General features: G+C 60.9%; 48 protein-coding genes and 1 tRNA gene (2 of these 49 only partly in view). 34 read left to right on the forward strand and 15 right to left on the reverse strand.

Annotated elements, in window-relative coordinates; translation table 11 throughout:
* From rsmA to KI235_RS27595, 8 genes are all read left to right on the forward strand, one after another.
* Positions 1-695: the 3' portion of a 16S rRNA (adenine(1518)-N(6)/adenine(1519)-N(6))-dimethyltransferase RsmA gene (gene rsmA, locus KI235_RS27560; RefSeq protein WP_013694356.1), read on the forward strand. The gene continues 124 nt to the left of window position 1, outside the view; 695 of the gene's 819 nt are visible here — the last part of the coding sequence; the start codon falls outside the window, past its left edge; the stop codon is at positions 693-695.
* A gap of 115 nt (positions 696-810) precedes the next feature.
* Complete coding sequence (gene apaG, locus KI235_RS27565; RefSeq protein ID WP_003206172.1) at positions 811-1191, forward strand: Co2+/Mg2+ efflux protein ApaG; 381 nt, start codon at positions 811-813, stop codon at positions 1189-1191.
* Positions 1191-2066, forward strand: coding sequence for a symmetrical bis(5'-nucleosyl)-tetraphosphatase (locus tag KI235_RS27570; protein ID WP_003206174.1), 876 nt, complete (start codon positions 1191-1193; stop codon positions 2064-2066). The genes apaG and KI235_RS27570 overlap by 1 nt, the downstream gene beginning before the upstream one ends.
* Before the next feature lie 32 nt (positions 2067-2098).
* On the forward strand, positions 2099-2428 hold the full coding sequence (glpE, locus tag KI235_RS27575) for a thiosulfate sulfurtransferase GlpE (protein WP_003206176.1): 330 nt from the start codon (positions 2099-2101) through the stop codon (positions 2426-2428).
* 300 nt (positions 2429-2728) lie between these two features.
* Entirely contained in the window at positions 2729-4651 is a 1923-nt protein-coding gene (locus KI235_RS27580; protein WP_003206178.1) for a PrkA family serine protein kinase, read from the forward strand.
* Positions 4652-4764: 113 nt separating this feature from the next.
* The gene (locus KI235_RS27585) at positions 4765-6036 is read left to right on the forward strand and encodes a YeaH/YhbH family protein (protein ID WP_003206179.1); all 1272 of its coding nucleotides are present in this window, start codon (positions 4765-4767) and stop codon (positions 6034-6036) included.
* Complete coding sequence (locus tag KI235_RS27590) at positions 6033-7598, forward strand: SpoVR family protein (protein ID WP_003206181.1); 1566 nt, start codon at positions 6033-6035, stop codon at positions 7596-7598. Before KI235_RS27585 ends, KI235_RS27590 begins: the two co-directional genes overlap by 4 nt.
* 63 nt (positions 7599-7661) lie before the next feature.
* Positions 7662-8888 carry a multifunctional CCA addition/repair protein gene (locus KI235_RS27595; protein ID WP_003206183.1) on the forward strand — a complete coding sequence of 409 codons (1227 nt, stop codon included), beginning with the start codon at positions 7662-7664 and terminating at the stop codon, positions 8886-8888.
* 124 nt (positions 8889-9012) lie between these two features.
* On the opposite strand, the gene folK is transcribed toward KI235_RS27595, so the two are convergent.
* Positions 9013-9531 carry a 2-amino-4-hydroxy-6-hydroxymethyldihydropteridine diphosphokinase gene (gene folK, locus KI235_RS27600; protein WP_003206185.1) on the reverse strand — a complete coding sequence of 173 codons (519 nt, stop codon included), beginning with the start codon at positions 9529-9531 and terminating at the stop codon, positions 9013-9015.
* Positions 9522-9875, reverse strand: a complete 354-nt coding sequence (folB, locus tag KI235_RS27605; RefSeq protein ID WP_003206187.1) for a dihydroneopterin aldolase — start codon at positions 9873-9875, stop codon at positions 9522-9524. Before folB ends, folK begins: the two co-directional genes overlap by 10 nt.
* 74 nt (positions 9876-9949) lie before the next feature.
* Between folB and plsY the strand changes: the two genes are divergently transcribed.
* Positions 9950-10519 carry a glycerol-3-phosphate 1-O-acyltransferase PlsY gene (gene plsY, locus KI235_RS27610; RefSeq protein WP_003206189.1) on the forward strand — a complete coding sequence of 190 codons (570 nt, stop codon included), beginning with the start codon at positions 9950-9952 and terminating at the stop codon, positions 10517-10519.
* A gap of 8 nt (positions 10520-10527) precedes the next feature.
* Here the strand turns inward: plsY and tsaD are convergent, their stop codons facing one another.
* Entirely contained in the window at positions 10528-11553 is a 1026-nt protein-coding gene (gene tsaD, locus KI235_RS27615) for a tRNA (adenosine(37)-N6)-threonylcarbamoyltransferase complex transferase subunit TsaD (RefSeq protein WP_003206192.1), read from the reverse strand.
* 199 nt (positions 11554-11752) lie between these two features.
* Here tsaD and rpsU point away from each other — a divergent pair, with 199 nt between their 5' ends.
* From rpsU to KI235_RS27710, 19 genes are all read left to right on the forward strand, one after another.
* Complete coding sequence (gene rpsU / locus KI235_RS27620; RefSeq protein ID WP_002551877.1) at positions 11753-11968, forward strand: 30S ribosomal protein S21; 216 nt, start codon at positions 11753-11755, stop codon at positions 11966-11968.
* A gap of 479 nt (positions 11969-12447) precedes the next feature.
* Positions 12448-14406: a DNA primase gene (dnaG, locus tag KI235_RS27625; RefSeq protein ID WP_003206194.1), complete on the forward strand. Its 1959-nt coding sequence runs from the start codon at positions 12448-12450 to the stop codon at positions 14404-14406.
* Positions 14407-14473: 67 nt separating this feature from the next.
* Complete coding sequence (rpoD, locus tag KI235_RS27630; RefSeq protein ID WP_003206198.1) at positions 14474-16321, forward strand: RNA polymerase sigma factor RpoD; 1848 nt, start codon at positions 14474-14476, stop codon at positions 16319-16321.
* 127 nt (positions 16322-16448) lie between these two features.
* Entirely contained in the window at positions 16449-20192 is a 3744-nt protein-coding gene (locus KI235_RS27635) for a bifunctional diguanylate cyclase/phosphodiesterase (RefSeq protein ID WP_003206201.1), read from the forward strand.
* Between the two features lie 15 nt (positions 20193-20207).
* A tRNA-Ile gene (locus tag KI235_RS27640) sits at positions 20208-20284 on the forward strand.
* Between the two features lie 188 nt (positions 20285-20472).
* A complete protein-coding gene (gene pcaQ, locus KI235_RS27645) occupies positions 20473-21402 on the forward strand; it encodes a pca operon transcription factor PcaQ (protein ID WP_212795384.1) in 930 nt (309 codons plus the stop codon).
* A gap of 127 nt (positions 21403-21529) precedes the next feature.
* The gene (gene pcaH, locus KI235_RS27650; RefSeq protein WP_212795888.1) at positions 21530-22249 is read left to right on the forward strand and encodes a protocatechuate 3,4-dioxygenase subunit beta; all 720 of its coding nucleotides are present in this window, start codon (positions 21530-21532) and stop codon (positions 22247-22249) included.
* Between the two features lie 12 nt (positions 22250-22261).
* Positions 22262-22864: a protocatechuate 3,4-dioxygenase subunit alpha gene (gene pcaG, locus KI235_RS27655; protein ID WP_003206206.1), complete on the forward strand. Its 603-nt coding sequence runs from the start codon at positions 22262-22264 to the stop codon at positions 22862-22864.
* Between the two features lie 387 nt (positions 22865-23251).
* A complete protein-coding gene (locus KI235_RS27660; protein WP_230494463.1) occupies positions 23252-25534 on the forward strand; it encodes a hypothetical protein in 2283 nt (760 codons plus the stop codon).
* A gap of 36 nt (positions 25535-25570) precedes the next feature.
* A complete protein-coding gene (locus tag KI235_RS27665; protein ID WP_018607342.1) occupies positions 25571-26032 on the forward strand; it encodes an Lrp/AsnC family transcriptional regulator in 462 nt (153 codons plus the stop codon).
* A gap of 189 nt (positions 26033-26221) precedes the next feature.
* Positions 26222-27904, forward strand: a complete 1683-nt coding sequence (locus tag KI235_RS27670; protein ID WP_003206211.1) for an NAD(P)/FAD-dependent oxidoreductase — start codon at positions 26222-26224, stop codon at positions 27902-27904.
* Positions 27905-27916: 12 nt separating this feature from the next.
* Positions 27917-28711 (forward strand): carbon-nitrogen hydrolase family protein, encoded by a 795-nt coding sequence (locus KI235_RS27675; protein WP_003206212.1) that lies wholly within the window; start codon positions 27917-27919, stop codon positions 28709-28711.
* A gap of 62 nt (positions 28712-28773) precedes the next feature.
* Positions 28774-31215, forward strand: a complete 2442-nt coding sequence (gene pqqF, locus KI235_RS27680) for a pyrroloquinoline quinone biosynthesis protein PqqF (RefSeq protein WP_114731507.1) — start codon at positions 28774-28776, stop codon at positions 31213-31215.
* Between the two features lie 170 nt (positions 31216-31385).
* Positions 31386-31460, forward strand: a complete 75-nt coding sequence (gene pqqA, locus KI235_RS27685; protein ID WP_003177660.1) for a pyrroloquinoline quinone precursor peptide PqqA — start codon at positions 31386-31388, stop codon at positions 31458-31460.
* A gap of 80 nt (positions 31461-31540) precedes the next feature.
* Positions 31541-32452: a pyrroloquinoline quinone biosynthesis protein PqqB gene (gene pqqB, locus KI235_RS27690; RefSeq protein ID WP_003206215.1), complete on the forward strand. Its 912-nt coding sequence runs from the start codon at positions 31541-31543 to the stop codon at positions 32450-32452.
* 104 nt (positions 32453-32556) lie between these two features.
* Positions 32557-33309, forward strand: coding sequence for a pyrroloquinoline-quinone synthase PqqC (pqqC, locus tag KI235_RS27695; RefSeq protein ID WP_003206216.1), 753 nt, complete (start codon positions 32557-32559; stop codon positions 33307-33309).
* Positions 33306-33581 carry a pyrroloquinoline quinone biosynthesis peptide chaperone PqqD gene (gene pqqD / locus KI235_RS27700; protein WP_003206218.1) on the forward strand — a complete coding sequence of 92 codons (276 nt, stop codon included), beginning with the start codon at positions 33306-33308 and terminating at the stop codon, positions 33579-33581. Before pqqC ends, pqqD begins: the two co-directional genes overlap by 4 nt.
* Positions 33553-34722, forward strand: coding sequence for a pyrroloquinoline quinone biosynthesis protein PqqE (pqqE, locus tag KI235_RS27705; protein WP_003206220.1), 1170 nt, complete (start codon positions 33553-33555; stop codon positions 34720-34722). Before pqqD ends, pqqE begins: the two co-directional genes overlap by 29 nt.
* Positions 34688-36517, forward strand: coding sequence for a S9 family peptidase (locus KI235_RS27710; protein ID WP_013694384.1), 1830 nt, complete (start codon positions 34688-34690; stop codon positions 36515-36517). Before pqqE ends, KI235_RS27710 begins: the two co-directional genes overlap by 35 nt.
* 122 nt (positions 36518-36639) lie before the next feature.
* Here KI235_RS27710 and KI235_RS27715 read toward each other — a convergent pair whose 3' ends face one another.
* The 11 genes from KI235_RS27715 to bioB all read right to left on the reverse strand — a co-directional run bounded on the left by KI235_RS27715 (position 36640) and on the right by bioB (position 49769).
* The gene (locus tag KI235_RS27715) at positions 36640-36798 is read right to left on the reverse strand and encodes a YqaE/Pmp3 family membrane protein (protein WP_003177654.1); all 159 of its coding nucleotides are present in this window, start codon (positions 36796-36798) and stop codon (positions 36640-36642) included.
* A 344-nt stretch (positions 36799-37142) separates the two neighbouring features.
* Positions 37143-38921 (reverse strand): acyl-CoA dehydrogenase C-terminal domain-containing protein, encoded by a 1779-nt coding sequence (locus tag KI235_RS27720; RefSeq protein WP_003206225.1) that lies wholly within the window; start codon positions 38919-38921, stop codon positions 37143-37145.
* Positions 38922-39141: 220 nt separating this feature from the next.
* Positions 39142-40938, reverse strand: coding sequence for an acyl-CoA dehydrogenase C-terminal domain-containing protein (locus KI235_RS27725; RefSeq protein WP_027912948.1), 1797 nt, complete (start codon positions 40936-40938; stop codon positions 39142-39144).
* A gap of 91 nt (positions 40939-41029) precedes the next feature.
* Positions 41030-42319, reverse strand: coding sequence for a GGDEF domain-containing protein (locus tag KI235_RS27730; RefSeq protein WP_003206228.1), 1290 nt, complete (start codon positions 42317-42319; stop codon positions 41030-41032).
* Between the two features lie 346 nt (positions 42320-42665).
* Positions 42666-44471, reverse strand: a complete 1806-nt coding sequence (locus tag KI235_RS27735) for a phenylacyl-CoA dehydrogenase (RefSeq protein WP_003206230.1) — start codon at positions 44469-44471, stop codon at positions 42666-42668.
* A 277-nt stretch (positions 44472-44748) separates the two neighbouring features.
* On the reverse strand, positions 44749-45045 hold the full coding sequence (locus KI235_RS27740; protein WP_003206231.1) for a hypothetical protein: 297 nt from the start codon (positions 45043-45045) through the stop codon (positions 44749-44751).
* Between the two features lie 121 nt (positions 45046-45166).
* The gene (bioD, locus tag KI235_RS27745) at positions 45167-45847 is read right to left on the reverse strand and encodes a dethiobiotin synthase (protein ID WP_003206233.1); all 681 of its coding nucleotides are present in this window, start codon (positions 45845-45847) and stop codon (positions 45167-45169) included.
* Positions 45844-46656 carry a malonyl-ACP O-methyltransferase BioC gene (bioC, locus tag KI235_RS27750; protein WP_003206235.1) on the reverse strand — a complete coding sequence of 271 codons (813 nt, stop codon included), beginning with the start codon at positions 46654-46656 and terminating at the stop codon, positions 45844-45846. The genes bioD and bioC overlap by 4 nt, the downstream gene beginning before the upstream one ends.
* On the reverse strand, positions 46649-47380 hold the full coding sequence (locus KI235_RS27755) for an alpha/beta fold hydrolase (RefSeq protein ID WP_003206236.1): 732 nt from the start codon (positions 47378-47380) through the stop codon (positions 46649-46651). Before KI235_RS27755 ends, bioC begins: the two co-directional genes overlap by 8 nt.
* A complete protein-coding gene (gene bioF / locus KI235_RS27760; RefSeq protein WP_003206238.1) occupies positions 47373-48551 on the reverse strand; it encodes an 8-amino-7-oxononanoate synthase in 1179 nt (392 codons plus the stop codon). Before bioF ends, KI235_RS27755 begins: the two co-directional genes overlap by 8 nt.
* Before the next feature lie 162 nt (positions 48552-48713).
* Positions 48714-49769, reverse strand: coding sequence for a biotin synthase BioB (gene bioB, locus KI235_RS27765; RefSeq protein ID WP_003206240.1), 1056 nt, complete (start codon positions 49767-49769; stop codon positions 48714-48716).
* Positions 49770-49859: 90 nt separating this feature from the next.
* Here bioB and KI235_RS27770 point away from each other — a divergent pair, with 90 nt between their 5' ends.
* The 5 genes from KI235_RS27770 to rarD all read left to right on the forward strand — a co-directional run bounded on the left by KI235_RS27770 (position 49860) and on the right by rarD (position 55653).
* Positions 49860-50600: a ComF family protein gene (locus tag KI235_RS27770; RefSeq protein WP_003206243.1), complete on the forward strand. Its 741-nt coding sequence runs from the start codon at positions 49860-49862 to the stop codon at positions 50598-50600.
* A gap of 58 nt (positions 50601-50658) precedes the next feature.
* Complete coding sequence (locus KI235_RS27775; protein WP_013694390.1) at positions 50659-51423, forward strand: TOBE domain-containing protein; 765 nt, start codon at positions 50659-50661, stop codon at positions 51421-51423.
* A gap of 66 nt (positions 51424-51489) precedes the next feature.
* The gene (locus tag KI235_RS27780; RefSeq protein WP_003206246.1) at positions 51490-53391 is read left to right on the forward strand and encodes a PhoX family phosphatase; all 1902 of its coding nucleotides are present in this window, start codon (positions 51490-51492) and stop codon (positions 53389-53391) included.
* A gap of 196 nt (positions 53392-53587) precedes the next feature.
* Positions 53588-54562, forward strand: coding sequence for a serine/threonine protein kinase (locus tag KI235_RS27785; protein ID WP_013694391.1), 975 nt, complete (start codon positions 53588-53590; stop codon positions 54560-54562).
* Positions 54563-54765: 203 nt separating this feature from the next.
* Positions 54766-55653 carry an EamA family transporter RarD gene (gene rarD / locus KI235_RS27790; protein ID WP_003206249.1) on the forward strand — a complete coding sequence of 296 codons (888 nt, stop codon included), beginning with the start codon at positions 54766-54768 and terminating at the stop codon, positions 55651-55653.
* A gap of 217 nt (positions 55654-55870) precedes the next feature.
* Here the strand turns inward: rarD and KI235_RS27795 are convergent, their stop codons facing one another.
* Positions 55871-56389, reverse strand: coding sequence for an ACT domain-containing protein (locus tag KI235_RS27795; protein WP_003206251.1), 519 nt, complete (start codon positions 56387-56389; stop codon positions 55871-55873).
* A gap of 451 nt (positions 56390-56840) precedes the next feature.
* On the opposite strand from KI235_RS27795, the gene KI235_RS27800 reads away from it, so the two are divergent.
* Positions 56841-57671 carry the start of a malate synthase G gene (locus tag KI235_RS27800; RefSeq protein ID WP_212795385.1) on the forward strand. 1347 nt of this gene lie beyond the right edge of the window, so only the first 831 of its 2178 coding nucleotides appear in the window; it begins with the start codon at positions 56841-56843; its stop codon lies off the right edge, out of view.

Below are 57671 nucleotides of genomic sequence, written 5' to 3' on the forward strand. Positions count from 1 at the left end.
TCGGCCCGGGACAGGGCGCCCTGACCGAGGGTCTGCTCGATAGCGGCGCGCAACTCGATGTGGTGGAACTGGACAAGGACCTGGTCCCGATCCTCAACCAGCAGTTCGCCGGCAGGAGCAATTTCAGCCTGCACCAGGGCGACGCGCTGAAGTTCGACTTCAATAGCCTGAACGCCGCACCGAACAGCCTGCGGGTGGTGGGAAACCTGCCGTACAACATCTCCACGCCGCTGATCTTCCACCTGTTGAGCAACGCCGGCCTGATCCGCGACATGCACTTCATGCTGCAAAAAGAAGTGGTCGAGCGCCTCGCCGCCGGCCCTGGCGGTGGTGACTGGGGTCGCCTGTCGATCATGGTCCAGTACCATTGCCGGGTCGAACACCTGTTCAACGTAGGCCCGGGTGCATTCAACCCTCCGCCGAAAGTCGACTCGGCCATTGTCCGCCTGGTGCCCCACGCCGTCCTGCCGCACCCGGCCAAGGATCATCGCATGCTGGAGCGGGTGGTGCGCGAAGCGTTCAACCAGCGCCGCAAAACCTTGCGCAACACCTTGAAACTGCTGCTCAGCAGCGCCGAAATCGAAGCCGCTGGCGTCGATGGCAGCCTGCGCCCCGAGCAGTTGGACCTGGCAGCGTTCGTGCGCCTGGCCGACAAACTCAGTGAACAAGCCGCCCCGCAAGTCGACGCCAACTGAACCGGTGACGATCGCTATCGGGCAGTACGCCAGTCTGGTCTACTACCCGATACTTGGCCTAGACTGAACTCTTGAGTCGCGCCCGCGTCCCGCTTCGCTTTTAAGGCCTTTTTGCATGTCCGATCCTCGTTACCAGGTCGACGTCAGCGTCACCACCCGTTTTCTGGCAGAACAGTCGCAACCCGAGCATGACCGCTTCGCCTTCGCCTACAGCATTACCGTGCGCAACAACGGCTCCTTGCCGGCCAGGCTGCTGTCACGGCATTGGATCATCACCGACGGCGATGGCCATGTCGAAGAAGTGCGTGGCGAAGGTGTGGTCGGCCAGCAGCCGTTGATCGACGCTGGCAAAAGCCACAGCTACAGCAGCGGCACGGTGATGACGACCAAGGTCGGCACCATGCAGGGCACCTACCAGATGCTGGCCGAGGACGGCAAACGCTTCGACGCCGTCATCAAACCCTTCCGTCTGGCCGTGCCCGGAGCCCTGCACTGATGGCCACGTATGCGGTCGGCGACCTGCAAGGCTGCCTCGATCCGCTCAAGTGCCTGCTGGAGCGCGTTGCTTTCGATCCTCAAAAAGACACGCTGTGGCTGGTGGGCGACCTGGTCAACCGTGGCCCGCAGTCCCTCGAGACGTTGCGCTTTCTCTACAGTATTCGTCAGTCGCTGGTGTGCGTGCTCGGCAACCACGACCTGCATCTGCTGGCTGCCTGGCAGAACATCGAGCGCCTGAAAAAGTCCGACACCTTGAGCGAAATTCTCGACGCCCCCGATTGCGTTGAACTGCTGGAGTGGTTGCGCCAGCAGAAGCTCATGCACTACGACGAGGCGCGCAACCTCGCACTGGTTCATGCCGGCATTCCGCCCCAGTGGTCCCTGCGCAAGGCGCTCAAGTGCGCTGGCGAAGTCGAACAGGCATTGCGCGACGACAATCTGTTCGCCCCCTACCTGGATGGCATGTACGGCAACGAGCCGGTCAAGTGGGACAACGACCTCACTGGCAGCGCTCGTCTGCGCGTCATCACCAATTATTTCACGCGCATGCGCTTCTGCACCCGCGACGGCAAGCTCGATCTCAAGGGCAAGGAAGGCATCGAGACGGCGCCGCCCGGCTATGCCCCCTGGTTCAAGCACAGTGAGCGCAAGACCCGTAACCTGAAGATTATTTTCGGACACTGGGCGGCACTGGGCGGCCAATCCGACGAGCCCGGCGTCTTCGCCCTCGATACCGGTTGCGTGTGGGGCAGCGCCATGACCCTGATGAACGTCGACACTGGCGAGCAACTGCATTGCGATTGCGATGAACAGGGCCACGCCAAAACCCATCACCCGACCACTGCACCATTGCCGGCCGGCACTGCCGTTTGACCGGCGTTGCGCTTCAGCTACAGGAGCCCCTCATGAGCGAATTCAAACGCATCCCCCCGGAACAGGCCCAGGCCCTGCGCGAGCAAGGCGCGGTCGTCGTCGACGTCCGCGACCCAGCCACTTTTGCGGCTTCGCATATCAGTGGCTCCCGGCATCTGGATAACCATTCCATCGCCGACTTCATCCGTGCCGCCGACCTCGATGCACCTACGGTCGTGGTCTGCTATCACGGCAACTCCAGCCAGAGCGCAGCCGCCTATCTGGTCAGCCAGGGCTTCAGCGACGTCTACAGCCTGGACGGCGGTTTCGAGTTGTGGCGTGCGACTTATCCTTCAGAAACAGCGCAAGACAATCACGAATAATTTTTTATGCCGTCCAAGCCCGCGTGAACCGTGGGCTTGAGCGATGGCAGACGAACGGTCTGCCATAACTAATTACGTATTCCACCTTTACCTCCGCGATTCCGAACTATCCTTAGCCTCAGGCCATCCAAAACAGGGGAGAGCCGGTACACCGGCGCGCGGGTCATCGGGAGTCAGCTTTCAAGAACCTGTATTCTTGAAAGCATTCTGGGGGGTAAAACGGCAACTGGGTTCCCAGCGGCTGTCCAGCATCGACTGATTGATCCGACACCGGCTCCACGTATCGAGCGAGGTGACGTCATGAGCATTTTTAGCCACTTCCAGCAACGTTTCGAGTCCACGCGGCAGGAGGAATACTCGCTGCAGGAATACCTCGAACTCTGCAAGCAGGACCGCAGTGCCTATGCATCGGCTGCGGAGCGTCTGTTGCTGGCAATCGGAGAACCGGAGCTGCTGGATACCTCGACCAATTCGAGGCTCTCGCGAATCTTTTCCAACAAGGTGATTCGCCGCTATCCGGCCTTTGCGGACTTCCACGGGATGGAAGAATGCATCGAACAAATCGTGTCCTATTTCCGCCATGCCGCCCAAGGCCTGGAAGAGAAGAAACAAATCCTTTATCTGCTCGGCCCCGTGGGTGGTGGTAAATCGTCCCTGGCCGAGAAGCTCAAGCAACTGATCGAAAAGGTGCCCTTCTACGCCATCAAGGGCTCGCCGGTGTTCGAATCGCCTCTGGGTCTGTTCAACGCCACTGAAGATGGCGCGATCCTCGAGGAAGACTTCGGCATTCCACGCCGCTATCTCAATACCATCATGTCGCCATGGGCAACCAAGCGCCTGGCCGAGTTCGGCGGTGACATCAGCCAGTTCAAGGTGGTCAAGCTCTACCCATCGATCCTCAACCAGATCGCGGTGGCCAAGACCGAACCGGGTGACGAAAACAACCAGGATATTTCCGCCCTGGTGGGCAAGGTCGATATCCGCAAACTGGAAGAATTCCCACAGAACGACGCCGACGCCTACAGCTATTCGGGCGCGCTGTGCCGGGCCAACCAGGGCCTGATGGAATTCGTCGAAATGTTCAAGGCGCCCATCAAGGTGCTGCACCCACTGCTGACCGCCACCCAGGAAGGCAACTACAACAGCACCGAGGGCCTGGGGGCCATTCCGTTCACCGGCATCCTGCTGGCCCACTCCAACGAATCGGAATGGCATACCTTCCGCAACAACAAGAACAACGAGGCCTTCATCGACCGGATCTACATCGTCAAGGTGCCGTACTGCCTGCGAGTGAGCGACGAGGTGAAGATCTACGACAAGCTGCTGTTCAACAGCTCGCTGTCCAAGGCTCATTGCGCACCCGACACCCTGAAGATGCTTGCCCAGTTCACGGTGCTGTCGCGCCTCAAGGAACCGGAAAACTCCAACATCTATTCGAAGATGCGCGTGTACGACGGTGAAAACCTCAAGGACACCGATCCGAAGGCCAAGTCGATCCAGGAATACCGCGACAACGCGGGGGTCGATGAAGGGATGAACGGACTGTCCACACGTTTCGCGTTCAAGATCCTGTCCAAGGTCTTCAACTTCGACCCTCACGAGATCGCAGCCAACCCGGTTCACCTGCTGTATGTGCTGGAACAGCAGATCGAGCAAGAGCAATTCCAGGCCGAAACCCGCGAGCGTTACCTGCGTTTCCTCAAGGAATACCTGGCCCCACGCTACATCGAGTTCATTGGCAAGGAAATCCAGACGGCGTATCTGGAGTCCTACAGCGAGTACGGCCAGAACATCTTCGACCGCTACGTGCTGTACGCAGACTTCTGGATCCAGGACCAGGAATACCGCGACCCGGAAACCGGCGAAATACTCAATCGCGTGGCCCTCAACGAGGAACTGGAAAAAATCGAGAAACCGGCGGGCATCAGCAATCCGAAGGACTTCCGCAACGAGATCGTCAACTTCGTACTGCGCGCCCGGGCCAACAACAACGGCAAGAACCCAACCTGGCTCAGCTATGAAAAGCTGCGGGTGGTCATCGAGAAGAAAATGTTCTCCAACACCGAAGACCTGCTGCCAGTCATCAGTTTCAACGCCAAGGCCAGCAAGGAGGACCAGCAAAAACACAACGATTTCGTCACACGCATGGTCGAACGTGGCTACACCGACAAACAGGTACGACTGCTCTCCGAGTGGTATCTGCGGGTCCGGAAATCGCAGTAAGCAGCGGCAAGCTTCTAGCTACAGCCTGTAAGGGAACGGCGTTGAGCCCATGGCTCGACGCCACGCCCCTTGCAGCTTGAGGCTTACGACTTGAAGCTCCCCCGGAGGGGCCTATGAGCTATGTGATCGACCGACGCCTTAATGGCAAGAACAAGAGCACGGTGAACCGTCAGCGGTTTCTGCGGCGTTACCGTGACCACATCAAGAAGGCCGTCGAAGAGGCGGTCAGCCGGCGCTCCATTACCGACATGGAACACGGCGAACAGATCAGCATCCCCGGTCGCGACATCGACGAGCCGGTGCTTCACCATGGTCGCGGTGGCAAACAGACCGTCGTGCACCCCGGCAACAAGGAATTCACCAGCGGCGAGCACATCCCCCGTCCCCAGGGCGGAGGCGGCGGCAAGGGGCCCGGCAAGGCCGGCAACTCCGGCGAAGGCATGGATGAGTTCGTGTTCCAGATCACCCAGGAGGAATTCCTGGAGTTCATGTTCGAGGACCTGGAACTGCCGAACCTGGTCAAGCGCAACCTGACCGGCACCGACACTTTCAAGACCGTGCGTGCCGGGATCAGCAATGAAGGCAATCCGTCGCGCATCAACATTATCCGCACCCTTCGCTCAGCCCACGCCCGGCGCATCGCACTGTCGGGCAGCAGCCGGGCCAAACTGCGCGAGGCCAAGGAAGAACTGGCCCGCCTGAAACGCGAAGAACCCGATAATTTTGGCGACATTCAGGACCTTGAAGCGGAAATCGAGAAACTCAGCGCCCGCATCCATCGCGTACCGTTCCTCGACACGTTCGACCTCAAGTACAACCTGCTGGTGAAACAACCAAACCCCAGCTCCAAGGCGGTGATGTTCTGCCTGATGGACGTCTCCGGTTCCATGACCCAAGCCACCAAGGACATCGCCAAGCGTTTCTTTATCCTGTTGTACCTGTTCCTGAAACGGAACTACGACAAGATCGATGTAGTGTTCATCCGCCATCACACCAGTGCCCGGGAAGTGGACGAAGAGGAATTTTTCTATTCCAGGGAAACCGGCGGCACCATCGTTTCCAGCGCCCTGAAGCTGATGCAGGAGATCATGGCCGAGCGCTACCCCGCCAACGAATGGAACATCTATGCAGCCCAGGCGTCGGACGGTGACAACTGGAACGACGATTCACCAATCTGCCGCGACATCCTGATCAACCAGATCATGCCGTTCGTCCAGTACTACACCTACGTGGAAATTACTCCACGCGAACATCAGGCCTTGTGGTACGAATACGAACGGATTGCCGAAGCTTTTTCCGACACATTTGCCCAACAGCAATTGGTCTCGGCCGGGGATATATACCCGGTCTTCCGTGAACTCTTCCAGCGCAGGTTAGTGACATGACCGCCAAAAAAGAGCAGAAGCGCCAGCCCATTTCCACCGGCTCCGAATGGACATTCGAGCTGATCAAGGCCTACGACCGCGAAATCAGCCGTATCGCGGACCGTTATGCCCTCGACACCTACCCGAACCAGATCGAGGTGATCACCGCCGAGCAGATGATGGACGCCTATGCGTCGGTCGGCATGCCGCTGGGCTATCACCACTGGTCCTACGGCAAGCACTTCCTCAGTACCGAGAAATCCTACAGCCGGGGCCAGATGGGGCTGGCCTATGAGATCGTCATCAACTCCGATCCGTGCATCGCCTACCTGATGGAAGAAAACACCATCTGCATGCAAGCCCTGGTGGTGGCGCATGCCTGCTATGGGCACAACAGCTTCTTCAAGGGCAACTACCTGTTCCGCACCTGGACCGATGCCAGCTCGATCATCGATTACCTGGTGTTCGCCAAGCAGTACATCATGCAATGCGAGGAACGCCATGGTATCGACGCGGTGGAGGACCTGCTGGACTCCTGCCACGCCCTGATGAACTACGGCGTGGACCGCTACAAGCGGCCATATCCGATTTCCGCCGAAGAAGAACGCCGGCGCCAGAAGGATCGCGAAGAGCACCTGCAAAAACAGATCAACGATCTGTGGCGCACCATTCCCAAAGGTGCAGACAAGTACAACGAAAAAGACAATGCCCGATTCCCTGCCGAACCCCAGGAGAACATTCTCTATTTCATTGAAAAACATGCGCCGCTGCTTGAGCCGTGGCAGCGGGAAATCGTGCGCATCGTGCGCAAGATCGCCCAGTACTTCTATCCACAGCGCCAAACCCAGGTCATGAACGAGGGCTGGGCCACGTTCTGGCACTACACGCTGATGAACGACCTGTACGACGAGGGACTGGTCACCGACGGCTTCATGATCGAGTTCCTGACTTCCCACACCAGCGTGGTGTTCCAGCCCGGCTTCGACAGCCCGTACTACAGCGGTATCAATCCTTACGCACTGGGCTTCGCCATGTACCGCGACATTCGGCGCATGTGCGAAAACCCCACCGAGGAAGATCGTCGCTGGTTCCCGGACATCGCTGGCTCGGACTGGTTGTCCACCATTAAATTCGCCATGAGCAGCTTCAAGGACGAAAGCTTCATCCTGCAGTACCTCTCGCCCAAGGTGATTCGCGACCTGAAACTGTTCAGCATCCTCGATGACGATCAGAAAGATGACCTGCTGGTACCTGCCATTCACGATGAGGGCGGCTACCGCATCATTCGCGAAACCCTGGCGGCGCAGTACAACCTGGGCAATCGCGAGCCCAATGTGCAGATCTACAGCATTGACCGCCGCGGAGATCGCTCGCTGACCCTGCGGCACCAGGCGCACAACCGCAAACCGCTGGGCGACTCCACCGACGAAGTGCTCAAGCATCTGCATCGCCTCTGGGGTTTCGACATCCACTTGGAAACCCTGCAAGGCGACCAAGTGATGAAAACCCATCACGTGCCACCCAGAGGCGAACAAGCCGAAGGAGACTACGGTCGCCTGGATCTGGCCGTCATTCATCTTTGATCCCGTTTTCGCCTCCGGACGTCCGACGCAAAGGTTATCCTGTCGGACCAACGGAGGTTTTTTATGCAGATCTATAAAGTCGGCGGCGCCGTTCGCGACCGCCTGCTGGGCATTCCCGTCACCGACATCGATCGGGTCGTGGTGGGTGCCACCGCCGAGGAAATGCTCGCCAGGGGGTTTCGCCCAGTGGGGGCCGATTTTCCGGTATTCCTCGACCCGAAGAGCGGCGAGGAGTACGCCCTCGCCCGCACCGAACGCAAGAGCGGCCGAGGTTATGGCGGCTTCGTGTTCCATGCCAGCCCTGAAGTGACCCTGGAGGAGGACCTGGTTCGCCGGGACCTGACGATCAACGCCATGGCCGAAGATGACCACGGCAACCTGACCGATCCGTACCATGGTCAACGCGATCTGGAAGCCCGCGTGCTACGCCACGTTTCCCCCGCTTTCGCCGAAGATCCCCTTCGAGTCCTGCGGGTTGCCCGCTTCGCCGCGCGTTATGCTCCGCTGGGTTTCAAGGTGGCGGACGAAACCCTTGAACTGATGCGCCAACTCAGCGATTCCGGCGAACTGGAAGCACTGACGGCCGAGCGCAGCTGGAAAGAAATTTCCCGCGCCCTCATGGAAAAACAGCCACAGGTATTTATCCAGGTCTTGCGCGACTGCACGGCCCTCAAGGTCCTGATGCCAGAGGTCGATGCGCTGTTTGGCGTGCCCCAGCCTGAAGCCCATCACCCGGAAATCGACACCGGCGTCCATACCCTGAGCGTGCTGGAACAAGCCGCCCTGCACCAACAACCGCTGACGGTCCGCTGGGCCTGCCTGCTCCATGACCTGGGCAAAGGCCTGACACCCCGACACGAATGGCCACGACACATCGCCCATGAGCACACGGGGCTGAAGCTGATCAAAGCGGTCAACGAACGCTTCAAGGCTCCCCGCGACTGTCAGGAATTGGCGTTACTGGTTGGCCAATACCACACCCATGGTCATCGCGCGCTGGAGCTCAAGGCGTCAACTTTGCTTGAGCTGCTGCAGAGTTTCGATGTGTACCGTCGACCTCAGCGCTTCGAGGAGTTCATCGCAGCCTGCGAGATGGATGCACGGGGGCGCAAAGGGCTTGAAGACAGAAGTTATCCACAGGCTGATTATTTGCGGGGCGCAGCGGCAGCAGCCCGCGCGGTGGCGGTGCAGCCTTTGCTGGAGAAGGGCTTCAAGGGACCGGAGCTGGGTGAGGCGATCAAGCGCGAGCGCCTCAAGGCGTTGAAAGGCTACAAGGAAGCGGCGAGCTGACGGGCGTTCGTGTCAGTTTGCATTTTGGCTGGATGTTCCGCCGTCATCGCGAGCAAGCTCGCTCCCACAGGGATCTCGGTATACCTGTGTGGGAGCGAGCTTGCTCGCGATAGCGGCAGGCGCCTCAGCGCAGATTCGATGGCGTAAGCTGCTGGCCTCGCCATTCGAAAGCCACTGGCGCCAGCACTTGGTCGATCTGCGATTCCTCCCACAAAGTAGCGAAGCTTTTGCCCACGCCTGGGTGAATCCGATCCGGCGCGATCAACGACAAAGGCCATAGGACGAAGGCGTTCTTGAGGATTTCCGCGCGCGGCAGGATCAGCCCATCGAAGTTGCCGACCTGTTCGCCATACAACAACACGTCGATATCCAGCGGCAGCCCCTTGCGGTCCGGCGCATAGCGACCGTTGTCCGCCTCGATGAACTTGAGACGACGATCCAGCTCCATCAGGGGCAGATCCGTGAAGGCCGAGACGACGAAATTGAAGAATGGCCCGCTCTTGATACCCACCGGCTGGCTCTCGAACACGGCCGAACAGCGGATGTCCACCAGGAAACCGGCCAAGGCTTCAAGACCGGCGCACAGATGGGTTTGGCGCTCGATATTGCTGCCGAGCCCGAGAAAAACCTGAGTCAGCGACATCCGCGCTCGATCTCCACACCAACGCCGCTGGCCGCTGGTACGGCGCCAGGCTTGGTTAATTTCAGACGCAGCCAGGTGATCTTGAACTCGTCCATGAGCTCCTGGGCCAATCGCTCGGCAAAGGTCTCGACCAATTGGAACTGCGCCTGTTCGGCAAATGCCTGGATGCGCGACGATACGCTGGCGTAGTCGAGCGCCAGGGTCAGGTCGTCACCCGCAGCGGCCGGGCGGTTGTCCCAGGCGAAGCTCAGGTCAAGCCGCAGGCACTGTCGAATGCCTCGCTCCCAGTCGTAGGCCCCGATTACCGTGTCGACTTCCAGGCCCTCGATAAACACTCTGTCCAAGCACTCTTCTCCGCAGCACGACAAGGGCGCAATGCGCCGTTAGAATCAGGGCGTCCTCGCCCGGAATAGTTAGCATGTTTTGGTTACTGGCGATTCTCGCCTACCTGCTCGGCTCGCTGTCCTTCGCCATTTTGCTCAGCCGCCTGACCGGTCGCCCGGATCCGCGAATGAGTGGCTCAGGCAATGCCGGCGCCACCAACATGCTGCGCCTGGCCGGACGCAAACTCGCCATCCTGACCCTGCTGGGCGACCTCTGCAAAGGCCTTGTCCCGGTATTGATCGCCAGCCTCGCAGGGCTCTCGTTGCAGCAACAGGCCTGGATCGGCGTCTGCGCCGTCATCGGCCATCTATTCCCGCTGTACTTTCGCTTTCGTGGCGGCAAGGGTGTCGCCACCGCCGCCGGCATGCTGCTGGGCCTGTACCCGCCCGCCGCCCTGCTGGCTGTCTGTGCCTGGCTGCTGACGTTCTACCTGACCCGCACCAGCTCCCTGGCCGCGCTGATCGCCACACCGCTGACCCTGCCGTTGCTGGCCTGGCAGGAACCGGCGGCCTTGCTGCCAATGACCGCACTGGTAGCGCTGATCGTCTGGCGTCACCGGGGCAATCTACGCGACCTGTTCGCCGGGCGCGAACGGCATTTTTAAATGATGTTTCACAGCGGCGCCAACTGCTCCATCGGCCAGCGCGCCTGTACGCTGATCGCCAGGCTTTCGTGCTGGCCGGCCTGCAAGCGCTGACAACCGGCAAAGGCAATCATCGCGCCGTTATCTGTACAGAACTCCGGCCGGGCGTAGTAAACGTCGCCCTTCATGTCGCCGAGCATTTTCTCCAGCGATGTCCGCAAGGCCTTGTTCGCGCTCACGCCGCCTGCGATCACCAGGCGCTTGAGCCCGGCCTGCTTGAGGGCACGCTTGCACTTGATGGTCAAAGTCTCCACCACGGCCTGCTGGAACGCCAGTGAGATGTCGCAACGGGCTTGCTCACTGTCGTCCCCGACGCTGACGCACTGCTGCCAGGTGTTCAGGGCAAAGGTCTTCAACCCGCTGAAACTGAAATCGAGGCCGGGACGGTCGCACATTGGCCGCGGGAACACGAAGCGCCCATCGACCCCTTGCGTCGCAAGCCGAGAGATTTCCGGCCCACCGGGATAATTGAGGCCCATCATTTTTGCAGTTTTGTCGAACGCTTCGCCGGCAGCATCATCGAGCGTCTCGCCGAGCAACTCGTATTGGCCGATGCCATCGACCCGAATGAGCTGCGTATGGCCGCCCGATACCAACAAAGCGACGAACGGAAATTGCGGCGGTTGCGACTCCAGCATCGGCGCCAGCAGGTGGCCTTCCATGTGATGCACGCCCAGGGCCGGAATCCCCCAGGCAAAGGCCAGCGCCTGGGCACAGGAGGCGCCCACCAGCAACGCGCCCACCAGGCCCGGGCCGGCGGTGTAGGCGATGCCGTCGATCTCGGTCGGCACGCAGCCGGCTTCGGCCAGGACCTGGCGGATCAAGGGCAGCATGCGCTTGACGTGATCGCGGGAGGCAAGCTCGGGCACCACCCCGCCATAGGCGCGGTGCAGGTCGATCTGGCTGAACAGCGCATCGGCCAGCAGGCCGCGTTCACTGTCGTAAAGTGCGACACCAGTTTCGTCGCAGGAGGTTTCTAATCCCAGTACTAGCATGGGTTTGCGCCTTGTAGAGGCTGAATTCGAAGGCGCGCATAATAGTCGCCGCGTTGTGCCCCGACCAGCGGTTTTCGATCAGAGGCTTTGCATTCCGAGCGTTGAGGGGTTAACATCCGCAACCCTTAAAAACCGACGTCTTCAAGTGCTCTTTTGCCGCGAGGATGTTGACCCCGGTAATGAATGAAGGTAGCTCTGGATGCCAGCCGTCAAAGTAAAAGAGAACGAACCCTTCGACGTAGCTCTGCGTCGTTTCAAGCGCTCCTGCGAAAAAGCCGGTGTTCTGGCTGAAGTTCGTAGCCGCGAATTCTACGAGAAGCCGACTTCTGAGCGTAAGCGCAAGGCAGCAGCCGCTGTTAAGCGTCACGCCAAGAAAGTTCAGCGCGAGCAGCGCCGCGCCGTACGTCTGTACTAATACACAGACGTCCGTAGCAAGCTTCTGCCAAGCCCGGCCTTCAAGCCGGGCTTATGGCATTTGCGGAATAACGCTTGATGCTTCACTGTCAAAGCCGCAGACGCGACCAAGACAACCTGCTTCACCGCGTCAGACCTGGCTCTTTTGCCAGCGGTGCACGTCTTTCCTGACGAGCCTTCCAAGGCTACCGACGAGCACACCCTGATTCCTCTAACGACGATCAGCCCAAGGCACCTGCCTGCGTGTCCGCTTCATGAGCTATCCGAGGCCTGAACGGCCGTTACCGGATTCAGCGCAACACATTCAAACAGTCGAATACTGATAGTTATTAACGTCAGTGGATTATCGGCAGATACACTTCCCGACAGCGATGATGCAGACGACCCGGTCGAGCCACCGATTTAGCGTGCCTCAAACCCAGACCCGGTTACGCCTGCCGATTTCGGGTCCATATTTCGCGCAGTGATGATGAGAACGCCATGGCCGGGCTGATTCCCCAGAGCTTTATTGACGACCTCCTGAACCGCACCGACATCGTCGACGTGGTCAGCTCTCGCCTGCAAATGAAGAAAGCGGGCAAGAACTACACAGCTTGCTGCCCGTTCCATAAAGAAAAAACGCCTTCTTTCAGCGTCAGCCCCGACAAGCAGTTCTACTATTGCTTCGGCTGCGGCGCTGGCGGCAATGCCCTCGGTTTCATCATGGACCACGACAACCTGGACTTCCCCCAGGCCGTCGAAGAACTGGCCAAAGCCGCCGGCATGGAAATACCCCGCGAGGAAAGCGGTCGACAGCACAAGCCACGTCAACCGACCGATTCTCCGCTTTACCCCCTATTGACGGCGGCGGCGGATTTTTATCGCCAGGCCCTCAAAAGCCATCCGGCACGCAAGGCTGCGGTGGATTATCTCAAGGGCCGCGGCCTGACCGGCGAAATCGCCCGGGACTTCGGCCTCGGCTTCGCCCCGCCCGGCTGGGACAACCTGTACAAGCACCTAAGCAGCGATACGCTGCAACAGCGCGCCATGATCGACGCCGGCCTGCTGATTGAAAATGCCGAAACCGGCAAGCGCTACGACCGCTTCCGCGACAGGGTCATGTTTCCGATCCGCGACACACGCGGGCGGATCATCGCCTTTGGTGGCCGGGTGCTGGGGGACGACAAGCCGAAATACCTGAACTCCCCGGAAACCCCGGTGTTCCATAAGGGCCAGGAACTCTATGGCCTGTACGAAGCACGCAAGAACAACCGCAATCTTGATGAAATCATTGTCGTCGAAGGCTACATGGACGTTATTGCCCTGGCCCAGCAAGGCCTGCGCAACGCCGTGGCGACCCTGGGCACGGCCACCAGCGAAGAGCACATGAAGCGCCTGTTTCGCGTGGTGCCCAACGTGCTGTTCTGCTTCGACGGCGACCAGGCCGGCCGTAACGCCGCCTGGCGCGCACTGGAGGCCACCTTGCCGTGCCTGCAGGACGGACGCCGGGCACGCTTCCTGTTCCTGCCCGAGGGCGAGGACCCGGACACCCTGGTGCGCTCCGAAGGTACCGACGCGTTCCGTGCGCGGATCAACCAGCACGCACAACCGTTGGCCGACTATTTTTTCCAGCAATTGACCGAAGAAGCCGATCCACGCTCCCTCGAAGGCAAGGCCCACATGGCCACCCTCGCGGCACCGCTGATCGACAAGGTGCCCGGTGCCAACCTGCGCACACTCATGCGCCAGCGCCTGACCGAGATCACCGGCCTGAACAGCGAAGCGGTCAATCAATTGGTGCACAGCGCCCCCCAGGAGGCGCCACCGGCTTATGACCCGGGCGTCGATTACGACGCGATGCCGGATTTCGCCGACTATCATCAACCCCAACAGGATTACGCCCCCCAGCAGGAATGGACACCGAAAAAACCCGGCAGTGGCGGCAAGAAATGGGACAAGAAACCCTGGGACAAGAACGGCAAGCGCGGCGATCGCGACCAGCCACGTGCCCCGCGCGTGCCGGCCGCCGTCGAACCACCAACACTGGCCGCCTTGCGCACCTTGCTGCATCACCCGCAACTGGCAGAAAAAGTAGAGGACGCCGGGCACTTCGCCGCCGAGGACCACAGCAATACGCAATTGCTGGTTGCACTCCTTGAAGCCGTGCAGAAGAACCCCAAGCTAAACTCTTTCCAATTGATTGCACGGTGGCACGGCACCGAGCAGGGGCGTCTGTTGAAGGCCCTGGCCGAGAAGGAATGGCTGATTGAAGGAGACAACCTTGAACAACAGTTTTTCGACACCATTACTAGCTTATCCGCCCGCCAACGCGAGCGAAACCTGGAACAACTTCTGCGAAAAGCTCGTCAGAGCGAGTTGACCAGCGAAGAGAAAAACCAATTGCGCGACTTACTCAGCCGCAATGTTTGCGCATCAAACCCGACCTCAACTGGCGCGTGAGGTCACAGCTCAGGTATAATCCTCGGCTTGTTTTTTGCCCGCCAAGACCTTCAGTGGATAGGGTGTTATGTCCGGAAAAGCGCAACAGCAGTCTCGTATCAAAGAGTTGATCCTATTGGGTCGTGAGCAGGGCTACCTGACTTACGCGGAGGTCAACGACCACCTGCCGGAGGATATTTCAGATCCGGAACAGGTGGAAGACATCATCCGCATGATCAACGACATGGGGATCAACGTATTCGAGGTTGCTCCAGATAAGGATGCCCTTATGCTGGCCGACGCCGATACCGACGAGGCGGCCGCTGAAGAAGCGGCCGCAGCGTTGGCAGCGGTCGAGACCGACATTGGTCGCACCACCGACCCCGTGCGCATGTACATGCGTGAAATGGGTACGGTAGAGCTCCTCACGCGTGAAGGCGAAATCGAAATCGCCAAGCGTATTGAAGAAGGCATCCGTGAAGTGATGGGCGCAATCGCGCACTTCCCTGGCACGGTTGACCATATTCTCTCCGAGTACACCCGCGTCACCACCGAAGGTGGCCGCCTGTCCGACGTCTTGAGCGGCTATATCGATCCGGACGACGGCATTGCGCCGCCTGCCGCCGAAGTGCCGCCACCGATCGACGCGAAAGCCGTCAAGGCCGACGACGACACCGATGACGACGAGGCCGAAGCGAGCGACGACGAGGAAGAAGCCGAAAGCGGTCCGGATCCGGTCATCGCAGCACAGCGTTTCGGCGCTGTGGCCGACCAGATGGAAATCACCCGCAAGGCGCTGAAAAAGCACGGCCGCAACAACAAGCAGGCGATTGCCGAGCTGTTGGCACTGGCCGAGCTGTTCATGCCGATCAAGCTGGTACCGAAGCAATTCGAAGGCTTGGTCGAGCGTGTTCGCAGTGCCCTGGATCGCTTGCGCCAGCAAGAGCGCGCGATCATGCAGCTTTGCGTGCGTGACGCCCGCATGCCGCGTGCCGATTTCCTGCGCCAGTTCCCTGGCAACGAAGTCGACGAAAGCTGGACCGATGCACTGGCCAAGGGCAAGAGCAAATACGCCGAAGCCATTGCCCGCCTGCAACCGGACATCGTTCGTTGCCAGCAGAAGCTCAGTGCGCTGGAGGCCGAGACTGGCCTGAGCATCGCCGAGATCAAGGACATCAACCGTCGCATGTCGATCGGCGAGGCCAAGGCCCGTCGCGCGAAAAAAGAGATGGTCGAAGCGAACTTGCGTCTGGTGATCTCCATCGCCAAGAAGTACACCAACCGCGGCCTGCAATTCCTCGACCTGATCCAGGAAGGCAACATTGGCCTGATGAAGGCGGTGGACAAGTTCGAATACCGTCGCGGCTACAAGTTCTCGACCTATGCCACCTGGTGGATCCGTCAGGCGATCACTCGCTCGATCGCCGACCAGGCCCGCACCATCCGCATCCCGGTGCACATGATCGAGACGATCAACAAGCTCAACCGTATTTCCCGGCAGATGCTGCAGGAAATGGGTCGCGAACCGACGCCGGAAGAGCTGGGCGAACGCATGGAAATGCCTGAGGACAAGATTCGCAAGGTATTGAAGATCGCTAAAGAGCCGATCTCCATGGAAACCCCGATCGGTGATGACGAAGACTCCCATCTGGGTGACTTCATCGAAGACTCCACCATGCAGTCTCCGATCGATGTTGCCACTGTCGAGAGTCTCAAGGAAGCGACTCGCGAAGTACTCTCCGGCCTCACTGCCCGTGAAGCCAAGGTACTGCGCATGCGCTTCGGCATCGACATGAATACCGACCACACCCTTGAGGAAGTCGGTAAGCAGTTCGATGTAACCCGTGAGCGGATTCGTCAGATCGAAGCCAAGGCGTTGCGCAAACTGCGCCACCCGACGCGAAGCGAGCATCTGCGCTCCTTCCTCGACGAGTGACCTTCAAAACCCCCGGCCCTGCCGGGGGTTTTGTTATGCACAGATAAAATCCCCTTCGTTACGCTCCTCAGCACCCTGTTGCCCGTCTACACTCGAATCATCCTCCCCAAGCCATGTCGAGACAGTGATGCCCAGACTGACGGCCGCGCTTTTGCTGTCATTGATGACCTGGACCGCAACAGCTGGCGCGTTGACGCTCACCGACGAGGAGCTCCGCTGGCTCAAGGACCACCCAGACCTGCGCCTGGGTGTCGATGCCTCATGGCCGCCGTTTGAGTTTCGTGACGACCAGGGCCGCTATCAGGGCCTGGCTGCCGACTACGTCGAGATCATTCGTGAACGGCTGGCCATCAAGCTCACCCCCATCGAGCCAGCCAGCTGGACCGCCGTGCTGGAGCAGGTCGTACAGGGAAAGATAGACCTTTTGCCGGGCATCATGTCTACGCCGGAACGCCAGAATTACCTGGCGTTTACCCGGCCTTACCTGGATTTCCCCATTGTCATCCTGGCCCATCGCGGTGGCGCCCAGCCGCACAACCTCAAGGAGCTGTACGGGCTGAAAATCGCCGTGGTGGAGAACTATGCCCCCCATGAATTGCTGCGCAACCACCATCCCGACCTGAACCTCGTGGCGCTGCCCAACGTCAGTTCAGCCCTGCAAGCCCTGGCAACCGACGAGGTGGACGCGGTAGTGGGAGATCTGGCCTCCAGTGTCTGGAGCCTGCGTCAACTCAAGCTCGAAGGCCTTTATGTCAGCGGGGAAACACCGTATCGCTATCAGTTGGCAATGGCCGTCCCTCGAGACAACAAGATATTGGTGGGCATCCTGGACAAGGTCATGGCGGACATGAGCCCGGCCGAAGTTGCCGAGATCCAGCAGAAATGGGTTGGCAATGTACATGACTACCGCCAGCTCTGGTCAGACTTGCTGCTTTACGGCCTGCCTGCGTTGCTGCTCCTGGTCGGCATACTGGCGGTGGTGATTCGCATCAACCGCCGACTGAGCTCGGAAATCGCCCGGCGGGTCGAGCTGGAACAAGAACTGCGCAGCAGCGAATACCATTACCGTGGGCTGGTAGAGAGCTTGTCAGCCATCGCCTGGGAGGCAAGGGTCAGCGACTTCACTTACAGCTACGTGTCGCCCCACGCCGAAGACTTGCTGGGCTATCCCCTTTCCCATTGGCTGATACCGGGCTTCTGGCGCAACATCATTCATCCCGCCGACCTTATCCGTGCCCAGACCTACTGCGATCATGAAGTGCTGGCGGGTCGCGACCACTGCATCGATTATCGCGTGATCACCGCCGACGGCCGCTGCCTGTGGGTGCGCGATATTGTCAGCCTGATCGAACACGGGCACGAACCGGTTATGCGTGGGCTGATGATCGACATCAGCGAAGCCAAGCGCACCGAGGAAGCACTGCGCCTTTCGGAGCAGAAATTTGCCTCGGTGTTCCGCCAGTGCCCGGACATCCTGGTGATTGCACGGCTGTTGGACGGTTGTCTGCTGGAGGTCAACAAGGCCTTCGAAGAACAGGTCGGCCTGAGTGCCGCCGAGGTGGTGGGACGCAACGCAACCGAACTGAATATCTGGGGCATCCAAGGCGTGGGGCCGGCCCTGTTGCAGCGCTTGCAGGCCGGCAGCATTCGCAACCTGGAAATGCCCTTTCGCCGTAGCAACGGCCAGGTGTTCACCGGACTGATCTCTGCCGAGCCCTTCGATCTCGACACGACGCCAGCCCTGGTCGTGGTGGTGCGGGACATCAGCCAGCTCAAGGAAACCCAGCAGCAATTGCAGACATCCGAAGAGAAGTTTGCCAAGGCGTTCCACGCCTCGCCCGATGGCCTGTTGTTGTCCCGGCAAAGCGACGGCCTGCTGATCGAAGTCAACGAAGGCTTCAGCCGCATTACCGGTTTCAACAGTGCCCTGTCGGTGGACCGCTCTACCCTGGACCTGGGCATCTGGGTCAACCTCAACGAGCGAAAGCAGATGCTGGACCTGCTGAAGCGGGACGGCTTCGTCAGGGACTTCAGTTGCCATATCCGTCGCAACGACGGGCAGATCCGGCTCTGCGAAGTCTCCAGTCGCCCGCTACCCATCGGCAACGAAGACTGCATGCTGACCATCGCCCGGGACATCACCGAACGCCATCTCATGCAGGAGAAACTGCAACAGGCCGCCACCGTATTCGAAAGCACGGCCGAAGGCGTGCTGATCACCGATACGCAACAGCACATCAGCGCGGTGAACCGAGCCTTCACCGAAATCACCGGCTACAGCGAAACCGAAGCCTTGGGCCATACACCTCGGTTGTTGGCTTCCGGCCTGCACGACAGCGCGTTTTACGCCGCGATGTGGCACCAGTTGACGGCCGAAGGGCACTGGCAAGGAGAGATCTCCAACCGGCGCAAGAACGGCGAGCTGTACCCCAGTTGGCTGACCATCAGCGCGGTGCGCAATCGGGACCGACAGATCACCCATTTCGTCGCGGTCTTCGCCGATATCTCCAGCCTCAAACACGCCCAGGCCCGGCTCGACTACCAGGCCCACCACGACCCGCTGACGGGCCTGCCAAATCGCACGCTGTTCGAAAGCCGCTTGCTGGCGGCTCTCAATGGCCAGCAGGAAAACGGTGGCCAGGGCGCCGTGCTGTTCCTGGACCTGGACCGCTTCAAGCACATCAATGACAGTCTCGGGCACCCGGTCGGCGACCTGTTGCTCAAGGGCATTGCCGTACGCTTGCGCGAGCAGTTGCGCGACATCGACACCGTGGCGCGCCTGGGCGGCGACGAGTTCATTATCCTGCTGCCGGGCCTGCAACAGCCCAGCGACGCCGAGCACATCGCCCAAAAACTGTTGAACTGCTTTGGCGCGCCGTTCCAGGCCGGCGAGCACGAGTTCTTCATCAGTGCCAGCATCGGCACCAGTCTCTACCCGCAGGACGGCTGTGACGTCGCCACGCTGGTGAAGAATGCCGACGCAGCGATGTACCGCTCCAAGGCCAAGGGACGCAACCGGGTGGAAAGCTACACCCGCGACCTCACCGCCCAGGCCAGCGAGCGAGTGGCCTTGGAGCACGAGCTACGGCGGGCGATTGAACGCAACGAGTTGTCATTGTCCTTCCAACCCAAAATCAGCCTCATCGACAACCAACTGGTGGGTGCCGAAGCATTGATCCGCTGGACGCACCCCACGTTCGGCGACGTGCCGCCGGAACACTTCATCCCTCTGGCGGAAGAAAACGGCATGATCCTGCAAATCGGCGACTGGGTGCTGGAGCGCGCCTGCCGGCAGTTGTGCGAATGGAATGACGCCTACGACAGCCTCGGCCCCCTTTCGGTCAATCTGGCCGGGGCCCAACTGCGCCAACCCAATCTACTGGGGCGCATCGAACAACTGCTGCGCGAGAACCAGCTCGAACCCGGCTTATTGCAACTGGAAATTACCGAAAACTTCATCATGAGCCAGGCCGAAGAGGCCCTGACGGTGCTGCACCAACTGAAAAAACTCGGCGTGCAATTGGCCATCGACGACTTCGGCACGGGCTATTCCTCTCTGAGTTACCTCAAGCGCCTGCCACTGGACATCCTCAAGATCGACCAATCCTTCGTCCGCGGCCTGCCCGACGACCCCCACGACGCGGCCATCGTGCGGGCAATCATCGCCCTGGGCCGCAGCATGCAATTCACCGTCATCGCCGAGGGCGTCGAAACCCTGGCCCAGCAGCAATTCCTGACCGAAGAAGGTTGCGAACAGATCCAGGGCTACATCGTCAGCCTGCCTCTGTGCGCCGATGAGTTTGCCGCAACGTTTCTTCGCATGACCGTTTCGGATTTTTCGGATAGCACAGCCGAGAAACCGTCGTTATAATCCGCGGCCTACTGAGGGCCTATAGCTCAGTTGGTTAGAGCAGAGGACTCATAATCCTTTGGTCCACGGTTCGAGTCCGTGTGGGCCCACCAATTCGAAAGCCGCGCATTGCGCGGCTTTGTCGTTTTTGAGACTGTGGACTTTGCGCACCAGGCGAAGGTTTTCATAAACGGCTCTGCAAACAGGTAGTCCCCGACGAGCCTCCCACTGTCGCCTTCAGGCGTTGCAACCCGCAGCACAAACACTGCGCATCCCAAGTCCCTTGAAGGCAGCGACCCGATTGAACATCGACACACGCATCAAATTCCGTCATCTGGTGTGTTTTCTCGAAGTGGCGCGCCAGGGAAGCCTGGCCCGTGCGGCAGACAAACTGGCAATCAGCCAACCGGCACTTTCCAAGACATTGAAGGAGTTGGAAACGTTGCTGGCCGCCGTGCTGTTCGAACGAAGCAAGAAGGGGGCGACGCTGACGGAAGCCGGCGCAGCTTTTCTGCGATATGCGGGGCCAAGCGTGCAAGCGCTGCGCGAGGGGGTCAACAGCCTGCGCGCAGGTGTCCACGAGCCCGTTGCCATTAGCGTTGGCGTGCTGTCCACGGTTGAAAGCCTGTTGGTCCCTGAGGTTGTCTGTCGACTGCATGCTCGACATCCGGCCCTGGTAATCAGCGTGGTGACCGGTCCCAGTGCGCATTTGCTATCGCAATTGCGCGTCGGTGAACTGGACCTGGTGGTTGGCAGAATGACCGATAGCCCATTGATTCATGGGCTGGCGTTCGAACACCTCTACAGCGAGTCCATGACCCTGGTGGTGTGCAACGACCATCCTGTGCTCGCGAATCCACAGGGGCACAGGAATCTCGAAGACTATCCCTGGGTGCTTCCATTGGCGGGGACGACCATCCGTAAATTCGCCGACGCCCTGTTTGTTCAGCACGGCATTACCCCATCACGCCAACGCCTGGAAACCCTATCGATCGCGTTGAGTCGACGCTACGTACAATGCAGCCAGGCCATCTGGGTTGCACCTTTCGACGCGGTCCGGCAGGACTTGAAACAAGGCGCTTTGGTGGAGCTAGATTTAGGGGCACGGGAACCAGGCGGTTCCGTGGGGCTGTGCACAAATCCCGCGTTGCCGGTGACACCCCAGGTACAGTGGTGCATGGAGGTTCTCCGCGAAGTCGGCCAGGAATACCTCGAAGGAAAATATCCATAACCATTTGGATATGGATCAAGTCGGTTTTTTCAATTTTTGGTTGGGCCACGCAAAAGGAAACTGGGCTACCAGTCGCTGCCAACGCAGCGCTTGCCTTTGCCAAACCATAACAATAGGAAAAATCGACATGTCTGATGCGCATGATAGCCGCTTCGTCATTCGTGACCGTAATTGGCACCCCAAAGCCCTGACACCTGACTACAAGACTTCGATCCTGCGTTCACCGCGCCAGGCCCTGGTGAGTATTCCCCAGTCGCTGTCGGAAACCAGCGGGCCGGATTTTACCCATCTGAAAATGGGCCAGCACGATAACGATCTGCTGCTCAATTTCAATCACGGCGGCTTGCCCATCGGCGAACGCATCATCGTCGCGGGCCGGGTCTGTGACCAATTCGGCAAACCGATTCCCCATACCTTGGTGGAAATGTGGCAAGCCAATGCGGGTGGTCGTTACCGGCATAAGAAAGACAGTTATCTGGCGCCGCTTGATCCAAATTTCGGTGGGGTCGGCCGCGCGCTGACTGACCGTGACGGCAACTACAGTTTCCGCACGGTCAAACCGGGTCCCTACCCATGGCGCAACGGCCCCAATGACTGGCGGCCGGCACACATCCATGTCTCCATCAGTGGTCCGTCCATTTCCACGCGCTTGATAACTCAACTGTATTTCGAAGGCGATCCGCTCATTCCCATGTGTCCGATCGTCAAGACGATCGCGAATCAGGAGGCGGTGCAGAGCTTGATCGCCAAGCTTGATATGAGCATGGCCAATCCTATGGATTGCCTGGCTTACCGCTTTGATATTGTTCTGCGCGGACAGCGCAAGACCCACTTCGAAAACCGCTGAGGAGGCATGCGCATGTCCATTCAACTTCTACCTGAAACCCCTTCGCAAACTGCCGGCCCTTATGTGCATATCGGCTTGGCGCTGGAGGCGGCTGGTAATCCGCCGCGAGAACAGGAAATCTGGAATGAAATGGCCAAGCCTGGCGCGCCAGGTGAGCACATCGTACTGATGGGCCACGTTCATGACGGCAACGGCCATTTGATTCGTGACGCGTTTCTGGAGTTCTGGCAGGCGAATCCGCAAGGCGTCTACGACAGCGCATACGATCTGGAAAAGCCCTTCAACTGTTTTGGCCGTACTGCCACCGCCGAAGACGGAACGTGGATCATCAAGACCGTAAAACCCGGCACAGTGAAGAACGCCGCAGGTTTTCCCATGGCCCCGCATATCAACGTTTCCCTGTTTGCTCGCGGGATCAACATTCACTTGCAGACCCGCCTGTATTTCGACGATGAATCCGAGGCGAACGCCGTGGACCCCATCCTGGGTCTGATCGAGCAGTCGCCGCGTCGCGAATCCCTGATTGCCAAGCGCTCCACGCTGGATGGCAAGTTGGTTTACCGGTTCGACATTCATGTGCAGGGTGAATCAGAAACGGTGTTCTTCGATTTTTAATCGCCACTCGTACAGTGCCGAGGCGTGAGCACTCGAGTTGTCTAGATGCCGCCCGCCCCTAAAACCAGACCCATCAAGGTCTGGTTTTTTGTCGAATTCAGCTTTGAAGACTGACGTTTTTTTGATCGCCATAGCAACTCTGGCAACCAACCGCTCCCCGCCCTTGCCCCTGTACTCACCTGTAGTAATACTCTGTGAGGTTCACCCTCCCCACGCCTAAGCCCTTGCAGCTTCCTCACTGAGACGCCCATCATCGCCAGCCCCAGCCTCTCTCGACTGTTTCTTGAACTGTTCTGGCAACTCGGCATCCTGCTGGCGCCAGCCTTTTTCGTCACCTTGCTGCCGCCCCCATTGGCTTTGCTGGCGGTGGTATGCCTCGGGCTGCTGATGGGGCTTGCCGCCCGCCTGAGCTTTTTGGCGATGGGCCGAGGCATCGCCCGGCTGACGGTCGGCGCTGTGTTTGGCCTGGGTTTCAGCCTGGGCCGGGCGTTGCCTGAGTGGTGGGGCATCTTGGTAGCGATCGTCGGCATCATGGTCGGGCTCGCCTGCGTCAGTAGCTGGGAGAGGCGCCTTGGGTTGACACCCATTTCCAGCAAAGGGCCGAGTGCCTGGGGCGGAAACGAACCGCTGCTGACCCCTGAAGGCGAGCCGATCCGAGCGTTCAACCACGGCGAAATCGCCATGGGCGGCCCGACTTATTGCGACTATCTGTTCCCCGACGGCGTGCTCCTGCAAGGCCTGGGCTCTTCGGCCGTGTTCTCCAGCGACGGACGTTATTTCGCGGCACCGGTACCGTCCCGGCAGGCATGGGGATTGGTGGTGCTCGACCGTCAGCAACGCCAGTTGTACCGCTGCGCCGACAGCGAACTCTGGGAGTTGGACGCTTTTGACCTCGACCTGTTAAGCGGACGCCATAGCCCACTGGTGGATAACAGCGTTCGCGAAACCCGGCTCGATGAGCTGTTGCAAACGGCCAGCGTCACCCCCCTGGTGCCTGTCGGCGATCTGTGGCTGGAGTCCGATTGTCACCCTGAGCAAACCTTCGAACGACGCTCCGTTGATGGCCGGCAATGCCTACAGGGCAATATTTTTTTGCCCTCGACCTTTGGTGACCTGGCCCAGCCACTGGATCCCCTGCTTTCGCCACGCTATACCGTCAGCGTCAACGGACAAACCTCCAACCTGCTGATGGCGGCAGACGCACCGTTGGTGTGGAGCACCGATCAACGCGCCCTGGTGTGCCTGGCCCAGGCGCGTAATCCTCAAGCAGATGGCGACCAGTATTGGTTGTGGCAGCTCGACAAAGGCTGGCGCGCCTTGCCGTTGCCGTGGGTGAAAAGTGCGACTGAACCGTCCTTCTACTGGCATGAGTTGCTGAGCCTCGACGCGCACCATGTGCATATCGGCGCGTACCTCGACTATCCGCGACCGGGTTCCGGCCGGTATGGCTACCGTCTGGACAGCATTCATAGCGACACCGAAACCCAGGCCGGTCACGACGCCCAGGGTCGGGTAAACGTCGCTGAATTCACACTGACCCGCACGGCCATTGTGATGCCGTTGGACAGCCGAGGCCTGCGCGGTGACTCGTACATCGAGACGCAACCGATGCTGGGTGGCGCATGCGCTCAGCTCATCTGGCTTTGCGACAATCGCGAGGGGCTTGGCGGTTATCGCAGCCAGATTGGTGATTGGCACTTGTCAGGCAGTTGGCTGCTGGATCATCGCATCTCTGACTGCGGGCGTTACCTGGCACTGCTGCCCTTTGCAGACTCAACGACAGTGGCCACCCATGCGGTCATTGCAGATGTGAGGGATCGACGCCTGCTGGAAGGGCCTGCCATGTGGGTGGAACGAATACTCGATTTTCGTGACGGTCGGTTGAGTCTGGCAGTGGTGGCCGGTCGTCTTGATCACGACCTGGACAGCAGCGCGCTGCAACGCTTCAACATCCCTGCGCCGCCGATCGGCAGCGACCCTTCGTTCTTTCATCCCAACGAGCAATCCCGGCTGTTCTACAACACTGTGGACCTGCAGGTGACCGACTCACAACTGCACCGCGTTGCTCCCTGGCGCCTGGTGGATTGTCCACAAGTGGCCAACGCCGACGGTGACTTCATCCAGCCCGCCCCCGACCATCAGGACGCCGCCTGGCTGTTCGGCAGCGAAACGGAATATGCCGACAGTTGGGTGCGTGCGCAGACGCCCCGGCTCGGAGGCCATTTGCTGACAGCCTCAGGCTGCGCGTTGGTCGACCTGGCACCGTCGATGATCTGGTCGACGGATAGCCGTTACCTGGCCCTGACCTGTATGGCAACCGATGTGACAGAACAGTGTGGAAGTTATCGAGGCTGGCAATTACTGCTCCTGGATGTCCAGGAACACACGTTGCGGGTGCATCCGCAGTGGCTGGGCAACCGGCCGCTGTTTGAAAGCTTCGACGCCGGGCAGCTGCATGTACGGTGTTTCGAGCGCGATTGGGAAGCGCAAGATGATGACGACCCAGGCTCAGTGCAGTCGTTCTCACTGCATCTCTTGTTGCAGTTGCCCACCGAACAGCTGGTTTGCCAGGACGGTTTCTGGTTCAGGACTTCACAGATACACCTGGCCTCCGCCTGGCGCGCACTGGCTTTGCCTGCCATTGGCTATTTCGCACGTGAGAGCCTGTAACATGCTCGCCATCGAATGCCTGCGCCGGAGCCCACTTTGACTGACACCCGCCCTCCCGTCCTCGACGAAATCGACCGGCAGCTGATCGCGGCGCTGCAAATCAACGCCCGGGAAAGCGTCGCCATGCTCGCCCGGCAACTGGGTATCGCCCGCACGACCGTGACCTCGCGGCTGGCACGCCTGGAAAAGACCAAGGTGATTACCGGGTATGGCGTGCGCCTGGGGCAACGAGTGATTGACGGCGGCTTGCAGGCTTACGTCGGCATCAAGGTCCAGCCGCGTTCCGGCAAGGACGTGTTGCGGCGCTTGAGCGCCATGGCCCAGGTACAGCAGCTGTGCGCGGTCAGCGGTGAGTTCGACTATGTCGCCTGGTTGCGCACGGACTCGCCGGAACAGCTGGACCAGTTGCTGGACCAGATCGGCAGCGTGGACGGCGTGGAGAAGACCACCACCTCGATCATCCTCAGCAGCAAGATCGATCGAGGCCAGCCAGTCTAAGCCCTGCGTCACTTAACCTGTGGGACCGGTTTCGTCATTATGATTTACGAATAGGTCAAAATGACTGACTCATGCTCAAAACGACGACATATTGTGTCTTATTAACGTGTTCCACCCTCCCTAGAATGGCTGGCATCTTTCCTATACTCAGACGCGAACACCGCGTCGAGTCGCCCATCAAGGTCAGCCATGAACAAGAACAATCGCCACCCAGCAGACGGTAAGAAGCCCATCACCATTTTCGGGCCGGACTTTCCTTTCGCCTTTGACGACTGGATCGAGCATCCGGCTGGCCTGGGCAGCATTCCCGCCCACAACCACGGTACCGAAGTGGCGATCGTCGGGGCCGGGATCGCCGGTCTGGTGGCGGCGTACGAGCTGATGAAGCTGGGTCTCAAGCCCGTGGTCTACGAGGCGTCGAAGATGGGTGGGCGCCTGCGCTCACAAGCATTCAATGGCGCCGAGGGGGTGATCGCCGAGCTGGGCGGCATGCGTTTTCCGGTGTCCTCCACCGCGTTCTACCATTACGTCGACAAGCTGGGCCTGGAGACCAAACCGTTCCCCAACCCGCTGACCCCGGCGTCCGGCAGCACTGTCATCGACCTGGAAGGCCAGACCTACTACGCGCAGAAACTGGCGGACCTTCCCGCACTGTTCCAGGAAGTTGCCGACGCCTGGGCCGATGCGCTGGAGGATGGCTCGCGCTTCGGCGACATCCAGCAGGCGATCCGCGACCGCGACGTGCCACGCCTCAAGGAGCTGTGGAACACCTTGGTGCCACTGTGGGACGACCGCACCTTCTACGACTTCGTCGCCACCTCCAAGGCCTTTGCCAAGCTCTCTTTCCAGCACCGCGAAGTGTTCGGCCAGGTCGGTTTCGGCACCGGCGGCTGGGATTCGGACTTCCCCAATTCGATGCTGGAAATCTTCCGTGTCGTGATGACCAACTGCGACGACCACCAGCATTTGGTGGTCGGCGGCGTCGAGCAGGTGCCCCACGGCATCTGGAACCACGTGCCGGAACGCTGCGTGCACTGGCCGCAAGGGACCAGCCTGAATTCGTTGCACCTGGGCGCCCCACGCAGCGGCGTGAAGCGCATCGCCCGTGCGGCTGATGGCCGATTCAGCGTGACCGACGTCTGGGACAACACCCGCGAGTACGCCGCGGTGCTGGTCACCTGCCAGAGCTGGCTGCTGACCACCCAGATCGAATGTGAAGAAGCGCTGTTCTCGCAAAAAATGTGGATGGCCCTGGACCGCACCCGCTACATGCAATCGTCGAAGACCTTCGTGATGGTCGACCGGCCATTCTGGAAGGACAAGGACCCGGAGACCGGCCGCGACCTGATGAGCATGACCCTGACCGACCGTCTTACCCGTGGCACCTATCTGTTCGACAACGGGGACGACAAGCCAGGGGTGATTTGCCTCTCGTATTCCTGGATGAGCGACGCGCTGAAAATGCTGCCGCACCCGGTGGAAAAACGCGTGAAGCTGGCCCTCGATGCCCTGAAGAAAATCTATCCCAAGGTGGACATCGCCGCCCGGATCATCGGCGATCCGATCACCGTGTCCTGGGAAGCCGACCCGCATTTCCTCGGCGCATTCAAGGGCGCCCTGCCCGGCCACTATCGTTACAACCAGCGCATGTATGCGCATTTCATGCAGGACGACATGCCGGCCGAACAACGCGGGATCTTTATCGCTGGTGATGACGTCTCATGGACACCGGCCTGGGTCGAAGGCGCGGTACAGACCTCACTCAATGCCGTGTGGGGGATCATGAAACACTTCGGCGGTGAAACTCACGCCGAGAACCCGGGTCCAGGTGATGTGTTCCACGAGATCGGTCCGATCGCCCTGCCCGAATAAAAGGAGTTTTCGATGCGTGTAGCCCTCTACCAATGCCCACCGCTGCCACTGGATCCGGCCGGCAACCTGCAACGCCTGCACCAGGTGGCGCTGGAAGCCAGGGGCGCCGATGTGCTGGTGCTGCCGGAGATGTTCATGACCGGCTACAACATCGGCGTCGACGCGGTGAATGTATTGGCCGAGGTCTACAACGGCGAATGGGCGCAACAGATCGCCCGCATTGCCAAGGCCGCCGGCCTGGCGATTGTCTACGGCTACCCTGAACGCGGCGAAGACGGGCAGATCTACAACGCCGTGCAACTGATCGACGCCCAGGGCGAGCGCCTGGCCAACTACCGCAAGAGCCACCTGTTCGGTGACCTCGATCACGCCATGTTCAGCGCCGGCGACGCCGCATTGCCCATCGTGGAGCTCAACGGCTGGAAGCTCGGCCTCCTGATCTGCTACGACCTGGAATTTCCGGAAAATGCCCGCCGCTTGGCCCTGGCCGGTACCGAGCTGATCCTGGTGCCGACCGCCAACATGCAACCCTACGAGTTCATCGCCGACGTCACCGTGCGAGCCCGGGCCATCGAGAACCAGTGTTTCGTGGCGTACGCCAACTACTGCGGCCACGAAGGTGAATTGCAGTACTGCGGCCAAAGCAGTATCGCCGCACCGAATGGCAGCCGCCCGGCCCTTGCGGGGCTGGATGAGGCCTTGATCGTCGGAGAACTGGATCGACAACTGATGGAAGACTCCCGCGCGGCCTACAACTACCTGCACGATCGCCGCCCAGAGCTTTACGACGATCTGCACAAACACTGATTGAGGATTGAGAACGCGGCCTAATCCGCTAGCATGAGCGCATCTTTGTTCTGGAAGCGCTCATGCCGGCCCCCGACTCCCTCCGCCCCCACACTGAAACCCTGGCCAACGGCTTGCAGGTGACATTGCGTCACGTCCCAGGCCTCAAGCGCAGCGCTGCAGTACTGCGAGTCGCGGCTGGGAGCCATGACGCGCCCCTGGCCTGGCCGGGATTGGCGCACTTGCTCGAACATCTGTTCTTTCTCGGCACCGAGCGTTTTCCCGCTAGGGAGAACCTGATGGCCTACGTGCAGCGGCACGGCGGCCAGGTCAACGCGCGTACCAGCGAACGCACCACGGATTTTTTCTTCGAATTGCCACCCGCAACCTTCGCCGACGGACTGGAACGACTGGGGGACATGCTCGCTCACCCACGCCTGGATGAGGCCGATCAGTTGCGCGAACGGGAAGTGCTGCACGCCGAGTTCATCGCCTGGTCCCAGGATGCTGCAGCCCAGCGACAGCTTGCCTTGCATGACGGCCTGTCGGCGCCCCATCCGCTGCGGGGTTTTCACGCCGGCAATCGCGATAGCCTGGCGGTGACGCGAGCCGAATTCCAAAGCGCATTGCACGACTTCTATCGCCGCTTTTACCAGAGCGGCCAGATGATCCTGAGCCTGGCCGGCCCGCAAAGCATCGACGCCTTGAAAACGCTGGCTGATCAGTTCGACAACCACATACCTGCCGGCGAAGCGCTTGCCAGGCCGGCACCGCCAAAACTGATGGCATCGTCCCAGACGAGTTATCAACAGGCCCGCGAGGGTTGCCTTGATCTGCTGTTCGCCTTCGAAGACTTGCCTGCCGCCTCGCCTCAAGCCCTGGATTTTCTGTGTACGTGGCTGAACTCCAGCAAACCGGGCGGCTTGCTCGCCACGTTGCGTCAGCGCGGCCTGGCTGACAGCCTCAAGGCCACCGCGCTGTATGAGTTTGCCGGGCAGGCGCTGCTGCACATCGGATTCAAGCACGCCAACGCTCAGACAGCGGCGCAGATCCAGCCGTTGCTGCACGACTGGCTGGGGTTCTTTGCCGCCCAGGACGACTGGGCGCCGTTGCGCCAGGAGTTCACCGCACTGTTGCTGCGCCGGAAGGAGACAGGATCGGCCTTGCAGTTGGCCCGCTGGGATTGTGAAGGACGTGACAGGCCGCTGTTGGCAAACGATCTCCTGAGGCTCAGGGAAATCCTCACGCAACTGCACCCTGCCGATAACGTAGCGGGGCAATGGCAACTGCCCGCGCCCAATCCGTTCCTGCAAACATCAAGCGAAGCGCCCCGCGCCGGGCTGATACGCGGCCAGACCAGCGCCCATCGCGGCTTGCGAACCTTCGCCCAGGATCGCTCCCGGGGTCGCCGGGAACGCTCGCCCATGCAGTTCAGCCAGGCGCTGCCAGACAACGGTCGTGAAGGCGCGGTGTACCTGCGTTGGCAACTGACAACCCAGGCACCGCTCGACTTTCAATCCAGGCTCGACCGACACCTGCAGGATGTGCGAGAGGATGCTCGCCAGGCCGGCGTGGACGTCAGCTTCGAGCCCTCCGGTCATCAATGGCTACTGAAACTGGTTGGCTTACAGGCGCCGATACCGTTGGTGCTCGAACACGTTCTGACGAAGCTTGCGCAACCGCTGCCAATGGCCCTGGCCAGCCACGAAACCCCGCCGATGCCGATTCGGCATCTGTTGAAGGAGCTGCCAGATCACTGCCGTCACAACCGGCAAGCGTCGGCGTTACCAGTGCCCGACAGCGACCAAAGTGTGTGGATCACGGCACGATGGGACGGGTTGTCCATCGGCCTGTCGGCGGCCACCCAAGGGGCGTTGGGCCCAGCGTTGGCCCGGGTACCGGGCACCGCCAGCGATGAAGCCGACCTGGCGCCGGCGCCTCGCGGGCAACGCCTCTGGCATGAGCTCCAGACTCACGGCGAAGAACCGGCCGTGCTGTTGTTTTGCCCGACAGCCACCCCGACGCTGGCCGACGAAGCCACCTGGCGGCTGCTAGCACAGCTGTGTCATACGCCGTTCTACCAGCGCCTGCGCGTGGAGTTGCAGTTGGGTTATGCGGTGTTCAGTGGGTTGAAGCAGATCGACGGGCAAACCGGGGTGTTGTTCGGCGTCCAATCACCCAGCCTGTCTGCGACGCAACTGAGCGTCCACATCGAACAGTTCCTGCTCGGGTTACCAGCATTGCTCCAGCAGCTCGATGATGTCTCCCTGACCGGCCAGCAGCAGGCGCTTGCCGCCCAACTCCAGAGCACTGCCCTGCCCTGCGCCCAGGCCGCCGAACTGCTCTGGCAGGGCAAGCTGGCCGGCCGCCCGTCGGATTATCTTGAGCAACTGTCCGCTGCCATCGTGTGCCTGGATCGCACCCAGCTACAAATGGCCGCCCAACGCCTGATCGAGGCTGAAGGGGGATGGTATTGCCTGAGCAACGGAGCCTGCCCGGGAGAGCGCTGGCAAGCGGCGCAATGATCATTGCAGGGGCCGTAATGAGCTTTCTTCGAGAATCGCGGCGAACGAAGATGTCAGATTTAGTAACATAGGCGCCTAAGCATCTGAACATCTCCGAACGGAGGTGGACTATATGTATAGGTCTCAACCGTTCTATCTAACGAAAGCATCCCAACCAAAGGAGTATTCCCATGTCTTGGTCCAAACCCGCATATATCGACCTGCGTATCGGTTTCGAAGTCACCATGTACTTCGCCAGCCGTTGAATGCTGCAGGCGGTTAAGCACGCAGCACTACGCCTCGGCCAGCCGAGGCGTTTTTATTTCGGTTTGCAGATGGAGCAGCCATGTTCGTCCAGATTCTAGGTTCTGCCGCCGGTGGCGGTTTCCCCCAGTGGAACTGCAACTGCGCCAATTGCGCAGGTTTTCGCGACGGCAGCCTGCGGGCCCAGGCACGCACCCAATCGTCCATCGCCCTGTCCGATGACGGTGTGAACTGGGTGCTGTGCAACGCCTCCCCGGACATTCGCGCCCAGCTCCAGGCGTTCGCCCCGATGCAACCGGGCCGGGCCCTGCGCGACACGGGCATTGGCGCGATCATCCTGATGGACAGCCAGATCGACCACACCACCGGCCTGCTCAGCCTGCGTGAAGGTTGCCCACATCAAGTCTGGTGCACCGACATGGTCCATGAAGACCTGAGCACGGGCTTTCCGCTGTTCAACATGCTGACCCACTGGAACGGCGGGTTGAGCTGGAATCGCATCGAACTCGACCAGAGCTTCACCATCGCCGCCTGCCCGAACCTGCGCTTCACCCCGCTGCCCCTGCGCAGCGCCGCACCGCCCTATTCACCGCATCGCTTCGACCCGCATCCGGGCGACAACATTGGGTTGATCGTCGAAGACCTGCGCACAGGTGGCAAGCTGTTCTATGCCCCGGGCCTGGGCAAGGTCGACGAGTCGTTGTTGGAGATCATGGCCGGCAGCGATTGCCTGCTGGTGGACGGTACGATGTGGGACGACGATGAAATGCAGCGCCGTGGCGTCGGCACCCGCACTGGCAGGGAAATGGGCCACCTGGCCCAGAATGGCCCCGGCGGTATGCTGGAAGTACTGGAACAAGTACCTGGGCCGCGCAAGGTCCTTATCCATATCAACAACACCAACCCGATCCTGGACGAAGACTCGCCCGAGCGGGCTGAACTTGTACGTCGAAAGATTGAAGTGTCTTACGACGGAATGAGTATTGAGTTGTAAGAAGGGCGGAACGATTGTGGGAGCGAGCTTGCTCCGGGCGGCGATCCGACGATGGGGCCAGCCCTGACGCCACAGAACCCACGGGCATTTCCCGGAGAACCAAAATGACTGACATCCCCCTGTCCCCCGCCGAGTTCGAAGCAGCCCTGCGTGCCAAGGGCGCGTATTACCACATCCATCACCCGTATCACGTGGCGATGTATGAAGGCCGCGCGACTCGCGAGCAGATCCAGGGCTGGGTCGCGAACCGTTTTTACTACCAGGTGAATATCCCGCTCAAGGATGCCGCGATCCTGGCCAACTGCCCGGACCGGGAAATCCGCCGCGAGTGGATCCAGCGCCTGCTCGACCACGACGGCGCTCCCGGCGAAGACGGCGGCATCGAAGCCTGGTTGCGGCTGGGCCAGGCGGTGGGCCTGGACCCCGATCAACTGCGCTCCCAGGAGCTGGTGCTGCCCGGGGTGCGTTTTGCGGTGGATGCCTACGTCAACTTCGCCCGCCGGGCCTGCTGGCAAGAAGCCGCCAGCAGCTCGTTGACCGAACTGTTCGCCCCGCAGATCCACCAGTCGCGCCTGGACAGTTGGCCCCAGCATTACCCATGGATAGACCCGACCGGCTATGAATACTTCCGCACCCGCCTGGGCCAGGCCCGGCGTGATGTGGAACATGGCCTGGCGATCACCTTGCAGCACTACACCACTCGCGCAGGTCAGGAGCGCATGTTGGAGATTCTCCAGTTCAAACTGGACATCCTCTGGAGCATGCTCGACGCCATGAGCATGGCCTACGAATTGAACCGCCCGCCCTACCACAGCGTTACCGGGCAACGGGTGTGGCACAAAGGGATCACCTTATGAGTTTCGATCGCAGCAAAACCCCGCGCTGGCGCCCCGGCTATCGCTTCCAGTACGAACCGGCCCAGAAAGGCCACGTGCTGCTCTATCCTGAAGGCATGATCAAGCTGAACGACAGCGCTTCGCTGATCGGTGGCCTGATCGACGGTGAACGGGATGTCGCGGCCATCATCGGCGCGTTGGCGAAGCAGTTTCCCGACGTGCCGGAACTCGGTGACGACATCGAGCAATTCATGGAGGTCGCCCTTGCACAGCATTGGATCGAACTTGCCTGACACCACCGGTCTGCCGCCCAAGCCTGAAGTCGGCCTGCCGCTGTGGTTGCTGGCGGAGCTGACCTATCGCTGCCCGCTGCAATGCCCCTATTGCTCCAACCCGCTGGACTTCGCCGAGCAAGGCCAGGAGCTGAGCACCGAGCAGTGGTTCAAGGTCTTTCGCGAAGCCCGCGAGATGGGCGCCGCGCAGCTGGGTTTTTCCGGCGGCGAGCCGTTGGTGCGCCAAGACCTGGCCGAGTTGATCGGCGAGGCACGCCGGCTGGGTTTCTATACCAACCTGATCACCTCCGGCATCGGCTTGACCGAGCAGAAAATCAGCGACTTCAAGAAGGCCGGCCTGGACCATATCCAGATCAGTTTCCAAGCCAGCGACGAGCAGGTGAACAACCTCCTGGCAGGCTCGAAGAAAGCCTTCGCGCAAAAACTGGAAATGGCCCGGGCGGTAAAGGCCCACGGTTATCCGATGGTGCTGAACTTCGTGACCCATCGGCACAACATCGACAAGATCGATCGCATCATCGAGCTGTGCATCGCCCTGGAAGCCGACTTCGTCGAGCTCGCCACATGCCAGTTCTACGGCTGGGCGCAGCTCAACCGCGTTGGCCTGCTGCCCACCCGGGAACAACTGGTACGCGCCGAGCGTGTCACCAACGAATACCGCGCCAAGCTGGAAGCGCAAGGCAACCCGTGCAAGCTGATCTTCGTCACGCCGGACTACTACGAAGAACGCCCCAAGGGCTGCATGAATGGCTGGGGCAGCATTTTCCTCACCGTCACGCCGGACGGCACGGCATTGCCCTGTCACGGTGCCCGCCAGCTGCCGGTGCAATTTCCCAACGTGCGCGACCACAGCATGCAGCACATCTGGTACGACTCGTTCGGCTTCAACCGCTTCCGCGGTTATGACTGGATGCGCGAACCGTGCCGCTCCTGCGATGAAAAAGAAAAGGACTTCGGCGGCTGCCGCTGCCAGGCGTTCATGCTCACAGGCGACGCCAGCAACGCCGACCCGGTGTGCAGCAAGTCCGAACATCACGGTGTGATTCTCAAGGCGCGGGAAGACGCCGAGCACGCTACGCAAACCATTGAACAATTGGCCTTTCGCAATGAACGAAACTCGCGCCTCATCGCCAAAGGCTGAGCCTTTCAGCGCCGCCCAGGCCGTCGCCGCCGGCACCGACTTCGCCGAACTGCAGCTCGGGCCGTTGGGCCTGTTCTGGAATGAATACCGCCCCGCAGACGGCGCCTGCCGGATCTGGCATTGGCAAGACGCCATGCCCCGCTGCCTGACACCGGACGGGTTCAGCGCGCGCAGCCGGGTCTATGAATACGGCGGTGGATCATTCTGCCTGAGCCACGACGGTGTGCTGTTCGTCAATGAGGCCGACCAGCAGCTGTACCACCAATCCCTGAACGACGAACACCCCGTGGCGCTGACCTCGGGTGACTGCCGTTATGGAGATCTAGGCTTCGCCGACGGCCAGGTATTGGTGGTGGAAGAACAGGCCAACCAGCATCGGCTGGTGTCGATCGGCTTGGCGGATCATCAGCGGCATCTGCTGGCCGAAGGTGCAGATTTCTATGCTTCGCCGACCGTGAGCCCGGACGGTCAGCGGCTCGCCTGGATCGAGTGGAGCCGTCCGCATCAACCCTGGACCGCAACGCGGTTGATGCTGGCCGAGCTCAACGCTACGGGTTGGGGTGCGCCGCGCTGTGTCGCGGGCAACGGTGAAGAAGAGTCCATCCAGCAACCGCGCTTCGATGCGACCAGTCGTCTTTATTGCCTGACTGATCGCGGCGGTTATTGGCAGCCTTGGGTGGAGTCGGCCCAGGGCCTGGAACAGCTGCCTGCCGCCCAAGCCGATCACGCCCCAGCGCCGTGGCAACTGGCTGGCTGCACCTGGCTGCCGCTGGGCGAACACACGTACCTGGCCAGTTGGACCGAAGCAGGTTTCGGGCGCCTGGGTCTATGCCACGGTGACGATGTCGATGAAGACTTCACCGGCCCCTACACCCGCTTTCGCAGCCTGGCGCTGGATGAACGGTTCATCTACGCCGTTGCAGCCTCGCCGACCCGGCCATCGGCGGTCATTGCCATTGAGCGGCATAGCCACGAAGTGGCCGTGCTGGCCGGCGGCGTCACGCCCTTGCCTATCGAGCAGATCAGCCGTCCTCGAACCCTGCGCTATCCATCCGCGTCAGGCGAGGCCCACGGGTTCTTCTACCCGGCCATGAACGCACCCGCAAAGCCACCATTGGTGGTGTTCATTCACGGCGGCCCCACCTCGGCCTGTTATCCCCTGTTCGACCCGCGTATCCAGTATTGGACCCAGCGTGGCTTTGCCGTCGCCGATCTCAACTACCGCGGCAGCAGCGGCTATGGCCGGGCCTATCGGCAGGCGTTGCATTTGAATTGGGGCGTGGTGGATGTCGAGGACGCCTGCGCGGTGGTCGCGTATCTGGACGAACAAGGCCTGGTCGATGGCCGACGTGCGTTCATTCGAGGCGGCAGTGCCGGTGGCTACACGACGCTCTGCGCCCTGGCATTCCATGATGTATTCCGCGCCGGCGCCAGCCTCTATGGCGTGAGCGATCCTGTCGCCCTGGCCCGTGCTACGCACAAGTTCGAAGGTGATTACCTGGACTGGCTGATCGGCGATCCGCAACAAGACGTCGAACGTTACCGCGCCCGTACCCCGCTGCTGCACGCCGGGAACATTCGCGTGCCGGTGATCTTTTTCCAGGGTGAACTGGACGCCGTGGTCGTGCCGCAGCAAACCCGCGACATGGTCAACGCTTTACAGGCCAACGGCGTGGCGGTCGAGGCGCACTACTATCCCGATGAACGCCACGGTTTTCGCAAGGCCGCGAACCAGGCCCATGCGCTGGAGCATGAGTGGTTGTTCTATCGCAAGGTGATGGATAGCGACCTGTAGGACGCAAAAAACTGTGGGAGCGAGCTTGCTCTCGATAGCGGTGTGTCAGTCGATGAAAATGTTGACTGGGCCATGGCTATCGCTAGCAAGCTCGCTCCCACAGGAGTTCCTAACCGATGAATTCAGCGCTTGGCGATGATGTACACCGCATGCACGATGCCAGGGATATAACCCAACAACGTCAGCAGGATATTCAGCCAGAAAGCCCCGCCGAAGCCGACCTGCAGGAACACCCCCAGTGGCGGCAGCAGGATGGCGATAATGATGCGAATGAAATCCATGGATGACTCCCTGATCGACGATGGCCAAATTGCCATATAGCTCATTGACCTCAGGCCGCTCGCCAGGGTTCAGTGAAACGCAACCAGAAGCAGCCCCGATGGTGGGGCCTGCCAGGAACAAAAAACGCAGGCAAAAGAAAACCCCGCCGAAGCGGGGCTTTGCAGACTGTTTCCCTGACATCCATTTCACTCTGCCGTCCTGGCAGAATCCTACGTGTCCATGTTGTTACTTTGCGCGTCCTGCGCTACATCCATGGAAGCTAGATTATCCCTGGATCCAATCCGCCGATAGAGGGAAAACGCCAGCACGATGTGTAAGATAATGCTTACACATCGTCATGATTTCAGAACTGGCCGGCTTCCAGCAGGAACAGCGACTCGCTGCCCGCCTTGACCGAAGCGCTCAAGGAATGAATACGCGGCAGCAGGCGGGCGAAATAGAACCGCGCCGTACCCAGTTTGCTCGCGTAGAAATCATCCTGGCTTTCTTTGCCCAAGGCCGCCCTGGCCATCAGAGCCCACATGTACGCATACGCGGTGTAGCCAAACGCCTGGAGGTACTCCACCGACGCCGCGCCGATTTCGTTCGGGTTGCTTTTCGCCCGGTCCAACAGCCAGTCGGTCAACTCGTCCAGCGTGTCGACAGCGCTGTTCAACGGCTTGATGAACTCCGCCAGATCGCTGTTCGCGGTGGCAGTGAAGTGACGGATTTCATCGGCAAACAACTTGTAGAACGCACCGCCGCTGCCGACGATCTTGCGCCCCACCAAGTCCAGCGCCTGGATACCGTTGGTACCTTCGTAGATCTGGGTGATACGCACATCGCGCACCAGTTGCTCCTGGCCCCATTCACGAATGTACCCGTGGCCGCCGAACACCTGTTGACCATGGACTGTGGTTTCCAGGCCCAGGTCGGTCAGGAAGGCCTTCGCCACCGGTGTCAGCAACGCCACCAGGTCTTCGGCGCGCTTGCGCGTGACTGGGTCTTCGCTGAACTTGGCGGTGTCCAATTGCATCGCCACGTAGGTGGAAAATGCCCGGCCACCCTCGTTCGAGGCCTTCATGGTCAGCAGCATCCGGCGCACGTCGGGGTGGACGATGATCGGGTCAGCGACCTTGTCCTTGTTCTGCGCACCGGTTGGCGAACGGCTTTGCAGCCGGTCACGGGCATATTCGATGGCATTCTGGTAGGAACGCTCACCGGAGGCCAGGCCTTGGATACCGACGCCCAGACGTTCGTAGTTCATCATGGTGAACATGGCCGCCAGGCCCTTGTTCGGCTCGCCTACCAGATAACCTACGGCTTCGTCGAAGTTCATCACGCAGGTGGCGGATGCCTGGATGCCCATCTTGTGTTCGATAGAGCCGCAGTTGGCCGCGTTGCGCGCGCCCAGGCTGCCGTCGGCATTGACCATGAACTTGGGCACCAGGAACAACGAGATGCCCTTGGGGCCTGCCGGCGCGTCCGGCAGTTTCGCCAGCACCAGGTGAATGATGTTCTCGGTGAGATCGTGTTCACCGCCAGTGATGAAAATTTTCGTACCGCTGACCTTATAGGAACCGTCGGCCTGGGGTTCGGCCTTGGTGCGGATGATCCCCAGGTCCGTACCGGCATGAGGCTCGGTCAGGCACATGGAACCGGCCCAGACGCCGGCGTACATGTTCGGCAGGTACGCCGCTTTCAGTTCTTCGCTGGCATGGGCATTGATCGACAGGCAGGCGCCAGCGGTCAGCATCGGGTACAAGCCGAAGGACAAGCTGGCGGAGTTGACCATTTCCTCGACCTGGGCCGAAACGGCCTTGGGCATGCCCATGCCGCCGTACACCGGGTCACCGCCGACACCGACCCAACCGCCTTCAGCGTAAGTCTTGTAGGCCTGTGGGAAACCTGCCGGCGTGGTGACGGCGCCGGCGGCCCAGTGGCAACCTTCTTCGTCAGCGGCGCGGCTGAGGGGCGCGATGCTTTTGCTAGTGACTTTGCCGGCTTCTTCAAGGATCGCTTCGACCGTTTCGGCATCCACGGTGTCGGCCAGCGCCGGCAATTGGGCCCAGAGTTTCGCGACCTCGAACACTTCATTGAGGACGAAGCGCATATCGCGCAGGGGCGCTTTGTAGTCAGCCATGGCAAACCTCGCAGGATCTAAACAGTTGGTTCGTAAAAGACGGTTTTCGCAATGACCTGAGTGTACCTCAACAACTTTTGCGACACATAGGGTCAACCCATGACCGTTTTGTTATTTTTAGTCACCAGAAAAGATCGCAGGCTTCGCCAGCTCCTACAGGGAATACGCATTTCCATGTAGGAGCTGGCGAAGCCTGCGATCTGTTGGCATTTCCTCTAAATCAAAGCGCAAACAACTCCGCCGGCAGCTTCATCAGGCAATCACTCCCGGCCTCGACGGCAGCCCGATGGGCGGTCGTGCGCGGCAGCAGGCGCTTGAAGTAAAACTCACACGTCGCCAATTTACCCCGGCAGAAATCCCCATCACCCTGGCCGCTGTCGACTTGCGCCTGGGCAACCAAGGCCATCCGCAACCACAGGTAGGCCAGGATGATGTAGCCGCTGTACATCAGGTAATCCACGGAGGCGGCCCCCACTTCATCGGGATTCTTCATGGCAGCCATGCCGACCCGGGTGGTCAGTTCGCCCCATTGCTGGTTGAGCCCATTGAGTTGCTCGACGTAATCCTTGAGCTGCGGATGCCCGGCATTCGCGGCGCAGAATTTATGGACGATCCGGGTAAAACCACGCAATAGCTTGCCCTGACTGCCCAGAACCTTGCGCCCCAGCAGATCCAGGGCTTGGATGCCATTGGTGCCCTCGTAGATCGGCGCAATGCGGCAATCTCGCACCAACTGCTCCATGCCCCACTCACGAATGAAGCCGTGACCGCCAAACACTTGCATGCCGTGGTTGGTCACCTCCAGCCCGGTGTCGGTCATGAAGGCCTTGCAGATCGGGGTGAGGAACGCCAGCAGGTCCTCGGCCTCCTGGCGGGCGGTTTCGTCCGCACTCAGGTGCGCGGTATCGAGCAATTGCGCGGTGAAATACGTCAGCGCCCGGTTGCCTTCGTTGAAGGCTTTCATGGTCAGTAACATCCTGCGCACATCGGGATGGACGATGATCGGGTCGGCGACCTTTTCCGGCACCTTGGGGCCGGTCAGCGAGCGCATCTGCAAACGGTCGTTGGCGTACTTGATGGCGCCCTGGAAGCTCGCCTCGCCCAGGCACAGGCCCTGCATGCCGGTGCCGAGACGGGCGTGGTTCATCATGGTGAACATGCAATTGAGACCCTTGTTCGGCTCGCCGATCAGGAACCCCTTGGCCCCATCGAAGTTCAGCACGCAAGTGGCCGAGGCCTTGATACCCATCTTGTGCTCGATCGAGCCACAGGACACGCCATTGCGCGGCCCTGCCTCACCCGTGGCGTCGGGCAGGAACTTGGGCACGATAAACAGCGAGATGCCCTTGGTCCCGGCGGGAGCGTCCGGCAACTTGGCCAGCACCAGGTGGATGATGTTATCGCTCATGTCGTGTTCGCCGGCGGAAATGAAAATCTTGCTGCCGGAGATCGCATAGCTGCCGTCGGCCTGGGGCACGGCGCGGGTCTTGATGATGCCCAGGTCGGTGCCGCAGTGGGCTTCGGTCAGGCACATGGTACCGGTCCACTGGCCGGCGGTGAGTTTGCTCAGGTAGGTCTGTTTCTGTTCCGACGTGCCGTGGGCATGGATCGCCGACATGGCGCCGTGAGTCAGGCCTGGGTACATTCCCCAGGAGGTGTTGCTGGAGCCGATCATCTCGCTGATGACCAGGCCCAGGGAGCTGGGCAAGCCCTGGCCACCATACGCCGGGTCCGCCGCCAGCCCATGCCAGCCGCCCTCCACGTACTGTGCGAAAGCCTGCTTGAAGCCTGTCGGCGTGGTGACTACGCCGTTGTCGAAATGGCAACCCTCTTCGTCACCGGAGCGATTGAGCGGCGCCAGAACGTTCTCGCAGAACCTGGCGCCTTCCTCGAGGATCGCGCTGACCATGTCCGGGCTGGCATCGCTGGCGCCCAGCTCGGCATAGCGACCATGGAAATCGAAGACGTGATCGATCAGAAAGCGCATGTCGCGCAGGGGGGCTTTGTACTCGGGCATGGTGGTTTTCTCCGGTAGCAGATCGTTGCAACCTACTGCCGGCCACCGAGGCCCACAATCACAGTCCAGACGCTGAATGCGCCGTCATCACTCAACCCGCGGCAGTCTCCATGCGCACCGCACCGCGGCGGTTCTGCCCGAAGGCAATCACACAGTTACGCCCCGCGCCCTTGGCGTTATAGAGCGCCTGGTCGGCGGACTTGAGCACTTCTTCAGGCGTGCGCTGCTCAAGGCGTTCCGCGACGCCGATGCTGACCGTCACCGAGACGCTGGACGCACCGGCGCCAGAACGGCGCTGACGGCCTTGTTGATCGTCCTGGGGGCGACTGTCGGGGTTGCGCAGCTGGATGGCGTACGTCTCGATGGACTGGCGGATGACCTCCAGATGGGGCATGCACTCGTCGATGGTCTTGCCGGCGAACACCAGGGCAAACTCCTCACCGCCGTAGCGATACGCCCTACCGCCACCGCCGATCTTCGACAATTTGCTGGCCACCAGGCGCAGCACCTGATCGCCCACGTCGTGGCCGTGAGTGTCGTTGAATTTCTTGAAATGGTCCACATCGCTCATCGCCAGCACATAGTTGCGCCCCAGGCGCTGCATGCGTTCGTTCAGTGCGCGACGGCCCGGCAGGCCGGTGAGTTCGTCACGGAAGGCCATTTGATAGGCCTCATGGGCGACCGCCGCGGCGATCATCAACATCACCTGGCTGCACATGATGTTCAGGGTGAACGGCAGGATGAAGGTTTTCGGCAACATCCAGAACAACCCCAGCACCCCCACCAATTGCGCAGCATGCAGTGGCCGGGGGTTACGCCAGTATTGCCAGGCCAGCAGCAGGAACGCGGCGGCGAACATCGGGTAAGACAATTGGATCAAGCTCATCCAGGCGCCGTGCAACGCCGGCCAGCGGATCTCCGAGAGCCACAACAGCAAGGCCTGGGGAAAACTCTGCTCCAGGGCCAGCGCCACGCTGCCAAAGACCAGCAACACCGCGAACCGGGCCACCATGTCCTGGAACAAGTGGGTACGCTCCTGCCACGCGGCGAACAGCCCGAACAACAGCGGCAGCAACAGGCAAACGAGATGGAACACCACCGCCGCGTCTTCACGCACCTTGCCGTTATCGCGGTAGAAGTCAGTCTGGGTGTCCAAGAGGAAGTAGGCGATGTACACCGTGACCATCAGAAACAGCTCACGTTGACGTCGGTAGACCGCGCAATACGCCCCGCCCAGCAATAACACCAGGGTCGGGAGAACGTTGAACAGCGAGGTGAAGAAAACATTGAGATCCTTGACGTAGGCAGCCGCAAGCCCCGCCAGCAACAGCAGCAATGACGGTAGGAAATGGCTCAAACGTACAGCGGAAGAACGCGGCAAGGGTAAAGCTCCAACCCGGCTGATCAAAGATGGCATTGTGCCTGCAACTGGAGCAGTAAGGCACGCGAGATGTGACAGATGTCACACTGCCATCGCTGTAACGGCAGAGGGGGCGGTTTTCTTAGGGTCGAGTTGGATGAATATTGTTTCAGAATCACAATTGATCCCTGTGTGAGCGAGCTTGCTCGCGATAGCGGTGTGTCAGCCATGACGGTGCGGACTGAACAAACGCCATCGCGAGCAAGCTCGCTCCCACAAGGGCCTGCGGTGGATACAGATTTGCGGCGGACATGAAAAAGCCGCTGCTCCCGAAGGAGCAGCGGCTTTTGGAAGAACCGCGTGAGGCTTAGTAGCCCAGCGCGAAGTCCTCTTCCTTCATGTCCATCAGGTTGTTGGCGCCCGACAGCATGGTTGCCACGTGGGTACGAGTACGCGGCAGGATGCGCTGGAAGTAGAAGCGCGCGGTCTGCAGCTTGGCGGTGTAGAAAGCTTCTTCAGTGGTGCCGGCTGCGAGTTTTTCCGCCGCCAGGCGCGCCATGTCGGCCCAGAAATAGGCCAGGCAGGCGTAACCGGAGTACATCAGGTAGTCCACCGACGCCGCGCCGACTTCTTCGCGATCCTTCATCGCCGCCATACCGACCTTCATGGTCAGCTCGCCCCATTCCTTGTTCAGCGCAGCCAGGGGTTCTACGAACTCCTTGACCGCTTCGTTGCCTTCGTTGCCCTGGCAGAACTTGTGGACAATCTTGGTGAAGCCCTTGAGTGCCTCGCCCTGGGTCATCAGCACTTTACGGCCCAGCAGGTCGAGGGCCTGGATGCCGGTGGTGCCTTCGTACAGCATCGAGATACGGCTGTCGCGAACGTTCTGCTCCATGCCCCACTCGGCGATGAAGCCGTGGCCGCCATAGATCTGCACGCCGTGGTTGGCCGATTCGAAGCCAACTTCGGTCATGAACGCCTTGGCGATCGGCGTCATGAACGCCAGCAGTGCATCGGCCTTTTTCTTCTCTTCTTCATCCACGCCGTACTTGACGATGTCGACCTGCTTGGCGGTGAAGTAGACCATTGCCCGGTTACCTTCGGCGAAGGCCTTCATGGTCAGCAGCATGCGGCGCACGTCAGGGTGGACGATGATCGGGTCAGCGGCCTTGTCTGGCGCTTTCGGGCCAGTCAGGGAACGCATTTGCAAGCGATCGCGGGCATATTTCAGGCCGCCCTGGAAGCCGATCTCGGCGTGGGCCAGGCCTTGCAGCGCGGTGCCCAGGCGTGCGGTGTTCATGAAGGTGAACATGCAGTTCAGGCCTTTGTTCGCCGGGCCGATCAGGTAACCGGTGGCCGCGTCGAAGTTCATCACGCAGGTGGCGTTGCCGTGGATGCCCATCTTGTGTTCCAGGGAACCGCAGCTCACCGCGTTACGCTGGCCGATGGAGCCGTCGGCGTTAGGCAGGAACTTGGGAACGATGAACAGCGAAATGCCCTTGGTGCCAGCCGGTGCGTCCGGCAGGCGCGCCAGCACGATGTGGACGATGTTATCGGCCATGTCGTGTTCACCGGCCGAAATGAAGATCTTCGTACCGGAAACCTTGTAGGAACCGTCGGCCTGAGGCTCGGCCTTGGTGCGCAGCATGCCCAGGTCCGTGCCGCAGTGCGGTTCGGTCAGGCACATGGTGCCGGTCCATTCGCCGGAAACCAGCTTGGTCAGGTAAGCCTCTTGCTGTTCGGGCGTACCGTGCTCGGAAATCGTGTTCATCGCGCCATGGGACAGGCCCGGGTACATGCCCCACGACCAGTTGGCTTCACCGACCATCTCGCTGACCGCCAGGCCCAGGGATTCCGGCAGGCCTTGACCACCGTGCTCAACGTCGTGGGCCAGGCTTGGCCAGCCGCCTTCGACGAATTGCTTGTAGGCTTCCTTGAAACCAGTCGGGGTCTTCACGCCGGACTCGCTCCAGGTGCAGCCTTCGATGTCGCCCACGCGGTTCAGCGGAGCCAGCACCTGCTCACAAAACTTGGCGCCTTCTTCGAGAATGGCGTCAACCATGTCCGGAGTTGCGTCCTGGCAAGCCGGAAGGCTCTGATAATGCGCTTCGTAACCGAGCAGTTCGTCACGAACGAAGCGAATATCACGCAAGGGGGCCTTGTAGTCAGGCATAGCGATAAACCTCTGCTGATGTAACCGGGAATGAACGACCGCGTGGATTTGTTGTAGCGGTCAAACAGTTGTTTGAAACATACGTTTACGCCCAAATCTTGTCAAGCGCCGATCTTTTGCCGTTCGTCATCAGCCTGAGAAAAATCTCGGACACGGAAAATCCATCGCGCTGAAGAATCCGCGATGCGCATAGGAAAAGATTAGTTGAGCAATAAGACGTTAGAGACAAGAACGCCGCGAATAATCGCGGCGTTTTCGTAAATCTTGAAGAGAAGGATCAGGCAAAGGTATCGATCAACGTACCGAGCATTTCGTCGGATGCCTTGGCCACGTTCACGCCCAGTTGCACCTGGAACTTTCCTTGGGACATTTCGACCATGTTAGTGGCCTGATCCGACTGTTGGCTGCGATCCACCGAACGCAGGCGATCAACTTGGACGTCGGATGACTGGCTGGTGACCGAACGCTCGATCGTGGTGTTGGCAATCTGGCCGGCCGCCTGATCGACACGGTTCTGCCCTGTCTGAATCGTGCTCAGACCGGCATAGAACGCGGTACTTCCTGAGATTTCCATGGCAGAGCTCGTCTTCTTGAAGGGTCGACAATGGTCATTGAAACAGAACCCCAAGGAAAAGACCCGACAAAAACACTAATGGCACAGTGCCTTGTCATAGTGAAAACCTTCCCTTGGATGATTAATCCAGCAGATCCAGGTGCAGATGCGCCGCCACGATATCGGCAGTGATGCCTTTGACCCTCGGTACTCGCCCCAGGCACGGCGCCGGGAGGCGTTCGGCCAGGGTGGCGAGATTTTCTTCCAGGCGCGAGGTCTTGGGATCGATGATATTCGCCACCCAACCGGCCAGTTGCAGGCCGTCCCGGGCGATGGCCTCGGCGGTCAGCAACGCATGGCTGATGCACCCCAGGCGCACGCCCACCACCAGGATCACCGGCAGGCCCAGAGCCATTGCCAGGTCCGAAAGATTATCCTGATCGGCCAACGGCACACGCCAGCCGCCCGCGCCCTCTATCAAGGTGAAATCGGCCTCCAGGGCCAGCACCTCACGCATCGGCCCCAGCAAGGATTGCACCGTCAGCGCCACGCCGGCTTCCCGGGCGGCCAGGTGCGGCGCGATGGCCGGCTCGAATGCCAGCGGATTGACCTGGGCATACTCAAGCGGCACCGAACACTCGGCCAGCAGCGCCAGGGCATCGGCATTGCGCAGGCCCTTGGGCGTCACGTCGCAGCCAGAGGCCACGGGCTTGCCGGCGGCGGTGCTCATGCCAGCCTGTCGCGCAGCATGCAACAGGCCTGCCGCGACGGTGGTCTTGCCTACATCGGTGTCAGTGCCGGTAATGAAATAAGCCTGGCTCATAGCGGTTTCTCCAAAACGGCGTAGACCACCTGGTAAGTCGCCGGCAGTCCCTGCGCCTGACGAAACTGCTCATAGGCTTCAACCAGCGCCAGGATCCGCGCCCTGCCGGTCAAGCCGCCGGGGCGACCGGGGTTCAGATTGTGGGCGCCCAAGGCTTTCAATTCGTGAGTCAGGCTGCGCACGTCAGGGTAATGCAACACATGGGGACGGTTTTCAACACTGACGACATTCAGCCCGCTGGCCGTGCAGAGGTGTTGATACGTCTCGAACCCACGGAAACGGTTGACGTGCACCAAGCCATCCACCTGACGCCAACTGTCGCGCAATTCGTACAAAGTGCCCACACAGAGACTCGTGAAGGCAAACACTCCACCCGGTTTCAACACACGATGGGCCTCGCTCAGCACCGCGGCAAAATCCGCACACCATTGCACCGCCAGGCTGGAGAACACCAAGTCGCAGCTCGCCGCTTGCAAAGGCAACCGCTCAGCGTCGCCAGCGACAAAATGCGCAGCGCCACCTTGGGGACGAGCATGGTTGAGCATGCCTTCGGCGATGTCCAACGCCAGGCCGGTCGCCTCGCCGAAGCGCGCGCCCAGGGCCCGGGTGAAATAACCGGTGCCGCAACCCAGGTCCAGCCAACGTTGCGGGATAAACGAAGACGGCAAGTGCCCGAGCAACTGTTGGCCGACGTCGCGCTGCAGTTCGGCCACGCTGTCATAGCTGGTTGCCGCCCGGGAAAACGAAGCCGCCACCTGGCGCTTGTCGGGCAAGGCACCGGGCAATTTGGGAAGAGACAAATCAGTCATCGCCGGACTCATGCAAAAAAGCCTGGATCGCCCCCGCGACGCCGTGTGGGTCCTCCAGAAGGAATCCGTGGCCGGCCTGTTCGATCAGGCCGATTTCAACATCCGGCAGCAAGACCAGCAACTCAGTCGCAGCTTCGGCCGGCACCAGGGCATCGAGCCCGGCGAACAGATGCAATTGCGGGCCACGAAAGCTCTGCAATGCGGCGCGAGTGTCCAGTTGCGCCAACAGTTCGAGCCCGGCCATCAACACTTCGGGCGAAGTGCTTGGCGCCCCGGCCAATAACAACCGCGACAACCCGCGTGGATCGCTGCAGCCCTGGGCGCACAGCAAACTGAAGCGCTTGAGGGTCTGGCGTGGATCGGCCGCACAGCCGGCGAGAAAACCATCGAAGGTTTCGCCGTCCATCGCGCTCGGCCATTGCTCATGGGCGACAAAGGACGGATTGCTCGCCAGGGTCAGCAGGCCGCAGCAGCGCTCACCCCGACGCGCCGCCAGCGCCGAGGCCAGCATACCACCCAGGGACCAGCCGCCCAGCCAGGCGTCCTGAGGTACGGTGGCGTCCAATTCTTCGAGCCATTCATTGGGATCATTCGACGCCAATGCCGGCAACGGCTCGATTTCCACCCGCAGATGTTCGTCGAGTCCTTGCAACGCCGCCGCCAGCGGCTCCAGCGGTGAAACGCCCAAGCCCCAGCCGGGCAGCAATATCAGTCGATCACGCATGGCTTGGCTCCGGTCCCAACAGGGCAAAACACTCGGCCAGTGCATTCAACAATAGCTGCACCTGGGCCTCGCTGTGGGCGGCGGTCAGGGTCACGCGCAAACGGGCGCTGCCAGCCGGTACAGTGGGCGGGCGGATCGCCGTGACCATCAGCCCGCGCTCACGCAGCATCTGCGACAAGCGCATGGCCCGTCCCGCATCGCCAATCAGGATCGGCTGGATCGGCGTGAAACTGTCCATCAATTGCAGGCCGATCTGCTCGGCGCCCTGGCGGAACTGACGAATCAGCACCTGCAAGTGCTCGCGCCGCCAATGCTCGCTGCGCAGCAGCTCAAGGCTCTTGAGCGTGGCGCAGGCCAGGGCCGGCGGTTGGCTGGTGGTGTAGATGTAGGGGCGAGCGAACTGGATCAGGCTTTCGATCAGTTCTTCACTGCCGGCGACAAAAGCCCCGGCGGTGCCAAAGGCCTTGCCCAGGGTGCCCACCAGCACCGGCACGTCATCCTGGCTCAAGCCAAAATGCTCGACGATCCCGCCGCCATGGGCCCCCAGTGGACCGAAGCCGTGGGCATCGTCGACCATCAGCCAGGCGCCCTTGGCCTTGGCTTCACGAGCCAGGGCCGGCAGGTCGGCAATGTCGCCGTCCATGCTGAACACGCCGTCGGTGACCACCAGGGTATTGCCGGTGGCTTTCTCCAGACGGCTGGCCAGGCTTTGGGCATCGTTGTGCAGGTACCGGTTGAAACGCGCACCGGACAACAGCCCGGCGTCGAGCAGCGAAGCATGATTGAGGCGGTCTTCCAGCACCGTGTCGCCCTGCCCCACCAGCGCGGTGACCGCGCCGAGGTTGGCCATGTAGCCGGTGGTGAACAGCAACGCCCGCGGGCGGCCGGTCAGGTCGGCCAAGGCTTCTTCCAGGGCGTGATGCGGACTGCTGTGGCCGATCACCAAATGAGAGGCGCCACCACCGACACCCCAACGGAGCGCCCCGGCGCGCCAGGCTTCGATCACTTGCGGGTGATTGGCCAGGCCCAGGTAATCGTTGTTGCAGAACGCCAGCAACGGCTGGCCGTCCACCACCACTTCCGGGCCCTGCGGGCTTTCGAGCAGCGGGCGCTGGCGATAGAGGTTGTCGGCACGACGGGCAGCCAGGCGTGCGGCGAGATCGAAGGGCATGCAGGCCTCAACTGTTTAAAGACTGGCCAAAGCCCCTTGTGGGAGCGAGCTTGCTCGCGATGAGGCCATTACATTCAACATTTCTGTCGGCTGTTATACCGTCATCGCGAGCAAGCTCGCTCCCACAGGGTCTTGCATTCCAATCCGGGAATCGGTGAGTGGTCAAACAGCGGCGTTGTAGAACTGCTCGCTGCTCTTCTGCTCCACCAGCGCCTGTTCAATCGCCGCCTGGTGCACTTCGTCGGCATGTTCTTCGCGGGCTTCGGGCTGGATGCCCAGGCGTGAGAACAACTGCATGTCCTTGTCGGCTTGCGGGTTGGCGGTGGTCAACAGCTTGTCGCCGTAGAAAATCGAGTTGGCACCGGCCAGGAACGCCAGGGACTGCATCTGCTCGTTCATCGCTTCACGGCCGGCGGACAGGCGCACATGGGACTGGGGCATCATGATCCGCGCCACGGCGAGCATGCGGATGAAATCGAACGGATCGACGTCCTCGGCATTCTCCAGCGGCGTGCCGGCAACTTTGACCAACATGTTGATCGGCACCGATTCCGGGTGCTCCGGCAGGTTCGCCAGTTGGATCAGCAGATTGGCGCGGTCGTCCAGGGATTCGCCCATGCCGAGGATGCCGCCGGAGCAGATCTTCATCCCTGAATCACGCACATAGGCCAGGGTTTGCAGGCGCTCGCTGTAGGTGCGGGTGGTGATGATGCTGCCGTAGAACTCCGGCGAGGTATCGAGGTTGTGGTTGTAGTAGTCCAGGCCGGCCTGGGCCAGCGCTTCGGTCTGTTCCTGGTCGAGGCGACCCAGGGTCATGCAGGTTTCCAGGCCCATGGCCTTCACGCCTTTGACCATTTCCAGCACATACGGCATGTCCTTGGCCGACGGATGCTTCCAGGCCGCGCCCATGCAGAAACGGGTCGAACCGATGGCCTTGGCCCGTGCAGCCTCTTCGAGGACCTTCTGCACTTCGAGCAATTTCTCTTTATCCAGGCCGGTGTTGTAGTGACCGGACTGCGGACAATATTTGCAATCTTCCGGGCACGCGCCGGTCTTGATCGACAGCAGAGTGGAAACCTGGACGCGGTTGGCGTCGAAGTGCGCGCGGTGCACGGTCTGCGCCTGGAACAGCAGGTCATTGAATGGCTGGACGAAGAGTGCTTTGACTTCGGCCAAAGACCAGTCATGACGCAGGTTGGCAGTGGTGCTGGCGCTCATGGGCATTTCCTTGATTATGCTTGGCTGGCGCCTGGGGCATGGAATACCCACAGGCGCGACACGGATGTTCGGCATATTTAAGGAAGAGTCATGCGCTGTCAACCACGATACAAAGGACCGGTTTACATCTGGTTAAAAAACAAACAATCCTGCCTACTGTGCGGCGAAAGCACCGATACGCCGCAACCTATCTGCACGCCCTGTGAAAGCGAGTTGCCCTGGCTCGGCGATCAATGCAGCGTCTGCGCCTTGCCGCTGCCCATGGCTGGACTGCGTTGCGGACAATGCGCCTCGCAACCGCCGGCCTTCGAACGGGTCCTGGCGCCCTGGGCCTACGACTTCCCGGTGGACAGCCTGATCACCCGTTTCAAGCACCAGGCGAAATGGCCCCTGGGCCGGCTGATGGGCGAATTGTTGGCGCAGTCGCTGCAACACCATTTCGACGAAGGGCTGGAGCGGCCCGACGCACTGGTACCGGTGCCACTGGCGACCCGCCGTTTGCGCCAGCGCGGTTTCAACCAGGCAGTGCTGCTGGCCCGCTGGCTCAGTGGGCCATTGGCGATCCCTTGTGAAGAACACCTGCTGCGACGCACCCAGGACACCCCCGCCCAACAAGCACTCGATGCCAGGGCCCGGCGGCGAAACCTGCGTCAGGCCTTTGCCCTGGCGCCGCAGGCTGCGTTGCTCAACCGTCACCTGGCGTTGGTCGACGACGTGCTCACCACGGGCGCCACCGCCCAGGCATTGGCCGCCCTGCTGCTCGATGCCGGCGCTGCGCGGGTCGATGTGTATTGCCTGGCGCGCACCCCGAAACCCGATGACTCGGCTTGACGCGCCGCGTCCAAGGCGCCAACGTCCGTCCATTAGCCATTGCCCGCAGTTTTCCGTCATGTCATTGCCCACGCTTCTGACCCAGCACATCGTTCGGCGCCCACAACGCATTGCGCTGCTGCAACACATCGCCGAACAAGGCTCGATTACCCGCGCCGCCAAGAGCGCGGGCCTGAGCTACAAGGCGGCGTGGGATGCCATCGATGAGCTGAACAATCTGGCGGACCAACCGTTGGTGGAGCGCAGTGTTGGCGGCAAGGGCGGTGGCGGTGCCAAGTTGTCGGAGGAAGGCCAACGCGTGCTGCGCCTGTATCAGCGCCTGCAAGCGTTGCAGACGCAACTGCTGGAAGCGAGCGAGGATGCCGGCGACCTGGGCCTGCTCAGTCGCCTGATGTTGCGCACCAGCGCCCGTAATCAACTGCATGGCAAGGTCCTGGGCATCGAGGCCCAGGGCCACAACGACCGGGTACGCCTGGAGCTGGCCCGGGGCCTGCTCATCGAAGCCCAGATCACCCACGACAGCACGCTGCGCCTGGAGCTGGATGTCGGCACCGACGTGGTGGCGCTGATCAAGGCTGGCTGGCTGCAATTGCACCCTGTCGAGCAAGCGGAAAAACCGGGGATCAATACGCTGCGCGGCATGATCGAACAGGTCGACGCCGCCGAAGACGGCCCCAGCGAAGTGCGCATCGGCCTGCCCAATGGCCAGACGCTGTGCGCCCTGACCGACCCGCTTGAGCTACAAAAGCAGCATCTGGAAGGCGGCTCACCGGTGCAAGTGACGTTTTCAGCGACAAATGTGCTGCTCGGCACACCGTTGTAGCGCGCTGCAACAATAGTTTCATCGGCCCGCTTTAAGGTGACTGCCAAAACCAGCAGGGAGCCTGAGATGAGCCTATTAGAAGAAAACCAATCCACCGACCTGGAAAAGATCGTCGGCCTGAGCCGGCGCAGCTTCATCAGCGCCGGCGCCCTGTGCGGCGCGGCGATGTTCCTGGGCGGCAACCTGCTGAGCCGCAGCGTCCTGGCCGCCGCCGTGAGCGAAGGCAACAGCCGGCTGCTGGGCTTCAACAGCATCGCCGCCGCCACGGCCGACACCATCACGTTGCCGCCAGGCTACAAATCCTCGGTGCTGATCAGTTGGGGCCAGCCGCTGCAGAAAAATGCACCGGCCTTCGACCCCAGTGGCAATGGCACCGCCCGCGCACAGGAAGTGCAGTTCGGCGACAACAACGACGGCATGAGCCTGTTCCCGTTCCCCGGCGACAATAACCGGGCGCTGATGGCGATCAACAACGAATACACCAACTACCGCTACCTCTTCCCCCACGGTGGCCAGCCGCAGTCGGCCGAAGACGTGCGCAAGGCCCAGGCCAGCGAAGGGGTGTCGGTGATCGAGGTCCAGCGTCGTCGCGGCCAGTGGCAGTTCGTCCAGGAATCGCGCTACAACCGCAGGATCCACGGCAACACGCCGATCCGCCTGCGCGGCCCGGCCGCCGGCCACGACCTGCTGAAAACCAGTGCCGACAAGAGCGGCAAGAAAGTCCTGGGGACTTTCCAGAACTGCGCCAACGGCATGACGCCATGGGGCACTTACCTGACCTGCGAAGAAAACTTCACCGACTGCTTCGGCAGCAGCAAGTCCGACTTGCAGTTCGATGAAGCGCAAAAACGCTATGGCGCCACCGTCACCAGCCGCGAGATCAACTGGCATCTGTACGATCCGCGCTTCGACCTGGCGAAGAACCCCAACGAACTCAATCGCCACGGCTGGGTAGTGGAAATCGACCCGTTCGATCCGCAATCTACACCAGTGAAACGCACCGCCCTGGGCCGCTTCAAACACGAAAACGCCGCCCTGGCGCAGACCAATGACGGTCGCGCCGTGGTGTACATGGGCGATGATGAGCGCGGTGAGTTCATCTACAAATTCGTCAGCCGCGAGCGCATCAATCCGCGCAATGCCCAGGCCAACCGCAACCTGCTGGACCATGGCACCTTGTACGTGGCGCGCTTCGATGCCGGCGACGGCAACCCGGACCACCCCAAAGGCAAGGGCCAGTGGATCGAGTTGACCCACGGCAAGAACGGCCTCGACGCCAGCAGCGGCTTCGCCGACCAGGCCGAAGTGCTGATCCATGCACGCCTGGCCGCCAGTGCCGTGGGCGCCACCCGCATGGACCGCCCGGAGTGGATCGTGGTCAGCCCGAAAGACGGTCAGGTCTATTGCACCCTGACCAACAACTCCAAGCGTGGCGAAGACGGCCAACCGGTAGACGGGCCAAACCCTCGGGCCAAGAACGTCTACGGGCAGATCCTGCGCTGGCGCACCGACCGCGACGACCACGCGTCCAAGACTTTCGACTGGGACCTGTTCGTGGTAGCCGGCAACCCGACGGTACACGCCGGCACGCCGAAAGCCGGATCGTCCAACATCAACCCGCAGAACATGTTCAACAGCCCCGATGGCCTGGGCTTCGACAAGGCCGGCCGGTTGTGGATCCTCACCGACGGCGACTCCAGTAACGCCGGGGACTTCGCCGGCATGGGCAACAACCAGATGCTCTGCGCCGACCCCAACAGTGGCGAAATCCGCCGCTTCATGGTCGGGCCGGTGGGCTGCGAAGTGACCGGGATCAGTTTCGCGCCGGACCAGAAGGCCTTGTTCGTCGGGATCCAGCATCCTGGAGAAAACGGCGGTTCGACCTTCCCTGAACACTTGCCCAACGGCAAGCCGCGGTCTTCGGTGATGGTGATTACCCGTGAGGATGGCGGGGTCATCGGCGCCTGACACTGATCGTTCCCACGCTCTGCGTGGGAATGCAGCCAGGGACGCTCCGCGTCCCCAAAGCGTAACGCGGAGCGTCACATGAGGCGTTCCCACGCTGAGCGTGGGAACGATCACCGACAGCCACCACCTATCTGCCTCTGTCTGCGCTACCATGCTGGGCCGGACGCGGCAGCCCTGCCGCTGCGCAGGAGTCAGCATGTCCCATCCGTTTGAAACCCTCACGCCCGACCTGGTACTCGATGCCGTTGAAAGCATCGGCTTTCTCAGCGACGCCCGCGTGTTGGCCCTCAACAGTTATGAGAACCGCGTCTACCAGGTCGGCATCGAAGATGCCGAGCCGCTGATCGCCAAGTTCTATCGCCCTCAGCGCTGGACCAACGAAGCGATCCTGGAAGAGCACAGCTTTACCTTCGAGCTGGCCGAATACGAAGTACCCGTGGTCGCGCCGCTGATCCACAACGGCACCAGCCTGCACGAACACGCCGGGTTTCGTTTCACCCTGTTTCCCCGTCGCGGCGGCCGTGCACCGGAGCCGGGCAACCTCGATCAGCTCTATCGCCTGGGACAATTGCTCGGGCGCCTGCACGCGGTCGGGGCGACCCGTCCGTTCGAACATCGTGAAGCCCTGGGCGTGAAGAACTTCGGCCACGATTCGCTGGCCACCGTGCTGGCAAGCGGCTTCGTCCCGCGTAGCTTGCTGCCGGCCTACGAGTCGGTCGCCCGGGACCTGCTCAAGCGCGTCGAAGAGGTCTACGCCGCCACGCCCCACCAGAACATCCGCATGCACGGCGATTGCCACCCGGGCAACATGATGTGCCGTGACGAGGTGTTCCACATCGTTGACCTGGACGACTGTCGCATGGGCCCGGCGGTGCAGGACTTGTGGATGATGCTCGCCGGCGATCGCCAGGAATGCCTGGGGCAATTGTCGGAATTGATGGACGGCTACCGTGAGTTCCACGACTTCGACCCGCGGGAATTGGCGCTGATCGAGCCACTGCGGGCGCTGCGCCTGATGCACTACAGCGCCTGGCTGGCGCGACGCTGGGACGACCCGGCGTTCCCGCGCAGCTTCCCGTGGTTCGGCAGCGAACGTTATTGGGGCGACCAGGTGTTGGCGTTGCGCGAGCAACTGGCGGCGCTCAATGAAGAGCCGTTGAAACTATTCTGACCCTACTGCTGGTCCCCCCGTGGGAACGAGCTTGCTCGCGATGGCGATCGAACATTCGACACCTTTGTCGACTGACACACCGCTATCGCGAGCAAGCCCGCTCCCACAGGGGATCTGCGGTGATTGTGCACAATACTCACAGCGCAACCAGACAAATCTCCTTACAATCACTCCTTTGTTAGCTGCCTAAGCAAGGATTCTGCATGCAAGCCGCCAACCCGCGTCGCGGGTACATCCTGGGCCTGAGTGCCTACATCATCTGGGGTCTGTTCCCGATCTATTTCAAAGCCATCGCCAGCGTGCCGTCGGTGGAGATCATCATCCACCGGGTACTGTGGTCGGCCCTGTTCGGCGCTGTGTTGCTGATGGTCTGGAAACACCCGGGCTGGTGGCGCGAACTACGGGACAACCCACAGCGCCTGGCGATCCTCGCCCTGAGCGGGACACTGATCGCAGCCAACTGGCTGACCTACGTCTGGGCAGTGAACAACGAGCGTATGCTCGAAGCCAGCCTGGGTTACTACATCAACCCGCTGGTGAACGTATTGCTGGGCATGTTGCTGCTGGGTGAGCGCCTGCGCCGCATGCAATGGCTGGCGGTGGGGTTGGCGGCGGTCGGCGTGGCGCAGCAGGTCTGGCAAGTGGGCAGCCTGCCGTGGGTGTCGCTGGTGCTGGCGCTGACCTTCGGTTTCTATGGGTTGATCCGCAAGCAGGCGCCGGTCAAGGCATTGCCGGGGCTGGTGGTGGAAACCTGGATGCTGGTGCCGATCGCCATCGCCTGGTTGCTGTTCAATCCCACGGCCACCAGTGCCCAGGCCGCTTTCTGGACCACCTCCGAAGCCTGGTGGCTGGTGGCGGCCGGCCCCGTGACGCTGGTGCCGTTGGTGTGTTTCAACGCCGCAACACGGCATTTGCCCTACACCACCATCGGTTTTCTCCAGTACATCGCACCGACGCTGGTGCTGCTGCTCGCCGTCACGCTGTTCGGTGAGCACCTGTCGTCCAGCACACTGGTGGCATTCCTGTTTATCTGGGCCGGGCTGGCGGTATACAGCGTCGATGCCGTGATCAGCATGCGCCGGCGCAGCTGATCAAAAAACACACAAACCTCTACAGGCCACGTCTGACGTGGCCTGCGCTTATCCTTCCCAAGGTTATCCACAGCGTGATCCCCGCCCTTTGTGCACAAGCCCTTGAAAAGTGATGATTTTTTGACCATTCCCCGCTGAGCCCCGGTGGGTCTGGGCTGGAGCCGGGTCTCTACAGGTTATCCACAGGCAGGCGCAGTTTTTCCTTGGATAACCTTCGTCACGCTTCGTCGCTGAGCTTGAGCTCCACCATCAACTCATCGGCCAGCGTCTCCAGGCGCTCCTGCAACGTATCCAGCGACAGGGTCAAGGGCACCCCCAGGATCGCTTCGGCGTGGAACAGCAGCTCGCTGCTCATCGGTGCCGGCCGAACGTAGGTCACCAGACGCTCGACATTGACGCCCTGCTCGCTCAACAGCCGGGTGATGTCCCGCACGATGCCGGGACGATCGTTGCCCACCAGCTCCATGGTGATGGGTTTCCAGGTGCAGGACTCCTCAAGGGCGCTTTCAGCGATCAACACGCGGATGTCGTGAGTCGATAGCCCCTGCAAGGCTTCGATCAGTTCTTCATGGGCCTCGGCGGGGGCGCCGATTCGCAGGATCCCGGCAAACTGCCCGGCCAGGCGCGACATGCGGCTTTCCAGCCAGTTACCGCCGTGTTCGGCGATGCAATCGGCAATGCGCTCGACCTGCCCGGGCTTGTCCGGGGCGAAAACAGTGATGACGAGGTGGTCCATGGCGCAGTCCTCTTGTTGTGGAAGGGACAGTATAGGCAGGTGATCGCAAGCAGACCGCGGGCCTCGGGATTTATACCTCCCACAGAATGAGATCAGAAACATCGTGTACAAACATCAAGATTTATCTGGAACAATCCATCTGTTTTTTGAGAACATCCCGTGCCTCGTCGTGACTGTACTGCTTTAGTCGGTCGCGGAACGACGCAATTAGTCTAATTTTCACAACCGCAATTGATCATGTAGTATTCCGCAGCGAGCACTACATAACGTTGTACCGATGTCTGCTTAAGGCGCAGTCGCATCCCTGAAAAGCCCCGTCAGCAAGGCTTACCACCCAGCCGCCAGCGATGGCATGTACTGGTTCCGGGGTTTGTGCTTTAAATGTCCCGAGGCTTCATTGTCAAAATCGAAGAGCTGAAAAGCGAAATAGCTGAGCAGAGTGAGGCAAGCAATGACTGAACACGTTCAAGTCGGTGGCCTGCAGGTCGCCAAAGTCCTGTTCGACTTCGTGAATAACGAAGCCATTCCCGGAACCGGCCTCACCGCCGACGCGTTCTGGGCCGGTGCCGACAAGGTCATCCACGACCTGGCCCCGAAGAACAAAGCCCTACTCGCCAAACGCGATGATTTCCAGGCGCGGATCGATGCCTGGCACCAGGCCCGTGCCGGCCAGGCCCACGACGCCGTGGCTTACAAAGCCTTCCTGCAAGACATTGGATACCTGCTGCCAGAAGCGGCGGATTTCCAGGCTACGACCCAAAACGTCGATGACGAAATCGCCCGCATGGCCGGCCCGCAGCTGGTGGTGCCGGTGATGAACGCCCGCTTCGCCCTCAACGCATCAAACGCCCGCTGGGGTTCGCTGTATGACGCGCTGTACGGCACCGACGCCATCAGCGAAGCCGATGGCGCGGAAAAAGGCAAAGGCTACAACAAGGTCCGCGGCGACAAGGTCATCGCCTTCGCCCGTGCCTTCCTCGACGAAGCCGCGCCCCTGGCGGCCGGCTCCCATGTCGATTCCACCGCTTACAAAATCGTCGACGGCAAACTGGTGGTCACCCTCAAGGGCGGCAGCAACAGCGGCCTGCGTGACGATGCCCAGTTGATCGGCTTCCAGGGTGATGCCTCGGCACCGACCACCGTGCTGTTGAAACACAACGGCCTGCACTTCGAAATCCAGATCGATGCCAGCACCCCGGTCGGACAGACTGACGCCGCTGGCGTTAAAGACATCCTGATGGAAGCCGCGCTGACCACCATCATGGACTGCGAAGACTCGGTC

The sequence above is a fragment of the Pseudomonas sp. St386 genome (assembly GCF_018325865.1).
In the GTDB taxonomy this organism is placed as follows: Bacteria; Pseudomonadota; Gammaproteobacteria; order Pseudomonadales; family Pseudomonadaceae; genus Aquipseudomonas; species Aquipseudomonas brassicacearum.

Excerpts from the sequence above, each read along its gene's own strand:
- KI235_RS27780 (WP_003206246.1), top strand. The coding sequence starts at position 51,490 with ATGAGCCTATTAGAAGAAAACCAATCCACCGACCTGGAAAAGATCGTC.
- bioD (WP_003206233.1), bottom strand. The coding sequence starts at position 45,847 with ATGAGCCAGGCTTATTTCATTACCGGCACTGACACCGATGTAGGCAAG.
- KI235_RS27635 (WP_003206201.1), top strand. The coding sequence starts at position 16,449 with ATGCCCAGACTGACGGCCGCGCTTTTGCTGTCATTGATGACCTGGACC.
- KI235_RS27710 (WP_013694384.1), top strand. The coding sequence starts at position 34,688 with ATGAACGAAACTCGCGCCTCATCGCCAAAGGCTGAGCCTTTCAGCGCC.
- dnaG (WP_003206194.1), top strand. The coding sequence starts at position 12,448 with ATGGCCGGGCTGATTCCCCAGAGCTTTATTGACGACCTCCTGAACCGC.
- KI235_RS27580 (WP_003206178.1), top strand. The coding sequence starts at position 2,729 with ATGAGCATTTTTAGCCACTTCCAGCAACGTTTCGAGTCCACGCGGCAG.
- KI235_RS27770 (WP_003206243.1), top strand. The coding sequence starts at position 49,860 with ATGCGCTGTCAACCACGATACAAAGGACCGGTTTACATCTGGTTAAAA.
- KI235_RS27595 (WP_003206183.1), top strand. The coding sequence starts at position 7,662 with ATGCAGATCTATAAAGTCGGCGGCGCCGTTCGCGACCGCCTGCTGGGC.
- bioF (WP_003206238.1), bottom strand. The coding sequence starts at position 48,551 with ATGCCCTTCGATCTCGCCGCACGCCTGGCTGCCCGTCGTGCCGACAAC.
- glpE (WP_003206176.1), top strand. The coding sequence starts at position 2,099 with ATGAGCGAATTCAAACGCATCCCCCCGGAACAGGCCCAGGCCCTGCGC.
- KI235_RS27715 (WP_003177654.1), bottom strand. The coding sequence starts at position 36,798 with ATGGATTTCATTCGCATCATTATCGCCATCCTGCTGCCGCCACTGGGG.
- KI235_RS27740 (WP_003206231.1), bottom strand. The coding sequence starts at position 45,045 with ATGGAAATCTCAGGAAGTACCGCGTTCTATGCCGGTCTGAGCACGATT.
- bioC (WP_003206235.1), bottom strand. The coding sequence starts at position 46,656 with ATGACTGATTTGTCTCTTCCCAAATTGCCCGGTGCCTTGCCCGACAAG.
- pcaG (WP_003206206.1), top strand. The coding sequence starts at position 22,262 with ATGTCCATTCAACTTCTACCTGAAACCCCTTCGCAAACTGCCGGCCCT.
- folK (WP_003206185.1), bottom strand. The coding sequence starts at position 9,531 with ATGTCGCTGACTCAGGTTTTTCTCGGGCTCGGCAGCAATATCGAGCGC.
- KI235_RS27735 (WP_003206230.1), bottom strand. The coding sequence starts at position 44,471 with ATGCCTGACTACAAGGCCCCCTTGCGTGATATTCGCTTCGTTCGTGAC.
- KI235_RS27720 (WP_003206225.1), bottom strand. The coding sequence starts at position 38,921 with ATGGCTGACTACAAAGCGCCCCTGCGCGATATGCGCTTCGTCCTCAAT.
- KI235_RS27670 (WP_003206211.1), top strand. The coding sequence starts at position 26,222 with ATGAACAAGAACAATCGCCACCCAGCAGACGGTAAGAAGCCCATCACC.
- KI235_RS27660 (WP_230494463.1), top strand. The coding sequence starts at position 23,252 with ATGGGGCTTGCCGCCCGCCTGAGCTTTTTGGCGATGGGCCGAGGCATC.
- KI235_RS27775 (WP_013694390.1), top strand. The coding sequence starts at position 50,659 with ATGTCATTGCCCACGCTTCTGACCCAGCACATCGTTCGGCGCCCACAA.
- KI235_RS27570 (WP_003206174.1), top strand. The coding sequence starts at position 1,191 with ATGGCCACGTATGCGGTCGGCGACCTGCAAGGCTGCCTCGATCCGCTC.
- KI235_RS27590 (WP_003206181.1), top strand. The coding sequence starts at position 6,033 with ATGACCGCCAAAAAAGAGCAGAAGCGCCAGCCCATTTCCACCGGCTCC.
- plsY (WP_003206189.1), top strand. The coding sequence starts at position 9,950 with ATGTTTTGGTTACTGGCGATTCTCGCCTACCTGCTCGGCTCGCTGTCC.
- pqqD (WP_003206218.1), top strand. The coding sequence starts at position 33,306 with ATGAGTTTCGATCGCAGCAAAACCCCGCGCTGGCGCCCCGGCTATCGC.
- pqqC (WP_003206216.1), top strand. The coding sequence starts at position 32,557 with ATGACTGACATCCCCCTGTCCCCCGCCGAGTTCGAAGCAGCCCTGCGT.
- rpsU (WP_002551877.1), top strand. The coding sequence starts at position 11,753 with ATGCCAGCCGTCAAAGTAAAAGAGAACGAACCCTTCGACGTAGCTCTG.
- KI235_RS27795 (WP_003206251.1), bottom strand. The coding sequence starts at position 56,389 with ATGGACCACCTCGTCATCACTGTTTTCGCCCCGGACAAGCCCGGGCAG.
- KI235_RS27755 (WP_003206236.1), bottom strand. The coding sequence starts at position 47,380 with ATGCGTGATCGACTGATATTGCTGCCCGGCTGGGGCTTGGGCGTTTCA.
- KI235_RS27725 (WP_027912948.1), bottom strand. The coding sequence starts at position 40,938 with ATGCCCGAGTACAAAGCCCCCCTGCGCGACATGCGCTTTCTGATCGAT.
- rpoD (WP_003206198.1), top strand. The coding sequence starts at position 14,474 with ATGTCCGGAAAAGCGCAACAGCAGTCTCGTATCAAAGAGTTGATCCTA.
- tsaD (WP_003206192.1), bottom strand. The coding sequence starts at position 11,553 with ATGCTAGTACTGGGATTAGAAACCTCCTGCGACGAAACTGGTGTCGCA.
- KI235_RS27785 (WP_013694391.1), top strand. The coding sequence starts at position 53,588 with ATGTCCCATCCGTTTGAAACCCTCACGCCCGACCTGGTACTCGATGCC.
- pqqF (WP_114731507.1), top strand. The coding sequence starts at position 28,774 with ATGCCGGCCCCCGACTCCCTCCGCCCCCACACTGAAACCCTGGCCAAC.
- rarD (WP_003206249.1), top strand. The coding sequence starts at position 54,766 with ATGCAAGCCGCCAACCCGCGTCGCGGGTACATCCTGGGCCTGAGTGCC.
- bioB (WP_003206240.1), bottom strand. The coding sequence starts at position 49,769 with ATGAGCGCCAGCACCACTGCCAACCTGCGTCATGACTGGTCTTTGGCC.
- KI235_RS27675 (WP_003206212.1), top strand. The coding sequence starts at position 27,917 with ATGCGTGTAGCCCTCTACCAATGCCCACCGCTGCCACTGGATCCGGCC.
- KI235_RS27585 (WP_003206179.1), top strand. The coding sequence starts at position 4,765 with ATGAGCTATGTGATCGACCGACGCCTTAATGGCAAGAACAAGAGCACG.
- pcaH (WP_212795888.1), top strand. The coding sequence starts at position 21,530 with ATGTCTGATGCGCATGATAGCCGCTTCGTCATTCGTGACCGTAATTGG.
- pqqB (WP_003206215.1), top strand. The coding sequence starts at position 31,541 with ATGTTCGTCCAGATTCTAGGTTCTGCCGCCGGTGGCGGTTTCCCCCAG.
- apaG (WP_003206172.1), top strand. The coding sequence starts at position 811 with ATGTCCGATCCTCGTTACCAGGTCGACGTCAGCGTCACCACCCGTTTT.